Here is a 49,917-nt window from a genome sequence, read left to right as displayed (position 1 = left end):
GCGATCAAAGATGGGCTGGGCATGGTGGATCGGTTCCTGGTTCTCGCCCTACGTCATGCGGCGGACTTGCTGTTAGCTGCTGGCCTCACCCAACCCTGACACGTAGGGTCCACGAGTATGAGACCCATGATGCACCCCACGAGCGCGAGGAGGAGCAAGTGAGGGGTCACGTCCCGCTGAGTGGTGGAGTTTCTCGACACAGTGCGGGACCGACGGTTTCCGACGGCGCAAGTGAACGCCTCGACCGAAGCGTCTAGACCTTTCCTGATCTCGATCTGACCGGGAGTCCCCTGCAATTTCTGAGACGAATCTAGCGGAATACCTTGACCCACCTAACCGGCCTCGACGCAATGAACGGTGCATTGGGCAGCCCGGGCTGTGTCAGCACGGTCGCCCGGTATTTGTCGCAGGAAGCAATCCTTCACGCGCCTCAAACCGACCTGGACACTTGCCGCGTTGCAGAAGATGAGCCAGTCTGGCCGCGGGGTCCATTCAACGGCTCCGGCGGAGGCGTTCAGATGCCAGACCCGGCAATGCAGGAGGCTCTGGCCCGGTTCGCCAGCCGCCCACCGGAGCAGGTGCTGGCCGACCTGGGGTCGTCCCCGGACGGCCTGAGCGACGACGAAGCGACTCGAAGATTGACGGAGTTCGGCCCCAACGCCGTGCGCACCCACGCAGCCCGGGCGTGGCCGGTGCTCGTGAGGCAACTGCGCAGCCCCATCCTGATCCTGTTGTTCCTGACCGCCGCCCTCTCGCTCTTCCTCGGCGATGTCACGAACTCGATCGTCATCGCCGTCATCCTGGTGGCGAGCGTGGGGCTTGGGTTCGTTAACGAGTTCCGGGCCGAGCAGGCCGTGGAATCCTTGCACTCCCGGGTGTCGCGGCGCGCCGTCGTGGTGCGGGACGGTGCCGCTCGGCAGATTGACGTGGTGGAGCTGGTCGCCGGTGACGTGGTGCATCTCGGGCTGGGTTCGATCGTGCCGGCGGACATCCGTGTACTGCGGAGTGAGGATCTACTCTGCGACGAGAGCATTCTCACCGGGGAGTCGCTGCCGGTCGAGAAGAACCCGACCCCAGTGCCGGCAGATGCCGCTCCCGGCGACCTGGCCTCCTGCGTGCTCATGGGCACCGTGATTCAGACTGGCAGCTGCATGGGCGTCGTCGTGGCCACGGGCGGACGCGCCGAATTCGGGCGGATCGCCCTGGGGCTCGGGGAAACGCAGCCCCAGACTGAATTCCAGCTCGGGCTGAAGCGCTTCTCGTTCCTCCTCGTGCGCGTGGCCGTGGTGCTGACGAGCCTGATCTTCCTAGCCAACTTGGTGCTCCAGCGCCCGCTGCTCGAGTCACTGCTGTTCTCTCTCGCCATCGCGGTGGGGATCACCCCGCAGCTTCTCCCCGCCGTGGTCAGCACGAGTCTGGCCACAGGTGCGCGACGTCTGGCCCAGCGCCGGGTCCTCGTGAAGCGACTGGTCTGCATTGAGGATCTGGGCGACATGGATGTTCTGGTCACGGACAAGACCGGCACCCTGACCGAGGGGCGCATCCGGTTCACCGGCACCATGTCGGTTCGTCCCGAGGTCTCTGATGAGGAAGTAGCCGTGCTTGGGCTGGTTGCGACCGAGGCGGACTTCACCGGCGGCAAGGTCTCCACGGTGGGCCAGAATCCGCTGGACGCGGCCCTCTGGCAGTCCCCCGCCGCCGCGGCGTTCGAGCCATCGCGCTACGCGCACCTCGACGTGACTCCGTTCGACCACCACCGGCGGATGACCAGCGTGCTGGTCCGGGACGGCGAGGGAACGGTCAGCCTGGTAGCCAAGGGTGCGCCGGAAGACCTGCTGCGTATCTGCATCGGCACCTCCGACGCGGCCCTCGCACTGCTTGCCGAGCAGTTCGACTCCGGTGCCCGCGTCATCGCCGTGGCCAGCCGCCCGGCCGTGGGCCAGAAACGGATCAGCATCGCCGATGAGCACGACCTGGTTCTGGCCGGGTTCCTTCTTTTCGCCGACGAGCAGAAGGCGAATGCCCGCGAGTCCCTGGATCGGCTCGAGGCGCTGGGAATCACGGTGAAAGTTGCGACGGGCGACAATGCCCGGGTCACTGAGCGGGCCTGCGCCGACCTCGGCGTGATCTCCGGTGGAACCCTGACTGGGGTGCAGATCGATGGGCTCTCCGACGCGGAGCTCGGTCCGGCCGCCGAGCAGGCGACCATCTTCGCCCGGGTCTCGCCCGAGCAGAAGGCGCGGGTGATCCGGATGTTGCGCGCCAACGGGAGGGCGGTCGGGTTCTTGGGTGACGGGGTCAACGATGCGCTGGCGCTGCACGACGCCGATGTGGGTATCTCGGTGGACAGCGCGACCGACGTCGCCAAGGACGCGGCCGACATCGTGCTCCTGGAGAAGGACCTGGGCGTGCTGGCGGATGGAGTCGTCGAGGGACGACGGACCTTTGCCAACACCATCAAGTACGTGCTCATGGGCACGTCCAGCAACTTTGGGAACATGTTCAGCGCCGCCGTGGCATCCGTATTCTTGAGTTTCCTGCCGATGCTGCCGGGACAGATCCTGCTCAACAATCTGCTCTACGACGCGGGCCAGCTCGCCATCCCCAGCGACCGTGTAGACGAGGAGCAGGTTCGGGCGCCGGCGCACTGGAACATCGGGTTCATCCGCCGCTTCATGCTGCTCTTCGGCGGCATCAGCTCACTCTTCGACTTCGCCACCTTCGCCCTGATGCTTCTGGTGTTCAACGCGGGACCCGGCGAGTTCCGGTCGGGCTGGTTCATTGAATCGATCGCCACCCAGACGCTGATCATTTTCTCGATCCGAACCCGACGAGTACCGTTTCTGCGCAGCCGGCCGTCGACGGGGCTCACTGTGGCAGCGTTCGGAGTGGTGGCCATCGGCGCGTATCTGCCGTTCTCAGCGCTCGGGCCCCTGCTCGGCTTCGCACCGCTCCCGGCACCCTTCTTCCTGGCACTTGCCGGTCTGATCGTGGTCTACCTGCTGCTGGTGGAATTCGCCAAACTGTTCTTCTACGCCCGGGTGGCCGCGCCGCCTGTGCCAGAGCGCCGGAGAGCACCCAGCCACCGGATCGGCCGGCGAGCGGCCGCCTTCAGCGTGGGGCACTCCGGAGCAAGCGGCTTCCGGCCCGCTAGCTCCGGCCCTCGTTCGCGAGCGTGATGGCGGCCACATGCGGAATCAGGATCTAGGCCGCGGGACGGAACTTCACGCGAGAGCTCGCCGTCGAACCGCTGGATTTCGAGGTCGGCAATATCGTTCTCGGGTCCCGCGATGAGGGATGCGCCCACATCGACTACGTCGTCGAGGTCGATTCGGCGTGACGAACGGTGTCGACAAAGTGCGGAGCACGCAAATCGGTCTACGGGGGCGTTTGGCATGGTCTTTGGCGATGAACCGGCTTTGCGACAGACTCAGCTTGTGACCCCAATTGAGCAAGACCCCACTACGGTGGGTCCAATGGTTGACCGGCTCTCGCAACATTTCCCGGGTACGCCCCGAGATCACATCACTGAGACCGTCCGCGAGGGATATCGTGCTCTCTCGGAAAACCCTATTCGTGCCTACGTACCCAATTTAGTTGAGCATGCTGCACGCACCCGTCTGAGGCGCGAGGCGCGAAACGACAGCACCGCTGCCTGACCGCTCGTCACGCGCGCATCGTTCACCTCTAGGCCTATGACGTTTTTGTTGCGTCGTGAAGGCGCAGCCGTCCTTTGGCCCTGTGTTCAACCAGCACGGGCACGTATTCTCGGATCGGACGTCCATCCAAAGCCTTGTGCTCTTCAAGGACCGCCCGCCCGAAGCTGGGCCGCGGACTATGAGGGAATCTTTCGACGAGGCGGTCGACTACCTTCGCAACGGCCTTCAGGCTTCGCCGCCACGGACTTCATGATCACCATCACCCTGTCCGCGGCAGACGCCGCGGCGCACGCTATCGAGAATCCGTTCGCCCCGTCCTGGATGCAGGGCCAGGAGGTGCTGGTCACACTCTTCCTCGTCGCGCTCCTCAGCATCGTCTTCCTCCTCGGCTTCAAAGAGGCCATCGGTATCGCAGTTGTGCTCGTCGCGGTCTATCTGCTCCTCAACCTGGTGGTGATCGTGGTGGCCATCGGTCATGTCGCCGAACACGCGACTTGATTACTGATTGGTGGGCGGCACTCACCGAGCAACACGCAAACCCGCTCGTCATGGTGGGCATCGCCCTGCTGGTTTTCCCCAAGCTGGCCCTGGGCCTGTCCGGATTCGAGACCGAGGTCGCAGTGATGCCGCAAGTGACCGGGGACGCGACCGATACCGAGGATGACCCCGCGGGCCGGATCCGCGGCACCAAGCGACTCCTGACCACGGCGGCTCTGATCATGAGTGGCTTCCTGATCACGTCCAGTCTCGTCACGACCCTGCTGATTCCACAGAAGGACTTCCAGCCCGGCGGACCGGCCAACGGTCGCGCCCTTGCGTATCTCGCTCACGAGTACCTCGGTCCGTTTTTCGGGTCCGTCTACGACCCCAGCACCATCTGCATCCTGTGGTTCGCCGGTGCGTCAGCGATGGCCGGTCTGCTCAATCTCGTGCCGCGATATCTGCCGCGGTACGGCATGGCGCCGCAGTGGGCGCGGGCCGTTCGACCGCTTGTGCTCGTCTTCACCGCGATTGCCTTCCTCATCACTGTCGCCTTCCAGGCGAGCGTCGACGCCCAGGGCGGCGCGTACGCCACCGGAGTGCTCGTGCTGATGACCTCGGCCGCCGTCGCGGTGACCCTCTCCGCCCGGCGCAAGGGACAACGCTGGAGCGCAGTCGGGTTCGGCATCACGGCGCTGATCCTTATCTACACGACGATCGCCAACGTCATCGAACGCCCGGACAGCGTGCGGATCGCTGCGCTCTTCATCCTCGCCATCATGACCACGTCGATCCTCTCCCGGGTGCGACGCTCTTTCGAGCTGCGGGCGACCTCCGTAGTGTTGGATTCCCACGCGCTCGACTTTGTGACATCAGATGCTGAGGACTACGACGTCATCCGTATCATTTCCCACGAACCCGACGAAGACACCGAGGCCGAGTACCGGGTCAAGAGCCGTGACGAGCGACGGTTCGGTAACATCCCGCCAGGTTCACCGATCATCTTCCTGGAGGTGCATCCCTCGGACTCCTGTGCGCTCAGAGAGGAGGGCCGCTCGAACTCGGCGAGAGCTGCGAAGATCCCGGGGACCTTGCCGGATGCGATCGTGGTGTCGATCGCTGCGCCCTCTCCGGTGAGCAGCTTGGGACCGGTGCCCCGGTCGGTGAGGTCATGCACGGTGTTCGCGCCTGGCGTTCAAACGATAATACGCAATGGGGCAATACCTGGAATCTCGGAGATGAGCGAGCGGGATGCGCTCGAGCTCACAAACCGGTGTTGAATAAACGTGCGCGCATCAAGTCCCCAGACCCAGACGGTGGGCCGCTCTAGACTCTTTGGAGAATGCAGCCAATAGTTCTCTCAGTCCGTCTGGTGCGACAGGGATCAAACGGTTTGGGCTGACGCCGACGGGTCGTAGAGGTCTGGTCTACGGTCGTTTAGATACGGGTTTCGGAGGCGAGCTTGGTCGATGATTTCTGTATCGATGACCGCGGTCAGTATCCGTGTGCCGTGCACGATCGAGTCGAGCACCCTCGCATAGGGGTCCACAATCGAGCTGCGACCGACGTAGGCGAGGTCGCCTTCCTCTCCGTCATGGTTGACGTAGGCCATGTAGATCTGGTTTTCCCAGGCGCGCACTGGAATGAGCTGCTCTGCGATGAATTTGAACGGCGTCATCTGCGCGGTCGCAACAATGACCGCATGAGCTCCCGCCAACGCCGCGGCGCGAACGGTCTCGGGGAACTCAACGTCGTAGCAAATGAGCATGGCTAGACGAACACCTCGATAGTCCACAGTGGATACGAGCTGCTCGCCGCGGGTGAAGAGCTCCCGGTCGAGGCTGCCGAACAGGTGCGTCTTGCGGTAATGACCGAGCACCGCGCCGCCCTCGTCCAGGAAGACAACTGAGTTGTAGAGGCGATCCTCCTCGTACTCTGGCAGCCCCACGATCATCGCGAGACCCTCCTCCCGCGCGATCTCTTGCACCTTGATGAGCAGATCCAACTTGGCCAAATCGAACAGCTTGTCGCCGAGGTTGTATCCAGTGAGGAAGAGTTCGGGGGTGATCAGGAGCTCTCCCCCACCCGCCTTCGTTGTTCTCGCCGCTGCCCTCAGTTCTCCGAGATTGGAGGCGACGTTCCCTGGGGAACCCGCGGTCTGCAATCCAGCGATGGAGAGTTTCATGTCTACCTTTCGGTGTGAGCTATATGCACGCATGGACTAGTTACCGTGTGGTCATTTTCATGTTTGGCCCGGAGGCCCGGAGCTGGATCGCTCGGCGGCAAGACGTACGCGCAGACCCTCGACAAGCGCTTCCATCCCCAGCACGAACGCCGCCCGGGCCCCCGCACGGTCTCGGTGTCCTGGCTCGAGTGATCGACGGAGGGCCTCGAGTTCTAACGGAACAGCATCCAGTGACAGCAACGAACTCGGTGCGATCGCGTCGAGCGCGGAACCGAGCACGAGTGCCTCAATCGTCCGCATGACAGCGACCGCGTCACCGTCGGCCCAACCGCCGCGCACAAGGGCGCTCACCACGATGTCGTACATGCGCAACGTGGAAGGATCGGTGATGGGCGTGGTGGCCAAGAGGCGAATGCAGCTCGGTCGCGCCGCAAAGGCAGACAGGTAGGACTCAGCCCAGACAATGACGGCATCGTCCCAACCTTTGACTGCGAAGACGGAGGTGTCGATTTCCTCGACGACGAGTGCCCGCATCCCTTCGATCAGATCATCCCGACCGGAGATGTGATTGTAGAGCGACGATGGCCGTCGATCCAGGTTCGCTGCGAGGCTGCGCATTGTGAGCCGTTCGGCGCCCTGCTTCTCCGCGAGTTCGAGCGCGGCAATCACAATCTGTCGTTTCGACAGCGACACAGAGCACCTCCCTGAAAACTGGTTCTTCCCCCGAGGAGTCCGAACCCATACTCTACTCAATACGAACAACGTTCGTATCGAAAAAACGCACTGCGAGAATCAAGGAGACTCACCGTGTCAGAACTGATTGCTCCCGACCCCGCCCTGACATTTTTCATCGGCGGAACCGCCTGGTTGGGTGCGGGGGTGCCCGAGGCAACCGCCGTGCTCGTGAGCGAGGGGCGTATCGCGGCCCTCGATGATGACGCCCGTGAACTGATGCACCAGAACCTGTTGTCCCCCACCCCAGCGACCTTCGAGGTCGTCGACCTCGATGGCGGCTTCCTGATGCCTTCCTTCGGAGAGGGGCACGCCCATCCGCTCTTCGGTGGTCTCGAGGAAAACGGGCCGAGCGTGCGCGCCTGCACGAGTATCGCCGAGATCGTCGCTGAGGTGCGCCGCTATGCCGAAAAGCACCCACAGAAAGAGTGGATCATCGGCGCTTCCTACGACGGATCCCTCACACCCGGCGGCTTGTTCGACGCACGATGGCTGGATGAAGCACTCTCCGACCGACCGGTCATGCTGCGCGCCTGGGACTACCACACCGTCTGGTGCAACTCGCTGGCCCTTGAACGCGCCGGCATCGACGCGAACACACCGGAACCGGAACTCGGCGAGATCCCAAGACGGGCGGACGGGAGCCCGCTCGGCATTCTGCGGGAGTGGGGGGCCATAGAACTCCTCACAACCGTCAGCCCCGGCTTCAGCTTCGACGAGCAGATCGATGCGCTCCGCCGAGCGACCAAGCACTTCGCCGAGCTGGGAGTGACGTGGGTGCAGGACGCCTGGGTTGAGCCGGCCGACGTCGTCGTCTACCTGGAGGCCGCGCGCCGCGGTGCACTGTCGACCCGGGTCAACCTCGCACTGCTCGCTGACCCGCGCCACTTTCCCGCTTCGCTTCCCGCCATGATCGAAGCACGGAGGCAGGTCGAGCTTCTGGGGCACCCCCTACTCACCGCGAACAGCGTGAAGTTCTTCGCTGACGGCGTCGTCGAGAATGAGACTGGCGCGCTGCTCGAGCCGTACTGCTCCGGCCTGCATGGGCACGGGATGCTCGTTTGGACGGCCGAACACCTCGCCGATTCAGTCACCGCAATCGACGCAGCCGGGTTCCAGGCTCATATCCACGCGATAGGAGACGCGGCCGTTCGACGTGCCTTGGACGCCATCGAGCTCGCCCGGCGTGTGAACGGGCCAGCGGATCGCCGGCCGGTGATCGCGCATGTGCAACTTGCGGCCGCGGATGACCTCCCCCGGTTCAAGGAACTCGATGTGATAGCTGTGATGCAGCCGCTCTGGGCGCAGATGGACGCTCTGATGACTGTACTCACGGTCCCTCGCTTGGGGCTCGAGCGCACGGATCGGCAGTATCAGATGCGCACTCTCGTCGAAACTGGGGCAACGCTGGCATTCGGTTCGGACTGGCCCTGCTCGTCGGCGTCTCCCCTGGAGGGCATCGGCATCGCGGTCTCCCGGGCCACGATCGACGGCGAACCGGCAGGTGGCTGGATGCCAGAGCAACGGCTCGACGCCGAAACCGCCCTCGCCGCCTACACAAGCGGCGTGGCCAGTCAAGCCGGTGCCGCGCGAACGCAGGCGCCGTGGGGCGAAATCCGCGTGGGCGCCAGCGCAGACCTGGTTTGGCTCGCCCGGGACCCCAGGACGGTTTGCCCCACCGAACTGCCATTGACCGGTATCCGTGCCACCTACCTCGCAGGTGCGCCGACGTTCCAGCGGTGAATGCCGTGGGTCGAAACAATCGCGAACACTAGAAGAAGAGAGAAGATCCATGACGACAGAGTCCACCGCTGTACCTGCCGCCTCGGCGGAAGTCGCTACCAGCCAGGGGCAACTGCGCCGGGTACTGGGAGTGCCCTCGCTTGTGCTGTTCGGCCTCGTTTACATGGTGCCACTCACCGTGTTCACCACCTACGGCATCGTCACTCAGATGACCGGCGGGCGCCTGCCGTTGGCGTATCTGATCACCTTGGTTGCGATGGTCTTCACGGCGCGTTCATACGGCCAAATGGCACGTGCGTTTCCGCTTGCCGGATCTGCGTACACCTACACTCAGCGCAGTTTCGGACCAGCGGTCGGTTTCCTGACCGGGTGGTCGCTCATGCTGGACTACTTGTTCCTGCCCATGATCAATTACGTGGTTATCGGGATCTACTTGAATGCGGCCGTTCCGAGCGTTCCTGCTTGGACCTTCGTGCTGGCTTCGATCGCACTCGTGACCATTCTCAACATCGTTGGGATCGCGTCCGTAGCCCGCGCGAACGTGGTCGTCATCGCCGTGCAGGCGATCTTCATCGTCGCCTTCGTGGGTGTGGCGGCGGCAACCATCGGGCGCGGAACGAGCGTCGATTTGCTCGCACCCTTCGTCGGGAACGGTACGGCTCCCGGATTCGGGCCGTTGGCCGCCGGTGCTGCTGTACTCTGCCTATCGTTTCTGGGTTTCGACTCCGTCTCCACGCTTGCCGAGGAGACCCGCGATCCGAAGAAGAGCCTGCCCCGCGCAATCATGATCATCACCCTCATTGCTGGAGTGACTTTCATCGGGTTGGCATATGTGAGCCACCTCATCCTGCCGAGCCACGCCTTTACCAGCGTGGACTCCGCAGCTCTTGACGTGGTCGCCCAGGCAGGCGGTGCGTTCCTTTCGACCTTGTTCCTCGCCGCTTATATCGCCGGTGCGGCTGGTTCCGCCCTGACTTCGCAGGCCTCTGTCGCCCGCATTCTCTTCGCTATGGGACGAGATGGTGTCCTCCCGTCGCGGATCTTCGGTCGCCTCAGCGCGCGCTTCGACACACCTGTGCTTTCGATCTTGACAGTTTCAATCGTGTCGCTGCTTGCCGTGGTGATCGACCTCGGGCTCTTGGCCGAGATGATCAGCTTTGGCGCACTCATCGCTTTCAGCGCGGTCAACCTGTCGGTGATAAAGCACCACTTCTTCGGCCTGAGGAAGCGAGGAGGGCTGCAAACGCTCAATTACCTAATCGTTCCGGCCATCGGCGTTGTGCTCACGTTCTGGCTCTGGACCAGCCTGTCGCCGCGCGCGCTCGTCGTGGGCCTCGTTTGGCTGGCCGTGGGCTTTGTGTACCTGCTCGTCTTGACCCGCGGCTTCCGCCGGCCTACCCCCATGCTCGATCTGAAGGAGTAACCAGGGCGAGGCGCTCTGAGAGCGTGCGCCAAGGCGAAGAGTGGGCACCGGACACCAACCGGCACGCCCCTCAAATTGAGCCCCGAGGGGGGCTCCCTCGAGCGGGCAAGGGTCTCGTTTGCGAAACTGCGAACGGGCTGTTGCTCGGCCAAAGGTCCCCGCCCAGCCACGCTAAGGAGCGTGGCTGGGCCAGGTATCGGCTTGAGGTTGCAGGTCGCACTCGGGCGCACCGCGTACCGCACCCCCAGCGGGACGTGACCGGGCAGCGAAGCCCGTCATGGCTCGACCCGGTGGCCGTGACCTGGCGCGTCTGGCCGTCCCAGTCACGGAAGCGGGTCCATGCCCGGTAGTGACCCGTGCCGACCTCGGCCGTTTTGATGGCGCCAAACGTACTTGTCGGCAGTCGCGGCCGGCCGGCCATCAGCGAGCTCCCTCACCGGTTCTCACGCTGCCTGAGGGCTCATGAAGATCGTCCAACCAGCAGAGGACGTCAGAGACGCGGTACCGGATTTCCCAACCGACACGAAGGCCGGACGGGCCCCGCCCGTCGGTGCGCAGATCGTAGATGGCCTGCACTTGCACCCCCAGATAATCAGCGAGCTCGCTGGTCGTGAGCAGGAGCTCGAGACCCAGTAGGGAAAGACGTTCGGTGTTCATGACCCGTAGGTGTTCCAGGCCAACCCAGATGGGCCGATACGCGTCGTGCGCCGCGCCGGCAGAGTCCCCCGTCCAACGGGTCTCGATGAATATTCGTTGAATAAGCGTTAAGCGCATCAAGTCTCTGTCCTGTCTGCTTGGACAAGAAACCTTGGTCAATCGATGTTTCAGTGTAGGGCGGCTGGGACTTGAACCCAGGACCGACGGATTTCGACGGGCCCGCTGAACGTCTCGATTCAGGCGTCTTGGCCTCGTCTGATCTCGATCTGACCGGGAGTTCCTTGCAATTTCGGTGCTAATTCTATCGGCACACCTCGACCCACCTAGTCCGGTCTCGACGCAATAAACGGTGCATAAACGTGCGCGCGTCAAGTCTGGAGTGTTGAGCCGGGACCCCCCCTGCGACTCGACCGACCTTCGCGGTGACTCTCAGAACTTTGCCGCCGGGAGAAGCGCTTTAGAGGACGCCACTTTAAAGGTCACATTCGCTGTTGCGAGCGGCTCGACCCTGGCCAGTGAGCCGCGGTACGAGGCGCACGAGGATCACCATCCCGACCAAATCCACAAGCGTCACGCCATTCACCATGCGCAGTCCAAAATTCCAATCCGCCACTTGACCTTGCAGCGTGGTGCAACGTTTACCGTGAAGTCATGGAAATCACATTGCAGTACTTCGACGGATGCCCGAATTGGACGATCGCGGCCGAGCGCCTCGCGGTCGTCGCGGCAGAGAACCCCGGCGTCATCGTAAACCGGCAGTTGGTCGAGAGCGTGGAGGACGCGGAAACGATCGGATTTCGTGGGTCGCCGAGCATCCTGGTCGACGGACGGGACCTCTTTCCGGCCCCGTTGACCGCGGCGGGACTCGCCTGCCGTATTTATGCCACCCCCGTCGGGGTTGCCGGCGCCCCGACATTGGAACAACTGCGCAAAGCGATCGGCGCAGCATGAGTGGCATCCGCCAGGAATATCACCTGGTCGCAATCGGCGCCAGAATGGCCGGCACCACGCTCTGAGCCAGAGCACCGTGAGAACCTGCACGCATCCCAGTCGGTCCACACCAAATGGAAACAGCTTATCCATGCAGACCGTCACACACCCTCTCCGGCGACAATGCGCTGCTGCTCAAGCGGCTGCACCTCCCGCCACAGCCCGAGAGCACAACGGCCACCACATTGGCTGATGGAGCCGGGAAGGAGACAGCAGGGTCAGTCTGATCTGGCGTTGGAACGCAGGGGCACCACGACCGCGAAGCGGGCTCCCCGTCCCGTCCCTGCCGATGAGACCGTCACGTCCCCGCCGTGCGCACGCGCTATCTCACGGGCGATCGTGAGACCAATCCCCGATCCGGCGGAGCGGCGGGCCTGGCCTGGCACCCGGTAAAAACGCTCGAAGTCACGCTCCGTGTCTTCCTCGGCCAGGCCCACTCCCGTATCGACCACGACACCCTCACCACGGCCGTTGGCGCCACGGGCCGTGATCGTGACGGCACCGCCCGCGGGGGTGGCACGCAGGGCGTTGCCGAAAAGGTTGGTCGGAACCTGGGCGATCCGGTCCGGGTCCACGTGCACGAGCAGCGACGTGTCGACGTTCAGTGTCAACGCCACGCCCGAATCTTCGAATTGCGGCGCGAGCCGGTCGGCCGTGCGGCGAGCAAGATCGGCCAGGTCCGCATCGACTGGATACGGGTCAAGGCCCTGAAACTCGGGCTGATGCGCCGCCAGCTGTGGCGGAGAGCGTGTAGGTGATGGTGTCGAGGTTGTATTCGAGGTAGACGAATTCGTCCTGTGGAGCTGTGGGGTGCCAACGGCCTTCCCCGCGGGTGGCGAGCCGCCGGGTGCCGAAGGATCGATAGTCGCTCAGGGGTGTCGACCAGGTTTGAGGGGTCAAGGTCGAGCCGTCTGCGGCGGTGCTCATCCGATCGTCGGAGATGAAGTCGACGAGGTCGCCATCACGGAAGGTCAGGTCGGCGGTCACGGTCTGCGCACCGTGTGTGAACACACCGCGGACATGGCTGTCGTCGAGGGTATGCCAGACGATGGGTGCGTCAATGAGCGCCGCGGGGGCGAGGATGCAGAGGTCGTTGAACAGTGTCACCGTTTCGGCCCGGTCCATCTCAGGCCCCGCGGCGTTCACCATCCGCAGCACCGAGCACAGCTTGACGCGCATGGTGGCGGTGCGCCCGACGAAGACGTGCAGGACATCGACCGGCAGGCCGAACATCGTGGCGTCCATCCAGAACAACCGGCTGGGCGCGGGCCCGAAGGTATTGACCTGCTCGCCGGTGTAGGTCATCCACCGCGACGTCGCACTGGCACGTATTCGGCCATGAATATTGGCGCGCAGAGCGGTCACCCGGGGTTGACCGACGGCCCCGGAGCGCCGTACGTGCTCGGCGACCAACCCTGGCAGGTGGGCCAGGTCGGCTTCGGTCAGGGCCACGCCTGCGCGCGGTGGGGATTCGCTGAGCGCGGCCTGGACGCGACGCCGGTACTCGGCCCGGTAACTCGTTGGGCCGTGGGACAGGAAGGCGTATCCCAGAGCGGCCAGCAGCAGGATGTTGGCCAGCGAACCTGTTCTGGCGTCGCTCCACGAGGTGAGGATTGCGGTCTGTGAGATCACGACGCCGGCGGCGCCGGCGACCCACCACATGCGATTGCGGGCTGCGAGCAGTACCCCGGTCGCTACGACGACGATCGCGGCGGTCAACCAGACCACGCCGATCGCCGGTTCGATCGGTTCGGTTAGAGCAGCCACCTCCGCCCAGCCAAACCCTTTGGCTGCGCCGAGCAGATGGATGAGACCGTGCCCGACGAGCACGACAGCGACGAACCACCGCAGAAGGGCTCTCATGGGGTCGCCTCTCGAATCTGTCGGGGACGTGAGTTTTCGACGCGGTCCGTGCGCGTGGCTGACATGGTGTGCCTTCGTTTTCAGTGGGTTGAGTTGCGCGGGTGTGGTGGTGGTGACTCAGTCGGATGCGACGGCGTCGAGAACGGGCAGTCGGGCGGCCCGGGACGCTGGCCATAGTGCGGCGAGCACGCCGACGACGACAGCCAGGCCGAGCATTCCGGCCAGCTGCGCCCAGGGAATGGCCAGCGTGGTCAGGCCGACCCCGTTGAATACGGTCGGCATCACTGCTGCAACGGCGACGCCGAGAACAATGCCGACGACGGTGCCGAACAGGGCCGTCAGGACGCTCTCGATGGTGATGATTCCGGCCAGTTGGAGCCGGCCGAGGCCGACGGCGCGCATGAGGCCGATCTCACGGGTGCGCTCGATCACCGACAGAGCCAGGGTGTTGACGATGCCCAGGATGGCGATGATGATCGAGAGCGCGAGGAGCGCATAGAGAATCACCAGAATCTGGTTGACCTGGCCCGCAAGGTCGTCCGCAAAGTCACCCTTGTCTGATACCGAGAGCACCACATATGGTCCGACCGCCTTGACCAGGTCGGCGCGCAGCGTCGCCGCAGTCACGTCAGGAGCAGCGTTGACGAGCAGAAACTCGATGGTCACCTGATCCGGGGGAACGACTTGGGCGAGAAGCCGGTCGGACATGACGATGGGGACTCTGACAAGGTTCGAGTCGATGATGGCACCCACCCGCGCCGACGCCGACTCGGAACCGGCGGCGGAGGCGAACGTCACTGTGTCACCGAGAGACCAGCCGCGTTCCTTCGCGGTCGCCGCCTTCACCGCGACTGCGCCGTTGGCAAGGGTGTCAAGGGAACCTTCCACGACATCGAGGTCGATGGTGCGCCCGAACGCCTCGGCAGGGATTCCGACGGCAAACGAGGCATCCTGCGTGCCTGCCCTCTCCCCCGGGCCGGCGACGACGGTGGGGCCGTAGGCGAGCACGTCCATCGCGCCGACAGTGTCCAGGGCACGGACATCCGCCACCGCGCCGAGGGGCACACCGGTAGTCGACTGAATGGAGAAGTCCGACGTCCAGCCGTCGTCGACGATCGCGCGGGTGGAGACCGTGGCCGAAGCAGCCAGGACCGAGGCGGCCCCGACCAGTGCCATGCCGATCATCAGCGCACTGGCGGTGTTCGCGGTGCGTCTCGGGTTGCGGGCGACATTTGCGCGGGCCAAGCTGCCCAGAGGCCTGACTGCGGCGACGAACACCGCGGCGAGCACCCCCAGGCAATGGCGGACGAGGAACGGGGCCAGAAGCAGCGTGCCGAGGGCGAGCAGCCCCGCGCCGACGCCGACCAGGGCTGACCCGTTGATGTCGGGCGCGAGCTGCGCACTGATGAGCCCCGCCGCACCGAAGGTGGTGAGGACACCGCCGATGAGAGTGCGCACAAGTAGAGACCTTTCGGTCGCAGTCGCCTCGCGCATCGCCTCGACCGGCGGGGTGAGGGCTGCGCGGCGGGCCGGCAGGGCGGCCGCCACGACGGCCACGACGGTGCCGACAAGCAACGAGACGATCACGGTCGGAGCGTCAAGCGGGATAGATCCTGACAGGTCCATGCCGACCTGATCGAAGCCGATTCGAAGCAGCGAGACCAGGCCGAGGCCCCCGGCGATGCCCAGGGCGGACCCGAGCAGACCCACAACGGCGGCCTGAGTCAGGATGGACGCGAACACCTGGGTCGGCGACGCTCCGACGGCGCGTAACAGGGCGAACTCGCGAGTGCGCTGACGCACCAGCATGGAGAACGTGTTCGAGATGATGAAGGCCCCGACAAAGAGCGAGATGCCTGCGAACACCAGCATGAACGCCTGCACGAACCCAAGCTGAGCTTCGATGTCCGTGCGCGCCTCGGCTCGCATCGCGTCGCCGGTGAGGGCCTCGGCCACGGCCGTCTGATCGCGCGAAAGCACCGGGGCCAGGTTCGCGACCAGGCTGGCTTCGGTCACGTCCGGGTGTGCATACACGGCGATCGTGGACACCATACCGTCCGGGGCATAGACCGTCGTCGCGGTCGCAACGTCGAGGTACACGACTGTGGCCCCGGCCAATGCGGTTCCCATAGAGATTTTTCCGGTGATCTGCACAGTGCGAATTTCACCGGCCACAACGACCTGGGTCTGGTCTCCCACCGACAAGCCGGATGATGTCAGGGTTGCGGACTCGAGGCCGATCTCGGTCGGTCCACTGGGGGCGCGACCGGAGGCAACCGTGACCGTGGTGTCGTCGGGATACAGCGCCACCCCGAAGCTGGGCGACTGGGTGCTCTGGACCGCGGTGCCGTCTTTCCCGACGAGGACGATCGGGCCGGAAATCTCGGCGAACGCCTGATCGACACCGCGCACTGCGGCGATCCGATCGGCGAGAGCGGCCGGCACGGTATTGCGGGTTTCGCCGGCTGTGCCGGTTATGCTGCGCCCGAGCGCAGGTTCGGATCCGCGAACGTAGGCGTCACCGAGCAGGGTCGAGTCCACGATCCCGGAGAATGTGGAAGACATCATTGTGCGCAAGGAGAAAGTGCCGGCCACGAAGGCGACCCCCAGCGCGACAGCCAGAACCGACAAGACGAATCGCACGAGATGCGCACGCAGTCCTCGCAACGCCACGCGGCGCATCAGACACGCACCGGGAGAAGCACTGCAGAATCGTCGGCGTCGTTGTCGGCGTTGCCTTTGTCCGCAGTGGGTGCAGCGTCGAGGCTGCCGAGCACCTCGAGCACGGATGCCTGTGTGGGGTTGACCAACTCGCCAACGAGCCCGCCATCGGCCAAGAAGAGAACTCGGTGAGCATAGGTGGCCGTGCGGGGGTCATGGGTGACCATGACGACACTTTGGCCCAGGTCGTCGACGGACCGGCGCAGAAAGCCCAGCAATTCGGTGGCCGCCCTCGAGTCGAGGTTGCCGGTGGGCTCATCGGCGAAGATCACCGCGGGTCTGGCGACGAGCGCCCGGGCGCAAGCGACTCGCTGCTGCTGACCTCCAGACAGCTCGCTGGGGCGATGGTGCAGGCGGGACTCAAGCCCCACGGCGGCCACGACCTGGTCGAAGTGCGCACGATCGACCGGCTTACGGGCAATGTCCAGCGGCAATGTGATGTTCTCCGCCGCGGTGAGCGTGGGAACCAGGTTGAAGGCCTGGAAGATGAACCCCAGGCGGGTGCGGCGCAGCTTCGTCAGTTGGCGCTGGTTCATCCGGCCGACGTCTTCGCCGTCAATCGTCACGGTCCCGGAGGTGATTGTGTCCAGCCCGGCCATGCAGTGCAGGAGGGTGGACTTGCCCGACCCGGACGGGCCCATGATCGCTGTCAGCTGACCACGAGCGAAATCAACATCCACAGCCGCCAAAGCCTGCACCGCCGTGTCGCCCCGCCCATAGGTCTTCACCAGTCCCCTCGCCGACGCAATGGCCGACCCGGGGACGGCTGTCGCGGAGCGAATCTGGAGGGGTTGGGGGGTGGGGTTGTCGGTCATGATTTTTCCTGTCGGAAGGGGAGCTGGGATGGAAACTGATCGTACGGTGAGCGCGTTCGATCGGCGCGGGCGCTGGGCGGCGCGGGCGCGTTCGAACGCTGCGGTCAACTGAAGGCGTGAAGCCGAACAGGCGCCGACGTGCGGGTACTAGCTGGAAGCGGTTTTGTCACGGGCGAAGACAAGGTCGACGGCCGCACGTGCGTAGCCGGCCGCGATGGGCTCTCCCGTGATCAGGAGGCTGAAATACAGGGGGCCGACGAGGGCGTTGATCACGAAATCGACATCGGTATCGCCCGCGAGCTCGCCGGAGGCGATTCCGCGATCGATGGCCGCGTGCCAGTGCCGCACATTCGGCTTGATGATCAGATTGCGGTAGCTCGCGGCGAGTACCGGATCGGCGGCCATCTCTGCCACCAGGCCAGGCAGCACGCGGCCGAGGGGCGTCAGGGTCAAGAGGTCGATCAACTGGTCGGTCAAGGCAATCAAATCGTCGGCGGCGCTGCCGGAAACATTGTCGTTTCCGGGACGCATTTGGGTGACCATCGCTTCGACGACAAGCTGGGACTTTTGCGACCACCGCCGGTAGATGGCCGGCTTGCTCACCCCCGCCCGCCGGGCGACCTCCGCCACCGAAACGCGGACGTAGCCGACCTCGGAGAGCAACTCAATCGTCGCCCGCAGGATGGCCTGATCCATGTCCGGGTCACGGGGACGACCGATATCGCTGCCGCGACCACCGGGGCGGCGCGGCGCCATCTGCGACTCGGACATCGAAACCAACTTCCTGTTACGTAATTATCAGTAACGTAACAGAGACAGCGGGGTTACGCAACTGGGTGTTACGGAACTGCCCGTAATGGTTTATGCTCGGGATTGCTCCGCATAACCACCGCACCCCCGCACGACGAGGCCAACTTAGGCCGGTCGAGGCGATGCAACAACGAAGGGTCAGTCATGACCAAGAACGCACTGTCAATATTCGTCTTTCTGCTGATCGCCTTCGGGCTCTCCTGGCTGATATCACTGCCTCTCTGGCTGGGTGACGGACTCGCTGACCCACTGTTCGCGGTGGTCGCACTGGCCATGATGTTCACGCCGGCGATCGCCGCGATCATCGTCGTTTTCGTCTTGGAACGACCCCGAAACAAGGCCCGGGTGCTCGGATTGTGGCCGCTGAAGCCGGCCGGTCGCCTCATCGGCTACCTCGCGCTCGGCCTCACCGTTCCCGTGGCCCTCATTCTCGTCGCACTCCCCGTCGGCGCTGTGCTGGGCGTCTATCCCGCCGACTTCGTGACGTTCTCGGCCTTCCAGGAAATGCTCGATGCCCAAATGAAGTCGGCGGGCGCATCCGCACTCCCGATCCCGATCGGCGTCCTGGTCGGACTCCAATTCATCAACGTGCTGGTCGGGGCGTTCATCAATCTGGTTCCGGCGCTCGGTGAGGAGCTCGGCTGGCGCGGCTGGCTTCTGCCCAAGCTCATGCGACTCGGGACCGTGCCGGCGCTACTGCTCTCGGGCGTGATCTGGGGGTTGTGGCATGCCCCACTCATCCTGCTCGGCTACAACTATCCGGGAGCCCCGGGCTGGCTGGGCCTGACCATGATGATCGGCATGTGCACCGTTGTCGGCGCGGTCTTCGGATGGCTCCGACTGCGCTCCGACTCCGTCTGGCCGGCAGCCCTGGCCCACGGCGCGTTCAACGCCGCCGCCGGATTCTCTCTCGTCTTCGCCGCCGCCGGTGAGTCAATCGACACGACTCAGGCCACTATTCTTGGGTGGTCCGGATGGATCGTGCCTCTGGTTCTCGTTGTGGTCCTCATCGCCACCAAACAGTTCACTCCCGAGCACGTCCCGACCAGCAAAGACAGACTGGTCGAGGGAGCGACCGTCGCGACCAACCGGTGGCCATCGCCGTCCGGGCAGTCGAACGTGACGAAGAGCCCGGGTACAACCAGGGAGCAAACATGATCGCGAACCTCGGGCTGAACCGGCTGCTCTGGGTTGTGACAGGAGGGACGGCTATCGCCGCCGCAGTCGCCGGCATCCTGAACCCGAGCCTTTACACCGGACTCGTCGCCGAGACGCTGCTTCCGGGGGCGCTCTCACAGGACATCATCTCGGTGCTCGCCGGGATCGGCCTGCTCGTGCTCGCCGCGCTCGCCCGTCCCAATCGGCGCCGGCAGCAGCTACTCGCGCTCGGCCTGCTCGGCTACCTCTTCTACGCGTACGGCATCTACGTGATCGAGCGGGCCTACAACGGCTTCTACCTGGTCTACCTGGCGATCTTCACCCTGGCGTTCTGGAGCGTGGTCTACGGCACGGCCAGCCTGCGGCGAGAGGTGATGACGCGGGCAACGATGCCGCGGGGGCTGCGGGTTGTCTCCGCTGTCGGCGCGCTACTCCAGCCTCTGATGTTTTACCCACTCTGGATAGCGATGCTGATCCCACTCATGCGCGACCGGGACCAGATCGACTCGCTGTACTCCATCTTCATCCTGGACCTGGGCTTCATCATGCCCGCGTTCCTGATCCTCGCTGTGCTCGTGTTCCGCAACCGGGGCGCCGGCCTTGTGCTGCTGCCATCCCTGTATGTGCTGGGCTTCACCCTCATCTTCTCGCTGGCACTGGCCGAGCTGGTCAAACCCGTGTTCGGCACCGCGCCGGACCTGCCGGCGCTGGCCGCCGCAGCGCTGCTCTCGGCAGTGTTCCTAGTGCTCGGCGGGCTACACCTGCGCCGCCTGGACTTGTCTCAACTACGCGCAGACGCCGAAGAGGTCCGCCCCCTCGACGGTTTCCGACGGCCCCGCTGAACGTCTCGATTCAGGCGCCTTGGCCTCGAGTGATCTCGATCTGACCGGGGGTTCCTTGCAATTTTGGAGTTAATTCTATCGGCACACCTCGACCCACCTAGGCCGTTCTCGTCGCAATAAACGGTGCATAAACGTGCACGCGTCAATTCTGAATGTGTGGCTCAGGGCTCTGGGAAACCACTCGACCGGCACGAGCGGCCCATGGGTTGCCCCGAACACTTGGGACGCTGAATACGTCCTCGTCCGCCCACGGTTCCTACCCGGCGTCGTGCATTCGCGCATATTGCGATGGAGCTCGCGGCTGATCGTCGATGGTGACCGGCCAAGTCGCCTGGAGATGTCCCGGATGGGGTGACCTTCTCGACTGAACAAAGCGATCCGCTCACGTTCGATGAGCCTCAGGTACCGATCGTGTCTGTCTGCCTCAGCAAGTCGTAGCGGCGCGATCCCACCACGTTGAGATCTCCGACGGGGATCGGTCGTGCGTCCAATCCCGACGCGCTTCGCGGCATTGATCGGTCTGATCTAGGCAAGGATGAGTTTCCAATACTCGTCTTCGCGGTTGAAGGTTCTGTTGCGCCCACGTCTGGCCGTCGTCAAACATCTGGGTGGAGTGTTGCGCCGAGACCTAGAGCTCGCCGTTGACCGCGGACCTTTATTCGTTGCGATCAGACGAACGATTCCTGCTCCCTACAGCGACGCCAAGCGCAACCGTGATGAGCGCTGCTGCGACCGTAAACGCCCAACGTGTCCCGGTGGCGACATCCTCTGAAGCCGCAGTGGTGATATCCGTTGCCCCTGATGCGAAGGCGAAGACCGCGCCCATCACCGATGCACCGGTGAGCAGGCCGAGATTGCGGGACAGGTTGAGCATGCCGGAGATCACACCGCGCTGGTCAGAGCGGATGCCGGTCATGACGGTGGTGTTGTTGGCCGTCTGAAACAGCGCATAGCTGGCGGTGATGACGACGAGAGACGTGACGTACCCCGCGATGCCGAACGATACCGGCACCAAAGACATCGAAATCGACCCAACCACCATGCCAATCAACCCGACGAAGACCACACGCTGGGCGCCCAGACGATCTACCATCCGCCCGGCCGGGACGCCGGTTAGGGCGGCGACGACGGGACCGGCCGACATCACGAGTCCGATCAGCGCGGTCTGGACCCCGAGCGCACGAGAGAGATGAAATGGGCCCACCACGAGTGTGGTCATCATCACGGTCGAGACGAGTGCGCTCATCGCTAGGCCGGCGCTGAGCGCGGGTACACGGAAGTTCGCCAACCGGACCAACGGTGATGTCGCTCGCCTCTCGACGAGCACAAACAGGCCCAACCCCACCACGGCAGTCAGCAGCAAAGCCAGGCTCAACGTTCCGAAAACGCCGTGCTCGAGGGTCACGGCGAGCAAATAGGCCCCAAGCGTGAGTGCGAGCAGCAACATCCCCACATAATCGAAGCCGAACCGCCCTGCCTTCAGTGTTGGGCCGTCAGCCGGCAGGTACCGCCGCGCGAGTACGAAGGTCAGGAGGCCCAGCGGCGCAGTGACGAAGAAGATTGCTCTCCAACCGAAGCCGGCGATCAAGACGCCACCGAGTGACGGCCCGAGAGCGGTGCCGACCGCCGACATCGTCCCCAGCAACCCCATGGCTCTCCCGACCCGTGACGGTGGGACCGTCTCAGCTACGAACGCCATACTGAGCGCCATCATGCTGGCTGCGCCGAGGCCCTGAGCTGCGCGGGCAGCGATGAGGAGCCATAGGGTCGGCGCCACTCCGGAGAGGAACGTGGCCGCTGTGAAGACAGCGATCCCTGCCAGCAATAGGCGTCGACGTCCTGCGATGTCACCGAGGCGACCGACACCGACAATCAGGGTGGATATGGCAAGAAGGTAGGCCAGGACAATCCACTGGACTTCCTGGAAGGACGCGGAGAACCCCGCCGCCAAGCTCGGCAGGGCGACATTGACAATGCTTGTGCTCAGCGCGGGCAGCAGCATAGAGAGCGAGAGGGTGAGGATCGCCCACCGGAACGCCGGCGCTCCGCCCGGAGTTCCGGGCAGTGGTTTGTCTCGGTTGACGTTCGTTGTTGTCATTGTGAACTCTGCTTCCCTGCAACTACTGGATGGACTCGATCAGAGTAAAGCAGCCGATAAGCATGGCGGAAGACGCAAAGAACGCAACTGATCAATGCATTCGACGCCATAAATAGCCTGTCCATGGGAGACTCGCCCTATGGCAAGACCCGACTTGAATCTCTTGGTTACCCTGGACGTGCTGCTTCAGGAGGGCAATGTCACTCGGGCGGCCGAAAGGCTAAGGCTCAGCCCCTCGGCGATGAGCAGAGCGCTTGCCCGATTGCGCAGGACCACAGGCGATCCTTTGTTGGTCAGGGCCGGACGTGGGCTGGTGCGCACGCCCCACGCGCTGGAGTTGGGCGAGCGCGTAGGAGAGCTTGTGCGTGAGGCAGAGGCCTTATTGGGCCCACCTGAAACGGTCGACCTCGGTGCACTGTCTGCGACCTTCACTCTGCGGACCAGCGATGGTTTCGTCGAGAGCTTTGGCCCCGACCTCATCCGCCGAGTCATCGAGAAGGCACCGGGCCTGCGGTTGCGCTTCATGCAGAAGACCAACAGGGATTCCGCTTCCCTGCGAGACGGTACCGTCGACCTTGAAATCGGAGTGGCAGACCAGCGCATGAGGGATGAGCTTCATGTTGAGCCACTGTTTAAGGACCGCTTTGTGGGCGTCGTCCGCCCGGGGCACCCTGTGATGCAGAGCAAAATCACCCCCAAACGATATGCGTCCGGTGGCCACATCCGCGTTTCACGGCGCGGTCTCGAAAGGGGAGCTGTCGATGAAGCCCTCAAGACGTACGGACTGGAACGAGAGATCACCGTCGTCGTCGGCGGCTTTGCAGCCGCACTGGCCCTGGCCCGGGGGTCAGATCTGATCGCAACGGTTCCCGAGCGACACACCAGGAACCTGCGTGCCGACCTGGCCATGTTTCTGCTCCCGATCCCCACACCGGACATCGAGGTTTCGATGCTCTGGCATCCGAGGCTGAACGTAGACCCAGCACATCGATGGCTCCGGGCCTGCATGCGAAGCGCGTGCGCGGAGGTCGACGGCCCCGTCTAAGCCCGCAATGCCGATGACCGCTGTCGGCGCGGACACCCCCTCGAAGGAGGGACCCGCCGAAGCGGCCGATCGGCAGAGGTAGCAATGAAGCACCTGCTCCGCTCTGGCGTTTAGCCACGCCCAGTGCTGAGGGCCTTGTAGGCACGCATCAATTGGGGCACCACGAGGTAGACGGCGACGGGAACGATGAGAATCGACAGGACGAAGGCGCGGAGAACTGGCGGCCAGTCGGACGCAAACGGGGCGATCGCGAAGAAGCCCAGCGTGACGAGCGGGAAGATTGCAATCCAGGTGACAACTGCCCGGACGTGGACGGACGGGGGGCCTGATGGTGCACTGTTCTGAGCTGACTGAGACATGGACATATTTCCTTCTGTTTGCTGTTTAACTGGTTATGGACGGGGCAAGGTCCTTGACTGTGGCTGACTATGAATTCGTCGCGCCCGCTCCCTGCTCGGCCAACTCCAAGGACTGCCCGTCCCTGGGTGCAGCGATGTCTTTCAATGTCCGTGCGAAATTTTCACCGAAGGACACTGCTGTTTCAATATCTCCCTGAGTGAACGCATCGGCGGGGGCCCGATGGTCTATCTGAGCCATTGCTCCGGTCCACGATCCAAGTCGGTCCGCACCCTGATACGAAACTGCATTGATGCTGTTCTTCATAATCTGCGGGTTGCCAACCCACAGCATCCCGTGCTGCATCGAGAAGACCACCATCGAGAGAAGGGTCGATTGTTTGTCTCCAGACGGAAGCGAGGACACGGTGAATCCGGCCGCGAGCTTTCCTCTGAGGTCCTGTTCGCGAAAGTTCGGCGATGTGGAATCCATGAACGATTTGAAGGGTCCGGAGACTCCACCGAAGTAGGTAGGAGAGCCCCAGACGATACCGTCGAAAGTGCACAGTTCAATGGGTGAGGCGACAAGATCGTCCACATTCAACAGCGTGACCTCTAACCCTGCGACACTTCGGGCTCCTTCGACGACGCGCTGTGCGAAGTACTCGGTACGTCCGTGACCGCTGTGGTAAACGACCGCCATCTGCTTCTTAGATTGAGAAATTGACATGATGTTGTTCCCTTTGTTGATACTGACGTTGGTAAGTGGATCGGAAGAAATCGTTTAGGTTGTTGGTCGCCCAGCGGACGCAGTGTCAAGGTCCCTCTGAAGCAACCAGCCGTTAATGGCGATGGCACTGGCACTGCCCGCTCCTGCTGCAGTGATGACCTGGGCGCTGGGGGTGACGACGTTTCCTGCAGCCCAGATGCCGGGCTGGCTGGTCTGTCCGGCCGCGTCGACAGCGATGAGCCCGGTGGTGGGATCTGCTGCACATCCGAGGGATCGCAGGAGATCGTCGGTCGGAAGTGGGACGGGAGCGATGAACACGGCGTCACACCGGACGGTTTGCCCGTCGGTGAGGGTGATGTCGACTTGAACGTCAGCTTCTCCGGCGAGCCGCGACACGGCACCATCGACGATTCTCACCCCGAACGCTTCGAGCCGGTGTCGTTCTACCGTCGTCAGATCGATGCCGTTGGTGATGAAGTCCACCCGGTCGCTGTACCGGCGCAGGAGACCTGCCTGCTTAAGGGACATCTCCCGGGCGAGCCCGCCAATCACCCCGATTAGCTGATCGCTGACCTCACGCCCATGGCAGTAAGGGCAATGATGAACCAGAGAACCCCATCGTTCGCGCACGCCGGGAATTTCGGGGAGGTCGTCCTTCAATCCTGTCGCAATCAGCAGCGCCCTTGCCGAGTGCACCGCGGCGCCGGCGAGGGCCACGTCGAATCCGCCATCCTCACGTCTATCGATCGTTGCCACAGTCGAGGACTCGATGGTTCCGCCATACGAACTGACCTCTCGACGGCCCGTTGCCAGGAACTCCGCCGGTGGCATGCCATCGCGGGAAACGAAGCCGTGCATGTGGGCGGCTGGTGCATTTCGCGGCTCGCCGGCGTCAATCACCAGCACATCTGCCCGCGCTCTCGCCAGTACCAGCGCGGCGCTCAAACCCGCGGCTCCGGCACCTATGACGATTACGTCGTGTTGTGTGTTCGGGATCTTGGTCATCATTACTACCTCCTGAGAAAAGCGTGTCACGGTTGGCCGCCAGAATGGGAAGAATGTTGCTGAAACGGGGACGAGGTGATTGGATGAGTGGATGAGTGTCGCACCACGAATCGCCTCCGAGCTGAGTCAGATCGCGCCTCGATTGCGCCGGGCCCGCGAAAGAAAGAACGTCACCCTCGCCGAACTCGCCAAGGCCACCGGTATCTCCACGAGTACCTTGTCGCGGCTCGAATCCGGGCAAAGAAAGCCGTCCCTCGAGCTCCTCCTTCCCATCGTCGCGGCGCTGGCGGTGTCCTTCGAAGAGATTGTGACGCCTCCTCAGGTCGAAGACCCTCGCGTGCTGCGAACTTCGACCCGGTCGGATGGACGAACCTTCACCCCGTTGTCTCAGCATTCCGGTGAGCCGCAGACATTCAAGATCTCGATCCCAGCCACGGATCGTGAACCCCAACCACGAACCCACGTCGGATTCGAGTGGATATACGTTCTGTCGGGCCCGCTTCGGCTGATCCTGGGTGAGCACGACATCGTCATGCAGACCGGTGAGGCTGCGGAATTCGACACGAGGAATCCGCATTGGTTCGGGTCAGCGGGCAGGGGTCCGGTAGAGCTCCTGAGCATGTTCGGGAAACAAGGCGAGCGGATCCACGTTCGGGCCCGATCGACGGCCGCGCAGAACGCAGCCGGCGCAGAATAGGAATTTCGAGAGCGGGCCATTTGCGACATGCGACGTCGCGCCTGGACGCCAAGCCTCCCGGCGGACTCTGGCGGGACGGGCGCCGTCACAATTTCGTGACATCGAGGCCGTGCCTTCTATCTCCGAGAATCAACTCCGTGTTCTTTGCCTCGTTCTTCGCGGAGAAGGGAGCCCACTGACCTGAGCGGGCAGATTCGACGTCCTCGATCCTAAGATCGGCAGCGACAGCGAGGGCCGCGCGCACGCCGCTTTCAGCTGCTTGAACCACTGTTGCGAGGAGATCGGTCACGCTGCCGGCTAGCCAAACCTCGGGTAAGCGCGTCTCCCCATTCGCGCCGGATTCTAGGTAGGTCCCGCCGACCACAGGGTGAGGAGTGGCCGTCAACCCGAGCCCAGCGAGCGTGGCAACTTGTGCCGTCTTCGTCGGCGTGACTACCAGCTTCTCGACGGGGACAAGGTGGCCGTCCGCAAGAAGAACTCCGGCGAGCTTGTCGTCTTCGATCACCAGCGACCGAACTGCGCCGATGACGACGCATATGCCTTTGGCTGCGAGTTGCTCCCACTCGGTGTCCGTCGGCTGCGGAGCCGTGTGTAGAAACAGCGTTACCCGGTCAGACCACTGACTGACCGACAGGGCCTTGGCAACGGTTCTTGGTCCACTCCCCAAGATGCCGACGGAATGGCCTCTGAATTCCACACCGCGAATTCCCCGGCAATCGAAAACGTCCTGGGCCCACCGCTCCCGAAGACCGCCGACGTCGGGAAGCTCGTCGACCAGACCGGTTGCCACAAGTACCCGCCGACCGCGAACGACGCGACCGTCGTGGAGCCTAATGACAACGCTGTTCTCATCCTTGGCTACGTCCACGGCTCGCGCCGATATGGCATCCACTCCATCGATCTCGGTCCGGACAATCGCAATCGGCTTGAAGGAACTGAGTCCCTCGCCACGGGGATAGTCGCGCCCGCCGGTGGATGATTGGTTGCGGAGTTCCGCATCGATGATCGCCACTCGGCGATGAGTCCGTCGTGCCGTGACAGCGGCGGACTTCCCGGCAACGCCACCCCCAACGATCACGATGTCGTAATACTTGCTCTCTATCTTCGTCACCATGTTGACCTCCTCGTCCAAGCTGGACCGACACGGGCCGCAAGAACAAATATTCTTGCCAATCTGGCAACGCATCCAGTGGCCGCGCCCGGTTGCCGATGAGCGTTGAATCTCCGCGGTCGCCCTCTGACGATGGATGCTGGTCGCCCGCTCCGTGCCTCCCTAGGATGAAACAATGACGATGGTGGTTCTGGCAACAAAGCTCTTCGTCCCGCCGCCGCGCTCCCAAACCATCTCCCGTCCACGTCTGGTTGACCAGCTGACCGCTGGAATGCAAGCGGGACGACGATTGAGCCTCGTCTCGGCACCGGCCGGGTTTGGCAAGACCACACTGTTTGTGGAGTGGGTTGCGCAGACCCGTCAGCTCGATCCGACGGTCCGACTTGCCTGGGTGTCCCTGGAGCAAAGCGACAACGACCCCGCCCGATTCCTCACCTACCTGGCTGCCGCACTCCACCGAGCCCACTCCGATGGCGGCCCGGTGGATCACGACCCGCGCCTGTCCACTGAAGCGACTCTCACGTCACTCATCAACGAGATGTCGCGTGACACGCAGCCGACGATCCTGTTTCTGGATGACTTCCAACTCATCGAGGACCCATCCGTCCGGGACGCCGTGGCGTATCTACTCGACCACCTGCCACCCACGATGCACCTTGCCATCGCGAGCCGCTCCGACCCGCTTCTTCCCCTGGCGCGCCTGCGAGCGAGCGGTGCCCTAACGGAACTGCGCGCATCCGACCTGCGCTTCACGCCCGACGAAGCAGCCACGTTCCTCAAACACGCCACAGGCCTGTCGCTCACCCGAGAGGACGTAGCAGCCCTCGAGACCCGCACCGAGGGCTGGATCGCGGGCCTTCAACTTGCCGCGCTCTCCATGCGCGAGACCGCAGATATCCCCGCCTTCATCGACGCCTTCACCGGCAGCAACCGGTTCGTCATCGACTACCTCATCGAAGAGGTACTCCACCAGGCACCACTCCACATCCGGGAGTTCCTCTGCCAGACCGCAATTCTCGACCGACTCAGCGGTCCCCTCTGCGACGCCGTGACCGGGCGCACGGACAGCGCCATCATGCTGGAATCACTGGAGCGGGCCAACCTATTCATCGTTCCCATGGATGACACGCGGCGGTGGTACCGATACCACCACCTCTTTGCGGACGTGCTCCGATCCAGACTGCTCATGCACGGTACCGAGCATGTGGCGGCACTCCATCGCCTCGCTAGCGAGTGGTTCGAGCAGAATGACTTACCCGACGACGCGGTCAAGCACGCGTTCGAGGCCGCAGACTTCCCACGGGCCGCGCGAGTGATCGAAGCCACCATTCCCGCCGTCCGTAGGAGCAGGCAGGATGCGACTCTCCTCGGCTGGCTCGCGACGCTGCCGGATGTTGCAAAGAAGCGCAGGCCAGTGCTTCGGGTTTTCTCCGCGTGGTCCTCACTCGTTTCCGGTGACATTTCCTCCGCGGATCGCCAGCTGACCGAGGCCGAACACCTCCTCAGTGCCGGCAGCGAAGACGGGGCGCCCGCGCACGATTCCGAGCCGGGCGAGGAACTCCAGACCCTGCCCGTCACGATCGAGCTGTACCGTGCGGCCCTCGCGCTGGCCACTGGAGACCTACCAGGGATCACGCTCCATGCCCAGCGCGCGTTCGACGCCGCGAGGCCTAATGATTACCTGGGGCTCGGCGCCGCGGCAGGCCTGCTGGGCCTCGCATCCTGGGCCAACGGGGACCTCGAGTCCGGCGTGACCACGTTCCGGGGTTCCGCGAACAACCTCCGCCTGGCCGGCAATCTGACCGACGCGTTGAGCACCACCATGGTGGTCGCCGACATGCTGAGGCCGCTCGGTAGGCTTCGGGAAGCCGAGAGAAACTATGAGGATGCGCTCCAGCAGTCCATCGCGCATGGCAACGACGGCCAGCCAACGGCCGACCTTCACGCCGGCATCAGTGACCTGCTCCGGGATCGAAACGAACTCACGCTCGCCAAGAAACATCTAGAGGCAAGCCACGAGCTCGGCGAGAGCGCCCTCTCGCACGAGCATCGCTACCGGTGGTTTGTGGCGATGGCGAGAGTGCACGAAGGCGAGGGCGAGCCGGATCTCGCGCTCGCGTCGCTTGATCAGGCAGAACAGCACTACCGCAGTGGATTCTTGCCCGAGGTCCGCCCGATCGCCGGCATGAAGGCTCGCATTTGGATCGCGCAGGGACGCCTTCCCGAGGCACGGGCGTGGGTGGAGGAGCTGAAGCTCACGCCCGCCGACACCACGGACTACGCCCAAGAATTCGGACACATCACCCTCGCCCGGCTACTGATCGCGGAGCACCGCGGTGCACCCCTGGGCGAATCCCTCAACGACGCGCTGGCGCTGCTCGATCGACTGCTCCGTGCAGCCGAGGCGGGCGGACGGATGGGAAGTGCCGGCGAAATCCTGGTGCTGCAGGCAATCGCATTCGGGGTCCAGGGTGACGCATCCCGCGCGCTCGTCCCGCTGGAACGCGCCCTCGCGTGGGCCGAACCGGAGGGCCAGGTTCGTCTTTTCGTCGACGAGGGCGCACCGATGCTCGCGCTCCTGCGCACGGCCGCCGGTGCGGGCATCCGCCCGGACTTCGTGCGTCAACTCAGCCAGGCGCTACGCGACACCGAGGGCGCCTGTGCTCCGGGTACGCCGATCGGGACGCTGAGCGAACGCGAGCTGCACGTGCTCAGACTCCTGGCCACGGAGCTATCCGGCCCGGAGATCGCCCGCGAACTCTACGTCTCGCTCAACACCATGCGGACCCATACCAAACACATCTTCCTCAAACTCGGCGTGAGCAGTCGCCCGGCGGCCGTTCGCCGCGCCGAATTGTGGGGCCTGATCTAGGTACCCCGCCCCGCCCCGCAACAATCACCATGCGAACCACGGATGTGGTGATGTCGCATCACCACATCGCTCCGTAGTTTTCGGATGTGCCCGGAAAACCGTCCGGCCAACCGAAACACAAGGAGCACACCGTGAGCATCTCGACATCCACCCTCACCCGCGGGGCCGCGGTCGCCGCCGCCCTCGCGGGACTGGCCTACATCGTCATCCAATTCATCCACCCTGCCGACACCGTCGCCTCACTGTCGACGCAGCGGTGGGCAGTCGTGCACACCCTGAGCTTCTCCGAAGCAGTGTTGGCTCTCGTCGGCATTACCGGCATTTATCTCCGGCAAGTTCGGCAATTCGGGATCCTCGGGCTCATCGGGTATCTGATGTTCGGCTTCTTCTTCATCCTGCAGTCCGCCTTCACCTTCGCTGAAGCGTTCATCGCCCCCCTCCTCGTATCCGACGCCCCCCAGATTTCCATGGACTTCGTCGGCCTGTTCGGACGATACGCGGCCGTGACCGACCTCGGGCCGCTCGCCGCTCTTCCCCAGGTCGGCGCACTCCTGTACATCGGTGGCGCACTGCTCTTCGGAATCGCCGTCATCCGGGCCCGGTTGCTGTCGCGCGGAGCGGGCATCCTACTGATCGCCGCCGCTGCCGCGACCCCCATCGCCGGCGCGCTGCTGCCCCACGCGCTCGAACGCATGGCCGCCGTTCCCATGGGCCTCGCCCTGGTTTGGCTCGGCTTCTCCCTGTTCTCCGACCAGCGCCGGAACACTGCGACGCCACGGGTGAGCGCAAACAGGGCCCACCTCGACAGCGCGGCGAAATGAGCCGATACGAGATCCGCCTTGGAGGGCAGCTTGACTCGAGGTGGAGCGAATGGTTCGAGGGCCTCACGCTCATAACCGATACAGATGGATGCACCACCCTCACCGGGCCCGTCATCGATCAAGCTGCCCTGCACGGATTGATTCGGCGCGTGAGTGACCTGGGCGTGCCCCTCATCTCGGTCAACATCCTGCACGACCACGCGACCGCCAGCGATGCCACCCACCTATCCCGGGAGGACAACACAACATGACCGCAAACATCGCCACAACCCGGGCGTCAAAATCATGGCTCACACTCACCGGACTCATTCTTCTCAGCCTCATCCCCATGCTCGCCGGTGCCGTCCGGCTCGGCGAGCTGACCGGCGGAGCCGCGCCGACCGTGCACAACGAACGATTCCTCGACTCCCCAATTCCGGTCCTGATCCACATCATCAGCGTCACCGTCTTCAGCCTGCTCGGGGCTTTTCAGTTCGTTCCCGCACGACGACGCCGCACCAACCGATGGCACCGGGCGGCGGGTCGCGTCCTCATCCCGACCGGACTGCTGACAGCACTATCGGGCATGTGGATGGCGGCCTTCTACCCGCACCCCCTCGGAGATGGCGACGTGCTGGAAGCTCTCCGCCTGCTCTTCGGCTCCGCGATGGTCGCGAGCATCCTGCTCGGCATTCGAGGCATCGTACGGCGCAGATTTACTACGCACGGCGACTGGATGACACGGGCGTACGCGATCGGTATGGGCGCCGGAACTCAGGCGATCCTTCTCATCCCCGGCTCGATCATCTTCGGGTCAACCCACGAGCTCTCGAGGACCGTTCTCATGGGAGCGGCCTGGGTCATCAACCTCGCTGTTGCCGAGGCGGTCATACGGCGCAGGGCGCGGCGACTGCCAGACCGCTCCGCAGGAACGCATACTCACTCAACCAACCTGACAGGAATCACAGCATGACGACACAAATCACATCACCGGTGCAGCTGCACGGCCGGTTCGATCCGAGCCCATCCCGATGGTTGTGGCTGGTGAAGATGGTGCTTGCCATCCCCCACTTCGTGATTCTGGCCGTGCTGAACGGTGCGTTCATACTCGTAACCCTGGCCTCGGGCATCGTCATCCTGTTCACCGGACGCTACCCGCGGTCACTGTTCGACTTCACGGTCGGGGTGCTGCGGTGGAACTGGCGGGTCGGGTTTTACGTCTACGCCGCCCTCGGAACCGACAGCTACCCGCCGTTCACCCTGCGCGACACGGAATACCCTGCCCGCTTCGACGTCGCCTACCCGGCACGCCTTTCTCGAGGGCTCGTCGTGGTCAAGTGGATGCTTGCCCTCCCCCACGTTGCGATCGTGATCTTCGTGATGGCCAACATCCTCACCTTTGTGCCCTCCTCAACGGGTTCAAGCGGCGGTGCTTTCTCAATCGTCAACGTGCTCGCGGTAATCGCTGGAGTATTTCTCCTCATGACCGGTCGGTACCCGCAACCCCTGTTCGACCTGCTGATCGGCATCAACCGTTGGATCTACCGCGTCGTCGCCTACGTCGGGTTCATGTCCGACGTATACCCGCCGTTCCGGCTCGACACCGGTGCGAACGAACCGCGCACGGCCACAGACGAGCGTGAAGCCGAAGCCATATTGCCCAGCTGAGGGGAGAAAGCTTCGCCGCCCCTCGACCAGAAAGCCACGAAAGCCCCGTAGATGTCATCATCACCAGAACGGACGACTCACCATGACACCAGGAATCGCTATTGCCTTTGTCTCAATGCTCACAGCCCTCGCTACCTTCCAGCTACTGCTGGCGGCGGGACTTCCCTTCGGCCGTTTTGCCTGGGGCGGACAGCACCCTGTACTCCCCCCGCGTCTGCGGGTCGGCAGCGTGCTGGCGGTGGTGACCTACGCCATCTTCGCTTTCATCGCACTTGAGCGCGTCGACATCACAAACGTCGTCACCGATCCCCTCGTCGCGGTCATCACCATGTGGGTGATCGCGGGATACCTGATGCTGAGCGTGCTGCCGAACCTCGCGTCCAAGAGCGCAAAAGAGAAGAGAGTGATGGTTCCCGTGTCGTTCACCCTGGGGATTCTCGCGACACTCATCGCCGTCGGCTGAGCCTGGAAGACCGGACGGAGTACTCCTATGAAACTGTCACCCCCCGCCGTGCGCGTGCGCGACCTGCACAAGTCCTACGGGAACTTCGAGGCGCTCCGCGGCATCAGCTTCGACATCGAGGCCGGCGAGACCTTCGCGCTCCTCGGCCCGAACGGGGCAGGCAAGAGCACCGCGATCGAGATCCTCGAGGGATACCGCGACCGCAGCTCCGGGGAGGTGAGCGTGCTCGGCGTCGATCCGCAACGCGGCGGCCTGAGCTGGAAGTCGCGCCTCGGCATCGTGCTGCAGTCCACCGGGGAGAGCGGCAACGTCACCGTCACCGAGCAGCTCACCCACTTCGCCGGACTCTACCCGTGGCCGCGCCGCGTGGCCGAGGTGATCGAGGCCGTAGGCCTGGAGGCGAAGGCGAAGACCCGCATCAGCAAACTCTCCGGCGGGCAACGCCGCCGCGTCGACGTGGCGCTGGGCATCATCGGCCGCCCCGAACTCCTCTTCCTGGACGAGCCCACCACGGGCTTCGACCCCGAGGCGCGACACCAGTTCTGGGACCTCGTGCGCCGCCTCAAGGCCGAGGGCACCACCATCCTTCTCACCACCCACTACCTCGACGAGGCCGCCCAACTCGGTGACCGGGCCGGCGTGATCAACGACGGCCTCCTGATCGACATCGGCGCCATCGGCGAGATCGGCGGGGCGGATGCGCGGGTGCCGCTCGTGCGCTGGCGCGACGCCTCCGGTACGTTCCAAGAGCAACGCTCGGACGAGCCGGCGCGGCTCGTGGCCGCCCTCGTGGCGGCATCCGGCGCTGAACCCACCGTCCTCGAAGTGATTCGACCCAGTCTGGAGGACATCTATCTCGGCCTGGTGCAGGGCAGCCGATCAGGGCCCGTGACGTCTGACGCAACGGCTGCCGCCCTCGGCAAAGACCCCGGGGTTCTCGCATGAGCCGCATCGAGGCCAACACTGGGTCCGCGCCTGTCCGCCTGGGCCAGTTCCTCCGGGTCGGTCTCTCTCGAATCGGCTACGAGACCCGGATCTACTTTCGCAGCGCTGACAGCATCTTCTTCACGTTTCTGTTCCCGTTCATCATGCTCGTCATCTTCACGGCCGCGTTCGAGGCCAGGGGGAAAATTGGTGCCGCTCCAGACGGCACCGGCGGCATCAGCGTGGGCGCGTACTACCTGCCTGGGATGCTGGCGGCGGGAATGCTCCTCTCCGGGGTGCAGAACCTCGCCGTCGACATCGCCGGGGAGAAGAGTGACGGCACCCTCAAACGCCTTGGCGGTACCCCGCTCTCCCCGCTGAGTTATTTCATAGGCAAGATTGGCCAGGTCCTGGTCACGGGGATCGTCCAAGCGGCGCTCCTCATCCTGGTGGCCCATTCGATACTCGGGATCGCCTTGCCGGACGAGGCCGGGAAATGGCTCACCTTCGCTTGGGTGTTCCTATTCGGTGTCATCACCTCGGCCTTCCTGGGCATCTCGCTTTCGGCGCTGCCCCGCTCGGGCAGGAGCGCGACGGCCGTGGTCATTCCGGTCGTGCTGGTTCTGCAGTTCATCTCCGGCGTCTACCTGGAGTTCTACAAACTTCCGGAATGGATGCAAACCGCGGCCAGCGTGTTCCCGCTGAAGTGGATGGCGCAGGGCCTGCGCGGCGTGTTCCTTCCGGAGAATTTCGTGAACCTCGAGCAGAACGGCTCCTGGGATTTCCCACTGGTTGCCCTGAACCTGGCTATCTGGCTGCTCGGCGGGCTCGTCGTCAGCCGCCTGACCTTCCGGTGGATCCCCAAGAACACCTAAAATTCGCGGCAGCACTACGCCGATCAGGATCCCCTCGCAGCAGCGCATAGACCCCACGCCGCGGCACACCCGGCGACAAACAACTTCGCCGAACTGACCGTGGCCGATTTCTGCACTAGGCATTCAAATAGGGGCTTAGAACCGGATGCCAGCGTGTGACGTACCTGCCGTGACTCTCGGTCTGAGCTTATTGGAAGCGTGGCCTTCTTCGGGGTGCCGCTGCGCTGCGTCGAGTTAGGCCCGAGCCCGGACCGCGTAGAGTTTGCGTTTCGCCCGATGATACCCTTGCCCGATGTCGGAAGCTTCGCTCATACTTCTGTCTTCAGGGTGCGTGCTAATGCTTACCGGAGTCGGCCTTGCGCTGTGGTACCGCGCTCGCGGGGGTGCACGCCGTGGGAGCGGCCGATGGTATACCGCGGTCCTTCTTGTCAGCGCCGGCGCCGCAGCGGCGCTAGCACCGCTCGGTGGCATGCTCCTCGTCTCACGCCTCTAGGTGTACCCGGCCAGAACATTGGTGCCTTAGCGGCTTGTCAAAAGGGAGAACCTCCGCACTTAGGTGAGGTATCTACAAACAACCGCTACGAACACGAACGACCCGGCGAGGATACTCCGTGCACCAGGATGGCAGGCCGACTGCTGCGCGGGGCGCATGGTCGGGACGTCGAGAACCTCGCCTCTAGCCCAGTGACCTCGCGACATCGAGCACACACGTCCTTGGCCATAGGGCGTACACGGACGATGGCCGGAACTAGGGAATCCCATCGACTCGTGGAGGCGGGTCACAATCGAGAAAGCGCAGAAATTACCTTCCCCCAGCCAGCCGCATCTCGATCTGATCGCGTACAGTTGTGTCTGAGATAGAGAGTTGGGGGCCGGGATGGCGCAAGCGAACCGAGAGCGAGCATTGCGGTCGGACTCGATGCGGAATCGGGACGCGATTCTCGAGGCGGCAGCCACGTGCCTAGTTGCCAATCCGTCGTCGAGCATCGCCGACATCGCGAAGGCCGCCGGTGTGGGGCGTGTCACCCTGTATGGTCACTTCTCTTCTCGAAGCGAGCTTCTTTCCGCGCTGCTCCAGCGAACGATGACGCGGGTCGAATCGGAGCTCTCGGCAGTTGACCTGAACGGCACTCCTTGGGAGGCGATGGATGCCCTCGTGCTGTCTTCCTGGAAGTTGGTTGAGGGACTGAGTGCGCTTCGCCAGGTCGTTGAGCAGGAGATGCCGGACGACGACCTGCACGGGAGCCATCACAGTCCGAGAGTGCGGGTTGAGGATCTTTTGGCACGCGGCCGGACCGAGGGTGCGTTTCGTATCGATCAATCTGTCGGTTGGCAGACTGCCTGCTATTTTGCAATCCTGCACGGTGCGGCATCTGAAGTCAGGACCGGGCGCCTGACGGAGCAAGAGGTAGAGAAGGCGCTCCCCCAGACTGTCCGGGCCTTGCTGCAAGTAGCGCCTGAATCGTCGTAGTCATTTCGGCCTGCCCACGCGACGGCGGGAGCTGTTCGTCTCGTATCTGGGAAGCACCGGCGTGGAGGATCGCGTAGACGCACTGCGTTTGCCAGGCGAGGCTTTGATCGATTCGGAACGCTCCCCCTGCGCGCCCTCGCTTGAGGAGCGACTGTAGCGGTTGCGCCAGCGAGTCTTCGCGCATCTTTCGAAGGTCATCGGCTGCGATCGCGGTCTTCGCCGCGGCCGTTAGCCCGCTGACATGGCCCAGTGCCCGCCAGGAACTGGCAACCAAGATATCTAGGGATTCCTGGGAGGGCCGCGTGGGGTCTAGGGCGGCAAGCTGGCTGGCGATGTCGGCCATGATCAATCGGCATGCCTCAGCGACGAGCGCACCGCGACTCGCGAAGTGGCCGTAGAGGGTTCCACGACTCACCCCGGCCGCCTCGGCTATGTCACGCACAGTGGCGTGGGAGTTCATGTTGAAGGTCGATAACGTGGCGGCGATGATCGCGTCACGATTTCGCTGGGCGTCAGATCGCATCCGGCAATCGAGGCCAGATTTCATCGCGCACTCTTGACTAAATCAAACATTAATGTATATCTTAGTCTTGCGAAGTTAAACACTCTTGTATGAGTAAACAACAACTCGGTACCACCGGATCCCCGAGCGCATGGTGCTACACCGAATGAACCGAGTCCATATGTCCCGCCTCGACGAACTCTCCGAATCCGTGTTCCCTGCCGGAATCGCAATGGAAGAGGACCTAGTAAAAAGCGGCGCCAATCGACGCCATCGGCTGGTCCGCGCACTAACCGGCCGCGACACTGATTCCTTTGCCCGCGGTTGGCTCGGCAAGGTGCTCGTCGGCATCATCCTTCTTGTCGCACCGGTAGTGATGCTTTTTGCTTCACTGCGCAGGGGCACCTATGCGGACGACGGCTGGAGAGCTGTCCTCGTCCTCGCTGTTCTGGCCGTGGTGTATTTCGTGTCGCGCCGCGTGCTCCTCACCGTGCTGGTCGCAGGACTAGTGGTGGGCCTCACGTCCTGGGCGATGGTCCCGGCTGTCGCGACCGCTCACCACGGCGATCGGACAGTCCTCTCTCGCTTGGACATTGAGCGTGGCACCGGCAGATTGGACGGGTTCCACGACGTGTCGGTCGCGCTCGTCGACCTCGGCGCAACGCAATCGGCCCGTTTCGGCGGTCTCGGTTCGGACATGGCGACCCCCATGGAGGTCGGGTCGCTGACGAAGGCAATGACGGGACTCGTCATTGCCGATTCGGTGCAACGAGGCGAGCTGCGAATGGGCGTCCCGATATCCACCTACCTACCCGAGCTAGAAGGATCACTTGCCGGCACCGTAACCATGAATGAACTCGTCACCCACACCGCTGGGTACGCCGAGTTCGGTGCCGAAACCCTTCGCCGCGCTGTATGGAACGCGCCCTTCGGGCGGAACTTCTTCGACACGGATATGACCCAGATGATCCAGGAAGCGCGCGAGGGCACGCTCACTACGAGGGGTCATTACGCCTACTCGACCCTCGGCGCCGCCGTCGCTGGGCAGGCCGTTGCAGCTGCAGCGGGAATGAGCTACTCGAAGCTGATGCGCACCCGACTGTTCACGCCGCTGGGAATGATCCACACGGCCATCGAGGACGAGCACTCGCTCGTTTCGAAAGGGCGCTCGAAATCGGGCCTCCCTGTTGAGCCCTGGGTTCTTCGCGCCTACGCGCCGGGCGGCGGAGCAGTCTCAACGGCCGGGGACCTAGCCAAGCTTGCCACCGCGCTGCTGGACGGCACGGCGCCCGGCATGACCGCCCTGAACCCCACCACCCCCACGAGCCAGCCCGACACTCACGTCGGCGGTTTCTGGTACACCACTACCCAAACCTCGAGCCGCACCGTCACGTGGCACAGCGGCGAAACCGGTGGGTACAGCACCTACTTCGGACTCGACCGCGCCAACCACAGGGCTGCCATCGTGCTCTCGGACGTCGCCAACCGGGCAACCGACGAACTCGGCAGGGAACTCCTCACAAACCGCAACTGATGACACCGCAGATCTGCTCCAAAGACAGCCTCACCGCCACCGCATCCGCGGCGGAATAGTCAACAAAGTGCACTGCCCGCGACAGCGAGTGGGGCAACTAGAGAAACGAGTACTGATGTCCCTCATTGACCACATCCCTGAAACGGATTCGCCCAAGGCACCAGTCGGGCCAGGAAAAAAGCACCGGCACCCCCGGTGGCGTCGGGCCCTGCGAAAGGCCGGAATCGTTGTCGCGAGCCTCTTAGTCCTTTTAGTCATCTCGTCGCTGGCTAACGTCGCCATCACTACCGCGGAGAAGGCCGACCTCGTCCCCTACGGCCAGAAGGTTTCGATCAAGGCGGGCGACATCAACGTCTACCGCAACGGCGGATCCGGCCCCACCATGGTGCTGCTCAGCGGTTACGGCACGCCAGCGCCCGCCGTCGACTTCGCGCCGCTCATCCGCACGCTCGACAACTTCGACGTCATCGTCATCGAGGGCTTCGGCTACGGTTACAGCGACCTGGCTGTGACGAACCGATCCGTCGAGAAAATCACCGGTGAAATTCACGAGGTGCTCGACCGGCTGCAGGTCAACTCCCCCGTCATCCTGGCCGGACACTCCGTGGGCGGGCTCTACACGCATTACTACGCGAATGCCTATCCCGGTGAGGTGTCAGCGATTATCGGCATTGACCCGATGACGGCGCAGGCGTCGTCGCTCGAAGTCGGCCAACCCTCGACAATCGAAAGCACGCTGGCCTCCCTCGGTCTCGTGCGCATCGCAACCACTATCGCTCCAAGCATCATTCAGCCCCCGGGGACGGCGTACACCACGCACGAACGTGAGCAAACGGCTGCGTTGACGAACTGGAATTTCGGAAACGAATCGGTGTCCGATGAGTGGGCCCGGATCGGTGCAAATTCAACGAAAGCCAGCGCGCAGCCGATTCCCGCCGACATCCCCGTTCTACAGTTTCTGTCCTCGGAGACCATCGAATCGGAACCGAGCTGGCTGCGAGATCACCAGGCCGAACTTGCCGGCGTCGCCACCCACGAGCTCGAAGTGCTCGACGGGGCGCACTACCTGCACTGGACACAGTCCCCCGCGATGGCGAAATCCATCTCGGCATTCATCGCCGCGCACGTCACCCACTGAACTCGCAAACTCGCACCAGGAAGTCGACCATGACCAGCCAATCGCATACACCCCCATTTCCCCGAGCGGCCAGCTTGATCGGGGGCATCGCGCTGCTACTGATTGCGGTACTCGCCGGAATCGGCTACGTCGGGATATTGTCGCCGCTGATCGAGAGTGGCGACGCGGTGGAGACCGCGCATGACATCGCGGACTCGGAACTACTGTTTCGCCTCGGGGTGCTGCTCATGATCACCGCCGCCGTTCTTGACGTCGTGGTGGCTGCAGCGCTCCTCGCCCTGTTGGGGCCGGTCAACCGGGCGGTGGCCGTGACCGCAGCCGGGTTCCGGGTCGCGTACAGCGCCGTCTTCGTCGTCGCCCTCACCCAGCTCGCCATCGTGCCTGGCCTGCTCAATCAACCGGACCGCGTCCTTACCAGCCTCGCCTCGCACCACATGATCTGGCAAGTGGGCCTGATTCTGTTTGCCGCGCACCTGCTTCTCGTTGGCTACCTGGTGGTTCGATCCGGTTTCATGCCACGAGCACTGGGCATCCTGATCATGATCGCGGGAGTTGGATACCTTGCCGACGGAATCGGCACCGTCTTGATCGCCGACTACACGGCCCGGATCTCTACCGTCACGTTCATCGGGGAGGTTGCCCTCATCGCCTGGCTGCTGTGGACGACCATTCGATGGTCGCGGATGTCCCAGGAGACGAAGGTGGACGGGCTTCAGGTCTCACGCTTCGCCGCCAATGATGAGTAACCGGGGCTCAGCGAGGGGATCCGTCGGCACGTTTTTGGGCGCAGGGATATCACCGGCTCGGGCTCGGTCCCTGAGGACACCCCGTGGCTCCCTTCCAGTTCTCGTCGTGGCGCAGTTTCTCGTCATGCTGGACACGTCGGTGGTCAACGTCGCCCTTCCGACCATCCAAAGTGAACTGGGATTGGCGCCCACAGGACTGGCTTGGGTCGTCAACGCGTATTTTCTAGCCTTCGGCGGGCTTCTCCTGGTCGCTGGCCGCGCGGCAGAAATCTTCGGAGGTCGCCGTATGTTCCTCATCGGCGCGACCGTTGTCGCAGCTGCAACCGTGGCCGCCGGTTTCGCGCCCAACGGCGGAGTGCTCGTCGGCGCCCGCGCGTTGCAAGGTGTTGGAGCTGCCGCGCTGAGCACTGCTGCCCTGTCCTTGATACTGCACGACTATCCCGGCTCGCACCGAGCGAAAGCGATGGGCGCATGGGGAGCGGCGTCTGCGGCTGGCGGAGCCTTCGGTGTTGCGCTGGGTGGTCTGGTGACCTCGGTCGGGGGCTGGCAATGGGTATTTTTTCTGACCACCCCGATCGCAATCGGCGCCATCATCGCCGCACCATCAAGGCTCCAGGCGCCTCGGCCTGAACGAACCCGAGTCCCGCTTGATTTCTTAGGAGCCCTGACCATCACTGGCGCATCACTAGCCCTTATCAGTGCCATCCTTTCCGGCGCTGATAACGGGTGGGATTCACCCCCGACGCTGCTCCTGATCGCAACGACGACCGGGCTCGTTGCCGCGTTCATCGCGGTCGAGTGGACCGCCGCTGATCCGATCATCCCGCTCTCCGTCCTGCGTAATCCGGCGACCTCGGTGGGTATTGGAATCGGATTGGTGGGCGGCGCAGCGCGGGTATCGACCTTCTTTCTGACCGCTCTCTTCCTGCAACAAGTTCTCCTCCTCACCCCGGGGATTGCCGGCCTGGCGATGGTTCCCACCTCTGTTGCGGGCTTCGTCGTGTCCCTTCTCATCCTCCCCCGGGTGATAAGGCGTCTCGGGGCGAATCGAACTCTCCTGCTCGGGCTCTTGCTTCTCGCCGTCGGTCATTTCTGGCTGGCGCGACAATCGATGAACAGCAGCTACGGGTTCGATGTCCTTCCCGGTCTGTTGATCGCGGCCGCAGGCGTCGCTCTGAGCTTCACACCGTCCACGATGGTGATTGCTGAAAGTGTCCCGGCCGAACGAACCGGGCTCGCGTCCGGACTCGCCAACGCCAGCTCCCAGATCGGTGGCGCAGTCGGCGTGAGCGCTTTCAGCTCCATCGCCGCGATTGCCAGTGGCCAGCAGGACAGCACTGCCGCAGGCTTCCCTGCAGCATTCATCGCCGCGGGCGTAGCGGCTCTTCTCGGGGCGGCACTAGCGGCTGGCCTCCTCGTTCGGCTCCACCACCAGAGATCCTGACCCTCTCCCACAACAATAGAAAGCAGCCCCAAATGCCTCGAATCATTGACCTGAGCCATACGATCACCGTCGACCTTGTCACCTACCCCGGACTTCCCGCACCCACCATCACACCGTTCCTCTCCCGCGAAGACTCGCCAGCCCGATACGCACCCGGAACCCAGTTCACGATGGACATCATCACAATGATCGGTAACACCGGCACCTACCTCGACAGCCCCTTCCACTGCTTCGCCGGAGGAATCGACCTGGCTGGGCTTGACCTCGACTCGCTTGTCGGCCTTCGCGCCGAAGTCGTCCACCTGCCCAACGCCTCCGCGAGGGGGGTACCGGCCAGCGCCTTCCGCGGACGGGATCTTGCCGGATCCGCCGTGCTCCTCCACACCGGCTGGGATCGGCACTTCGGAACACCTCGCTACGGAGACGACGCCCCGTACCTCACCCAAGAGGGGGCGCAATTCCTCGTTGATGCCGGTGTCAGCCTTGTCGGGATCGACTCACTGAACGTCGACGACAAGGACTCCAGTGGAGAAAGGCCCGTGCACGCGCTGTTGTTGGGAGCCGGTATCCACATCGTCGAACACCTCACAAACCTCGGCCAGCTACCGGCGCGGGGCGCGCGGTTCACTGCCGTTGCGCCGAAAATTGCGGACTTCGGCACTTTCCCGGTTCGAGCGTTCGCTGAACTGGATCAACCACGCTGAGATCCCTCGGATTGGTTCCTTTATATAGGATGTCCGCCGAGTCCCGGAGCTCCGCAATGGTTGCCGACATCCTGCTCGCCGCCACGCCGTCGGGGACCTCGTTTCAGGAGCTATCCCGACGTCTTCCGCGTGCTCGCCTCGAGGTAGTCGCTCCATCGTTTCAACGAGGTGCGAACGTCGGGGTGTTCGAGCCCGTGGCTGCGTGCGAGTCTTGTGGCCGGACCCGTGGGATATCGATCAGGTGACAGGAAGTTCAAGGTTTCTGGGTGGGCGTGTGTCAGGGACTGCGGGAGCATCTTGACGAGCGTGACGGGAAGGCGCGTCCGGGGCGGTGCGACTCGATGGTGATCGGCGATGACTTGCAGCAGGTCGGGGAAGGAGGGCGTGTCGTCGTCCAGCGCCCAGTACGACATTCCCCGGGTCTCTTCTAGAGCAGGCAGCAGAGTCATGAACCGGGTCAGGTAGTCGATGGTCACGACAGGGACAAAAGTCGCGCGACTGCCCGGAATCGCGCGGAGTCGCCCGGCGATGAGATCACGGACGCTCGTTGCCAGACCCAGGACCTGGTCTGATTCACCGGTGAGTGAATGCCCGATGACGGTCGCCGGGTTCACTACAGTGAGGGGCACCTGAAACTGATCCGCGGTGGCCTGAACGACCGCGTCGCTCTCCTTCTTCGAAGCTTCGTAGGCGCCCAGACGGGAGTACTCAGCGCGTCGTCTTGGTACGGACCACGGAGCGGAGTGGGGATCTTGACCGCCAACACGGTAGCCCGAGAGATGTACGAGCCGGATCAGGTTCGGCAGGTGGGACGCGAATTCGACGACTCGACGTGACGTGTCAACATTCGCCGAGCGAGCCTGCTCTGAGGTCATCCCGAAGGAGTAGGCGCCGGCCGCGTTGAAGACATCCGTCACCGCGGCCAGGTTCCCGGTCGCGTGCCTGTGCTGGTCGATCCCTAGTCCGTCACGGCCGAGGTCCACCGTGATGAAGTTCAACAGGTTCGCCCTGGCGCCGTGGTTTCCCAGCCAGTCGAGGAGCCTCTCTACCGAGCGTGCATCCCGGACCGCCGCGGTTGTGGAGGCACCCTGATCGAGCAACTCCTTCACCAGCCACTTGCCGATGAAGCCGGTGGCACCGAATACGAGCGCGGTCCGCGGGAGGATAGTGAGCTTGCTGGGGCTCTCGCTCACAGGAGCAGTGCCACGCCGGTGCCGACAAGCCAGAGGGACCACAGGATGTAGGTGGCGGGCGTGAGTGCAGCCGCTACTCTCCAGCCGCTGCGTTCGAAGGGTCCGACGAATTCGAGTGAGCACAGTGCGAGCAACGCGCCGACGACGATTCCGACGATGCCCAACCAGGGCGGCACGACCGTGCCCTGTGTGATCGCGATCCCGACGAGGATGCTCCACGTTCCGGTAAGCAGATAGCCGAGGTGTTCGCCCACGGCAACACCCAGGTAGCGGTTGAAGGCTTGGAAGACGACGTCGATCGCTTCCCGCCGCGCGGGAGTGGCATCCGGCTCCGCGATGGCGCGAGCGAGATAAGGAACGAGGAACGGCCAGCGGATGAGCCCGAGGAACTGCACGACTGCTGCGAGCACCCCTACCGTCGCGCCCATTCCCAGCAGGGTCGGGTCCGCGCCGGCAAGGGATCCTGAAACAAGCACCGCGAGGGGGGCCAAGAGCACCGCCGTCATGGCGAACGCCCACCACAGCAGCACGAGCGCAGATCCACCCTGGCGGAACCGTTCGAGCACCTCTACAGTCGGGCGGCGCAGGACGTCTGGGTAGTCGAATTTCACGGCCACTAGGGCGAAGGCTGCGTTGAAGGCGATGGGTAGGGCAATCAGCAACAGGCTCGCAGCGAACGTCATCATGCGACTGGCTCGGTAATGGGCTGGTGATCAGCCGCAGGAATTTGGGAGACGCCAAGTACCGACGTGCAGCCCAGGATCCATCGGATCATGACTCCGGTGACGATGGTGACCAGGAGAGCCCCACTCAGCCCGAAGATGACGTAGCCGGCCTCGGTATCGACGATCACGTTGGCCGTGATCGCCCAGCCCGCCGCCCAGCTCAAGCCCACCGTTGCCGCCCAGAGGCCCGCGACGCGCATTCCCCGGCGGAGGGAGAGCCCTTGGGCCATCCCCATCGTCGTGCCTGCGACGAGTCCGGCCGTGACGAGGGCAGTCACGGTTGTGCCGGCGCCAGTGATTGCGGCAGCCAAAGCGCTGCCGGCCGCCATTCCGAGAATGCTGCCCAGCAGCCACATCCAGTTGACGCTTGTGCGCAGCGCCCACCACTGAACGGCACCGAGCGCAGCGCCAGCAACGGCTCCTGCAGCGGCCCCGGACAGCGGGCTGTCGACCGGGCCGACGAGCGCCGTGGCGACCCACCCGCCAATCGGAAAGCTGAGAATTGTAGGGGCCCAACGAACAAAAGACATGCGTGTCCTTCCAGAAGAAACAATCGAGTACGGTGTACGCTAACGCATAACGTACGTGGTACACAAGACCCTGTGCCAGAAAGTTGATCAGATGTCAGAAACCAACTCCGACGCTCCTCGCCATCGCCGAGCACGCAACTCCCTCACCGTCGAATCCATCCTGGGCGCGGCGGAGAGCGTCGCGGCCGCCGGCTTCGAGGCGCTGACGATCCGCGCTGTGGCCACCGAGCTCCAATCATCACCGATGGCGCTTTACCGCTACTTCTCCACCAAGGACGAACTCGTTGACGCGTTGCTAAACCGCGTGCTCGACCGCTTCGAGCGCCCCAGCGAGACCGACAGCTGGATCGCTGACCTGGGGACATTCGCACGAAGACACCGAGAGCTCCTCACGAGCCACCCGTGGGCCATCGCCCCGCTCATTGCCAACCCGTATCCCGGGCCGAGCGTGCTCCCCATTGGGGAAGCCGCGCTCCGCATACTCCACCGCGCCGGCATCTCGGGCGACAGTGCGGTTGCCACCTTCAGCGGCATCGTCGCCCTGAACTACGGCTGGGCATCTTTCGTCGTAGCGCGCGAGACCGGGAGCGGAGACCAGCCAGCGGAGAGCACGCTGCCGGGAACGCCGACCGAATATGCACTGACGGTCGAGGTGGCCGAGGCAATGAGCCGATACGGCAGCGACGAACACTACGAGCGCGTGTTGAGCCAACTGCTCACGGGCATTAGGGCCAGCTCTCTCATGTAAGCGAACGCCCGGCCCGAATTCCTTCGGATCCGGTATTGCGTACGCTGTACTTTATAAGTAGAGTACAGCGTACGCAATCCAAATCCCGACAAGGAAAACTGACCATGACCCTGCCTCGCACCAATACCCTCCGGCGAACCACCGGACTCCTCTTCGCCGGGGGCGCCGTCGCGTTCACTGCCGCGGCGAGCATCCTCTCCGCCACCTTCGACTGGCCCGACGTGCTGCGCGAGCCAGCCAGCCTGGTGCTCCCAGCGTTTGTGGACGGGGGTGCCCCGCTGACCTGGACTTGGTTCGCCACCGCCTGGACCTACGCCATCATCGCCATCCCGATCCTCCTGCTGCCCGCCGTCCTCGGGCGTCAGAACGACCCCGTCCTCAAGGCCGCCACCGCACTCGGCGCCGTTTCCGTGCTGCTGTCTCTGATCGGCTTCCTCCGCTGGGTCTTCGTCGTCCCCCCGCTCGCCACCGCCTTCGTCACGGGCGACCCGATGACACAGGCGGCCATCGACGCAGCGTGGACAACACAGCACCAATTCGGCGGCGCTCTCCTCGGCGAACACCTCGGGCAACTCCTCGTGATCGTATGGTCTGTGGTCGTGAGCATCATCATTCTCCGCAGCGGGCTGCTGCCGCGCTGGCTTGGAGCCGGTGGACTCCTCGCCAGCGCCCTCTACCTCCTCAATCAGGGCGACATCCTGGCAACCGCATTCCCCGGTTTCCCGGTCTGGGACCTGGCCGGCCTGCTCGGCAGCTCCGCCTGGGGAATCTGGATCCTCGCCCTGGGCTTGACCATCCTGGTCCGCCCCATCCGTGAGGCCGACTCCCGGACGAGATCGGCTCGGGGCAACGCATGAGCGCGCCGAGGCACGTCATCTTCGGTACCGGTGCGATCGGTCTCGCTACCCTTGACGCGCTCCATCGCCGCGGCGAATCCGTCCGCCTCGTCAACCGCAGCGGCCGGGCCGCGGTGCCCGTCGATGTGGAGGTAGTCGCAGGTGACGCCCGCGACCCCCAGTTCACTGCCGAGGCGGCCCGGGGCGCCGCCGTCGTGTATCAGACTCTCGCTCCGCCGTACCCCGAGTGGACCGCACAATTCCCCGCCCTGCAGGCGGGAGTGCTGGCGGCAGCAGAAGCGAACGGCGCCCGACTCGTCAGCATGGAGAACGTGTACATGTACGGACGGCCGGACGGCCGCATTCTGACCGAGGAGACTGACTACAACGCCCACACCAAGAAGGGTCGACTCCGCGGGGACATGGCCCGGACCTTGCTGGCCGCCCACCATTCCGGCCGAGTGGAAGTGGCGATCGGTCGTGCCTCGGATTACTTCGGACCTCGCGGCGGAGCACAATCGAACCTGGGCGATCGACTCTTCCCCGCAGCGCTCAACGGCTCCGCCGCAACCGTTCTTGGGAACCCGGACCAGCCACACAGCTACACCTATATCCCCGACATCGGTGAAGGACTGGCCATCCTCGGCGAGCACCCCGACGCGCCAGGCGAAACGTGGCACCTCCCCAACGACCCGGACACACGCACCACGCGGCAACTCGTCGAGATGGTCTTCACGAAGGCCGGCCACTCCAGAGGACGGATGCGCAGAATCCCCCGCCTGCTCATCGGTGCGATCGGCATGGTCAGCCCGGTTATGCGCGAACTCGTTGAAATGCAGTACCAGTTCGACGAACCCTTCGTCGTGGACAGCAAGAAGATCGCGAGGCTCGGCGCCACGCCCACCCCACTGGATACGGCCCTCTTCCACACCCTGATGAGCTACCGCTAGCCCGCTGCCGCCGCTGGGAGCTCACACCACCAACTCAAAAGGAAAAGAATGAAATCACTACTAAAAGACAAAACCGTACTTCGAACTCTCATCTTCACTGAGCTCATGATTCTCGTGACCTCGATCCATCACGTGTATCGCCTGGGCCTGGAACTGCTCATACCGGTAGGCGCACTGGTTACTGTCCCATTGCTGCTGATGTGGTGGCACAGCCGAGGCCGAGACCGACTGTCCTCCTGGATTTACGCTGGCTACGCGGGGATAGTGTTCTTCTACTTCGGCATCGTCGATGGATTCCTCGACCATGTCGTGAAGGCCGTTGGCCTGAACAACACGACTTTTCTCCCTGGAAGCGACGCTGAGGTGATCGAGACGGTCTATCACCTCTGGTCACCCGAAGCGGGAAGTATCTTTTACGAGGCGACTGGAATCATGACGTTCGTGTGGGGCCTGGCCGCCATGTTCTTCGTCTTTAGGTTTGTACGGCGGACCGCGATCCAGTCTCCAGAAACCAGGACTGGGGTCACCGAAGCGCGCGTAGCTCAGGAGCTACCGCTAGCCCACCCACATTCACCGAGGAAATAAAAATGGATCTGACCTGGACAGTGCCAGTCGCCGCCATTCTCGGCGGAACCACGTACGCAGTCTTCTTACGGTACTTCAAGCACAAGGAACGACTCGCCTCCGCTCGCCACGACCTTCAACTCCCGCAGCAGACCACCAGAATCGACACGCTCGAATGCCGAAAGGAACAATCATGACTGCCCCCGTTACCGCGGAGTGGACCGCCGCTCGCATACCAGGCCTGACCGGCAAAACAATCATCATCACTGGCGCCAATAGCGGCATCGGGCTCGAGGCAGCCCGAGCCCTGGCCGCCCGCGGCGCGCACCTTGTCCTCGCCGTCCGCAACGAATCAAAAGGAAAAGCCGCCGCCGCCACGATCACGGGTTCCACCGAGGTGCGTCGGCTCGACCTCGCCGACCTCGCATCAGTGCGGGCGTTCGCGACAGCCTGGAGCGGGGACATCCACGCTCTCGTCAACAACGCCGGAATACTGGTACCGCCCTTCGGGTACACGGCAGACGGCTTCGAGTTGCAGTTCGGCACCAACCACCTCGGGCACTTCGCGCTAACGAATTTGCTTCTGCCACACATCACCGGTCGCGTAGTGACCGTCGCAAGCAGCGCCCACCGCACCGGTCACATCGACTTTGACGACCTCAATTGGACCACCCGCCGCTACCGTCGCGGGGCCGCCTACGGGCAGTCGAAGCTGGCGAACCTACTCTTCACACTCGAACTGCAGCGGCGACTCGAGGCATCCGGATCCCGAGTCATCGCAACAGCCGCACACCCCGGTTGGGCATCCACGAACCTCGGGTCAACCTCTTACAACGCCCTGCTCAACGCCGGGGTTGGGCTCCTCAACAAAATGTTCGCCCAAGACGCTGTAGGTGGCGCGGCCCCGACCCTGTTCGCCGCGACCGAACCGATTCCCGGCGCCAGCTACGCCGGCCCAGGCAAGCGGCGGGAAATGGCCGGTCCGCCCGTACTCGTGGGCCGATCCACCGCCGCGCACGACCCGGCACTGGCCGCACGCCTCTGGACGGCATCCGAGGAACTGACGGGTGTGCGATATCCGACGGAAACCATGCGAAACGAACAATGAAGGCCATCATCCAGCACGCCTACGGCACCGCTGACGTCCTAACCCTCGAGGACACCGACTCCCCCACGGTCGGCGCCAACGACGTCCTCATCAGGGTTCGTTCGCCCAGGCGGGAACCGTACCGCTGGCGGTCATGACGGTACCGCAAGGCCTGAGCGCCGCGAGCGCGCAGACGTCGTCGCCCGAGTGAAAGCCTGACTCGGCGAGAATCAGTGCACGAAGCGGGGGGTGCCCGCTGCAGGCTTTCCCGCCGGCACAATCGCAACCGCGACTACGGCAGCGACGAGCGCGACAACGGCAATAGTCCAGTAGCCCGTCACGAACCCGCTCGTTTGTTGCGGCGCGGCCAGGCTGCCGGCCGCGATGACCGAGAGGGCCGCCACGCCGACTGCCGCGCCCAGCTCATGGAAGGTGTTGATGATTCCCGAGGTGATGCCCGTTTCATGCGGCTCAACGTGCGACATCGCCGTCGTCGTCGCGGAGACGAAGGCACCGCCGAGGCCAAGCGCAGCGATACTGACGCCCGCGATCAGCAGCGGAATGGTGTCGAGTCCGAAGGCCGCTAAACCTGTGCCCAATGTAGCAAGGATGAATGCGACCGCTGCAACCCTACGACCGCCGTTCTCTGAAATGATGTGACCACTCAGGTGCGCGCCGAAGAGCGTGGCCACCGCAATAGGGAAGAAGGCGAAGCCCGTTGCAAGTGGCGACCATCCGTGGTGGCTCTGGAGCACGAAGGAGAACAGGAAGAAGCTCCCAACGAGAAGGGCGCTGGCCGCAAGCATGACCAAAACGCCTGCTTGCACCGGACGGCGGGTCAGGATGCCAACGTTCAGCAACGGATCCCGTGCCGTCCGTTCGCGGACCATGAAGAACAGGAACAGCAACGCAGCCACGGCCAACCATGTCATGGCCCTAGATGAGTGAGTCCTAATGGTCGTAGGCGATGAGGGATCGTTTGTTGGGTGTTCCGAGGAGCCAGTTGTGCCAGATTCCGGCGGCGAGGGCGAGTAGTCGGCCGGC

44 protein-coding genes and 4 pseudogenes are annotated in these 49,917 nt (G+C 63.8%); 28 read left to right on the top strand and 20 right to left on the bottom strand.

The features are described 5' to 3' along the window. The first annotated feature begins 518 nt into the window (after positions 1–518). Both mgtA and E3T24_RS15250 read left to right on the top strand, forming a co-directional pair. Positions 519–3,179 (top strand): magnesium-translocating P-type ATPase, encoded by a 2,661-nt coding sequence (gene mgtA, locus E3T24_RS15260; RefSeq protein ID WP_134434829.1) that lies wholly within the window; start codon positions 519–521, stop codon positions 3,177–3,179. Between the two features lie 708 nt (positions 3,180–3,887). Then, positions 3,888–5,059 (top strand): annotated as a pseudogene (locus E3T24_RS15250) (amino acid transporter); the annotation flags it as partial. Between the two features lie 131 nt (positions 5,060–5,190). Here the strand turns inward: E3T24_RS15250 and E3T24_RS18095 are convergent. From E3T24_RS18095 to E3T24_RS15235, 3 genes and pseudogenes are all read right to left on the bottom strand, one after another. Then, positions 5,191–5,322, bottom strand: a pseudogene (locus E3T24_RS18095) (recombinase family protein); the annotation flags it as partial. Between the two features lie 201 nt (positions 5,323–5,523). Beyond that, on the bottom strand, positions 5,524–6,324 hold the full coding sequence (locus tag E3T24_RS15240; protein WP_134434828.1) for a carbon-nitrogen hydrolase family protein: 801 nt from the start codon (positions 6,322–6,324) through the stop codon (positions 5,524–5,526). Between the two features lie 57 nt (positions 6,325–6,381). Beyond that, on the bottom strand, positions 6,382–7,017 hold the full coding sequence (locus E3T24_RS15235; protein WP_134365157.1) for a TetR/AcrR family transcriptional regulator C-terminal domain-containing protein: 636 nt from the start codon (positions 7,015–7,017) through the stop codon (positions 6,382–6,384). Positions 7,018–7,131: 114 nt separating this feature from the next. Here E3T24_RS15235 and E3T24_RS15230 point away from each other — a divergent pair, with 114 nt between their 5' ends. Beyond that, entirely contained in the window at positions 7,132–8,799 is a 1,668-nt protein-coding gene (locus tag E3T24_RS15230; protein WP_241976124.1) for an amidohydrolase, read from the top strand. Positions 8,800–8,848: 49 nt separating this feature from the next. Next, positions 8,849–10,222: an amino acid permease gene (locus tag E3T24_RS15225; protein WP_134403112.1), complete on the top strand. Its 1,374-nt coding sequence runs from the start codon at positions 8,849–8,851 to the stop codon at positions 10,220–10,222. A gap of 420 nt (positions 10,223–10,642) precedes the next feature. On the opposite strand, the gene E3T24_RS15220 is transcribed toward E3T24_RS15225, so the two are convergent. Continuing rightward, positions 10,643–10,879 carry a helix-turn-helix domain-containing protein gene (locus E3T24_RS15220; RefSeq protein ID WP_134405618.1) on the bottom strand — a complete coding sequence of 79 codons (237 nt, stop codon included), beginning with the start codon at positions 10,877–10,879 and terminating at the stop codon, positions 10,643–10,645. 651 nt (positions 10,880–11,530) lie between these two features. On the opposite strand from E3T24_RS15220, the gene E3T24_RS15215 reads away from it, so the two are divergent. Further along, positions 11,531–11,830, top strand: a complete 300-nt coding sequence (locus E3T24_RS15215) for a thioredoxin family protein (RefSeq protein WP_134434827.1) — start codon at positions 11,531–11,533, stop codon at positions 11,828–11,830. 257 nt (positions 11,831–12,087) lie between these two features. Here E3T24_RS15215 and E3T24_RS17695 read toward each other — a convergent pair whose 3' ends face one another. The 5 genes from E3T24_RS17695 to E3T24_RS15195 form a co-directional block, all read right to left on the bottom strand. Beyond that, positions 12,088–12,486 (bottom strand): ATP-binding protein, encoded by a 399-nt coding sequence (locus tag E3T24_RS17695; RefSeq protein ID WP_198419685.1) that lies wholly within the window; start codon positions 12,484–12,486, stop codon positions 12,088–12,090. A gap of 82 nt (positions 12,487–12,568) precedes the next feature. After that, entirely contained in the window at positions 12,569–13,732 is a 1,164-nt protein-coding gene (locus tag E3T24_RS17690) for a DUF6544 family protein (protein WP_198419684.1), read from the bottom strand. 117 nt (positions 13,733–13,849) lie between these two features. Continuing rightward, positions 13,850–16,300: an FtsX-like permease family protein gene (locus tag E3T24_RS15205; RefSeq protein WP_347232664.1), complete on the bottom strand. Its 2,451-nt coding sequence runs from the start codon at positions 16,298–16,300 to the stop codon at positions 13,850–13,852. Between the two features lie 113 nt (positions 16,301–16,413). Continuing rightward, entirely contained in the window at positions 16,414–17,268 is an 855-nt protein-coding gene (locus E3T24_RS15200) for an ABC transporter ATP-binding protein (protein ID WP_134434824.1), read from the bottom strand. 147 nt (positions 17,269–17,415) lie between these two features. Next, the gene (locus E3T24_RS15195; RefSeq protein WP_134434823.1) at positions 17,416–18,039 is read right to left on the bottom strand and encodes a TetR/AcrR family transcriptional regulator; all 624 of its coding nucleotides are present in this window, start codon (positions 18,037–18,039) and stop codon (positions 17,416–17,418) included. Between the two features lie 183 nt (positions 18,040–18,222). Here E3T24_RS15195 and E3T24_RS15190 point away from each other — a divergent pair, with 183 nt between their 5' ends. After that, entirely contained in the window at positions 18,223–19,236 is a 1,014-nt protein-coding gene (locus E3T24_RS15190) for a type II CAAX endopeptidase family protein (RefSeq protein ID WP_134434822.1), read from the top strand. Beyond that, a complete protein-coding gene (locus E3T24_RS15185) occupies positions 19,233–20,078 on the top strand; it encodes a hypothetical protein (protein ID WP_134434821.1) in 846 nt (281 codons plus the stop codon). The genes E3T24_RS15190 and E3T24_RS15185 overlap by 4 nt, the downstream gene beginning before the upstream one ends. A gap of 282 nt (positions 20,079–20,360) precedes the next feature. Here the strand turns inward: E3T24_RS15185 and E3T24_RS18090 are convergent. Together E3T24_RS18090 and E3T24_RS15175 are read right to left on the bottom strand one after the other, a co-directional pair. Continuing rightward, positions 20,361–20,486: pseudogene (locus tag E3T24_RS18090) on the bottom strand (helix-turn-helix domain-containing protein); the annotation flags it as partial. Positions 20,487–20,733: 247 nt separating this feature from the next. After that, positions 20,734–22,176, bottom strand: coding sequence for an MFS transporter (locus E3T24_RS15175; protein ID WP_134434820.1), 1,443 nt, complete (start codon positions 22,174–22,176; stop codon positions 20,734–20,736). 139 nt (positions 22,177–22,315) lie between these two features. Here E3T24_RS15175 and E3T24_RS15170 point away from each other — a divergent pair, with 139 nt between their 5' ends. After that, positions 22,316–23,221, top strand: coding sequence for a LysR family transcriptional regulator (locus E3T24_RS15170; protein ID WP_134434819.1), 906 nt, complete (start codon positions 22,316–22,318; stop codon positions 23,219–23,221). Between the two features lie 110 nt (positions 23,222–23,331). On the opposite strand, the gene E3T24_RS15165 is transcribed toward E3T24_RS15170, so the two are convergent. The 3 genes from E3T24_RS15165 to E3T24_RS15155 form a co-directional block, all read right to left on the bottom strand. Next, complete coding sequence (locus E3T24_RS15165; protein ID WP_134434818.1) at positions 23,332–23,580, bottom strand: hypothetical protein; 249 nt, start codon at positions 23,578–23,580, stop codon at positions 23,332–23,334. 67 nt (positions 23,581–23,647) lie between these two features. Then, the gene (locus E3T24_RS15160) at positions 23,648–24,286 is read right to left on the bottom strand and encodes a flavodoxin family protein (RefSeq protein WP_134434817.1); all 639 of its coding nucleotides are present in this window, start codon (positions 24,284–24,286) and stop codon (positions 23,648–23,650) included. Positions 24,287–24,340: 54 nt separating this feature from the next. Further along, positions 24,341–25,294 carry an NAD(P)/FAD-dependent oxidoreductase gene (locus E3T24_RS15155; RefSeq protein WP_198419683.1) on the bottom strand — a complete coding sequence of 318 codons (954 nt, stop codon included), beginning with the start codon at positions 25,292–25,294 and terminating at the stop codon, positions 24,341–24,343. Between the two features lie 88 nt (positions 25,295–25,382). Between E3T24_RS15155 and E3T24_RS15150 the strand changes: the two genes are divergently transcribed. Then, complete coding sequence (locus tag E3T24_RS15150) at positions 25,383–25,988, top strand: XRE family transcriptional regulator (protein ID WP_134434816.1); 606 nt, start codon at positions 25,383–25,385, stop codon at positions 25,986–25,988. A gap of 85 nt (positions 25,989–26,073) precedes the next feature. Here the strand turns inward: E3T24_RS15150 and E3T24_RS15145 are convergent, their stop codons facing one another. Further along, positions 26,074–27,102 (bottom strand): FAD-dependent oxidoreductase, encoded by a 1,029-nt coding sequence (locus E3T24_RS15145; RefSeq protein WP_166789221.1) that lies wholly within the window; start codon positions 27,100–27,102, stop codon positions 26,074–26,076. Between the two features lie 172 nt (positions 27,103–27,274). Between E3T24_RS15145 and E3T24_RS15140 the strand changes: the two genes are divergently transcribed. The 13 genes from E3T24_RS15140 to E3T24_RS15070 all read left to right on the top strand — a co-directional run bounded on the left by E3T24_RS15140 (position 27,275) and on the right by E3T24_RS15070 (position 42,240). Next, a complete protein-coding gene (locus E3T24_RS15140; RefSeq protein WP_134434814.1) occupies positions 27,275–29,971 on the top strand; it encodes a LuxR C-terminal-related transcriptional regulator in 2,697 nt (898 codons plus the stop codon). Positions 29,972–30,102: 131 nt separating this feature from the next. Further along, complete coding sequence (locus E3T24_RS15135; protein ID WP_134434813.1) at positions 30,103–30,792, top strand: hypothetical protein; 690 nt, start codon at positions 30,103–30,105, stop codon at positions 30,790–30,792. 247 nt (positions 30,793–31,039) lie between these two features. Continuing rightward, a complete protein-coding gene (locus E3T24_RS15125; protein WP_134434811.1) occupies positions 31,040–31,744 on the top strand; it encodes a DUF2306 domain-containing protein in 705 nt (234 codons plus the stop codon). Further along, positions 31,741–32,439 carry a DUF4389 domain-containing protein gene (locus tag E3T24_RS15120; RefSeq protein WP_134434810.1) on the top strand — a complete coding sequence of 233 codons (699 nt, stop codon included), beginning with the start codon at positions 31,741–31,743 and terminating at the stop codon, positions 32,437–32,439. The genes E3T24_RS15125 and E3T24_RS15120 overlap by 4 nt, the downstream gene beginning before the upstream one ends. Positions 32,440–32,554: 115 nt before the next feature. After that, on the top strand, positions 32,555–32,902 hold the full coding sequence (locus tag E3T24_RS15115; RefSeq protein ID WP_198419682.1) for a hypothetical protein: 348 nt from the start codon (positions 32,555–32,557) through the stop codon (positions 32,900–32,902). Between the two features lie 27 nt (positions 32,903–32,929). Continuing rightward, positions 32,930–33,847: an ABC transporter ATP-binding protein gene (locus E3T24_RS15110; RefSeq protein WP_134434808.1), complete on the top strand. Its 918-nt coding sequence runs from the start codon at positions 32,930–32,932 to the stop codon at positions 33,845–33,847. Further along, positions 33,844–34,701, top strand: coding sequence for an ABC transporter permease (locus E3T24_RS15105; protein ID WP_134434807.1), 858 nt, complete (start codon positions 33,844–33,846; stop codon positions 34,699–34,701). The genes E3T24_RS15110 and E3T24_RS15105 overlap by 4 nt, the downstream gene beginning before the upstream one ends. Before the next feature lie 877 nt (positions 34,702–35,578). Then, positions 35,579–36,172, top strand: coding sequence for a TetR/AcrR family transcriptional regulator (locus E3T24_RS15100; RefSeq protein WP_134434806.1), 594 nt, complete (start codon positions 35,579–35,581; stop codon positions 36,170–36,172). A gap of 683 nt (positions 36,173–36,855) precedes the next feature. After that, positions 36,856–38,208, top strand: a complete 1,353-nt coding sequence (locus tag E3T24_RS15090; protein WP_166789220.1) for a serine hydrolase domain-containing protein — start codon at positions 36,856–36,858, stop codon at positions 38,206–38,208. A 115-nt stretch (positions 38,209–38,323) separates the two neighbouring features. Further along, a complete protein-coding gene (locus E3T24_RS15085) occupies positions 38,324–39,346 on the top strand; it encodes an alpha/beta hydrolase (protein ID WP_134434803.1) in 1,023 nt (340 codons plus the stop codon). Between the two features lie 29 nt (positions 39,347–39,375). Continuing rightward, the gene (locus E3T24_RS15080) at positions 39,376–40,092 is read left to right on the top strand and encodes a DUF4386 domain-containing protein (RefSeq protein WP_134434802.1); all 717 of its coding nucleotides are present in this window, start codon (positions 39,376–39,378) and stop codon (positions 40,090–40,092) included. A gap of 106 nt (positions 40,093–40,198) precedes the next feature. Next, the gene (locus E3T24_RS15075) at positions 40,199–41,536 is read left to right on the top strand and encodes an MFS transporter (protein WP_166789219.1); all 1,338 of its coding nucleotides are present in this window, start codon (positions 40,199–40,201) and stop codon (positions 41,534–41,536) included. A gap of 32 nt (positions 41,537–41,568) precedes the next feature. Next, entirely contained in the window at positions 41,569–42,240 is a 672-nt protein-coding gene (locus E3T24_RS15070) for a cyclase family protein (protein WP_134434800.1), read from the top strand. A gap of 110 nt (positions 42,241–42,350) precedes the next feature. Here E3T24_RS15070 and E3T24_RS15065 read toward each other — a convergent pair whose 3' ends face one another. The 3 genes from E3T24_RS15065 to E3T24_RS15055 are packed head-to-tail and all read right to left on the bottom strand — an operon-like array spanning position 42,351 to position 44,688. Further along, positions 42,351–43,433 carry an SDR family oxidoreductase gene (locus E3T24_RS15065; protein ID WP_241978714.1) on the bottom strand — a complete coding sequence of 361 codons (1,083 nt, stop codon included), beginning with the start codon at positions 43,431–43,433 and terminating at the stop codon, positions 42,351–42,353. Continuing rightward, positions 43,430–44,119, bottom strand: a complete 690-nt coding sequence (locus E3T24_RS15060; RefSeq protein ID WP_198419681.1) for a DUF4386 domain-containing protein — start codon at positions 44,117–44,119, stop codon at positions 43,430–43,432. The genes E3T24_RS15065 and E3T24_RS15060 overlap by 4 nt, the downstream gene beginning before the upstream one ends. Beyond that, entirely contained in the window at positions 44,116–44,688 is a 573-nt protein-coding gene (locus E3T24_RS15055; protein ID WP_134434799.1) for a hypothetical protein, read from the bottom strand. Before E3T24_RS15055 ends, E3T24_RS15060 begins: the two co-directional genes overlap by 4 nt. Before the next feature lie 91 nt (positions 44,689–44,779). Here E3T24_RS15055 and E3T24_RS15050 point away from each other — a divergent pair, with 91 nt between their 5' ends. The 6 genes from E3T24_RS15050 to E3T24_RS17475 all read left to right on the top strand — a co-directional run bounded on the left by E3T24_RS15050 (position 44,780) and on the right by E3T24_RS17475 (position 49,031). Then, positions 44,780–45,436, top strand: a complete 657-nt coding sequence (locus E3T24_RS15050; RefSeq protein WP_134434798.1) for a TetR/AcrR family transcriptional regulator — start codon at positions 44,780–44,782, stop codon at positions 45,434–45,436. A 104-nt stretch (positions 45,437–45,540) separates the two neighbouring features. Then, positions 45,541–46,293, top strand: coding sequence for a DUF4386 domain-containing protein (locus E3T24_RS15045; protein WP_134434797.1), 753 nt, complete (start codon positions 45,541–45,543; stop codon positions 46,291–46,293). Beyond that, positions 46,290–47,222, top strand: a complete 933-nt coding sequence (locus E3T24_RS15040) for an NAD-dependent epimerase/dehydratase family protein (protein WP_134434796.1) — start codon at positions 46,290–46,292, stop codon at positions 47,220–47,222. The genes E3T24_RS15045 and E3T24_RS15040 overlap by 4 nt, the downstream gene beginning before the upstream one ends. A 105-nt stretch (positions 47,223–47,327) precedes the next feature. Then, the gene (locus E3T24_RS15035; protein WP_134434795.1) at positions 47,328–47,807 is read left to right on the top strand and encodes a hypothetical protein; all 480 of its coding nucleotides are present in this window, start codon (positions 47,328–47,330) and stop codon (positions 47,805–47,807) included. Positions 47,808–47,979: 172 nt separating this feature from the next. Next, positions 47,980–48,894 carry an oxidoreductase gene (locus E3T24_RS15030; protein WP_134434794.1) on the top strand — a complete coding sequence of 305 codons (915 nt, stop codon included), beginning with the start codon at positions 47,980–47,982 and terminating at the stop codon, positions 48,892–48,894. Then, positions 48,891–49,031 carry a hypothetical protein gene (locus E3T24_RS17475; RefSeq protein WP_166789218.1) on the top strand — a complete coding sequence of 47 codons (141 nt, stop codon included), beginning with the start codon at positions 48,891–48,893 and terminating at the stop codon, positions 49,029–49,031. Before E3T24_RS15030 ends, E3T24_RS17475 begins: the two co-directional genes overlap by 4 nt. Positions 49,032–49,103: 72 nt before the next feature. Here the strand turns inward: E3T24_RS17475 and E3T24_RS15025 are convergent, their stop codons facing one another. Together E3T24_RS15025 and E3T24_RS15020 are read right to left on the bottom strand one after the other, a co-directional pair. Beyond that, positions 49,104–49,805 carry an MFS transporter gene (locus tag E3T24_RS15025; RefSeq protein ID WP_134434793.1) on the bottom strand — a complete coding sequence of 234 codons (702 nt, stop codon included), beginning with the start codon at positions 49,803–49,805 and terminating at the stop codon, positions 49,104–49,106. 19 nt (positions 49,806–49,824) lie between these two features. After that, positions 49,825–49,917: pseudogene (locus E3T24_RS15020) on the bottom strand (IS982 family transposase); the annotation flags it as partial.

The sequence above is a fragment of the Cryobacterium sp. TmT2-59 genome (assembly GCF_004403545.1).
Classification (GTDB): Bacteria; Actinomycetota; Actinomycetes; order Actinomycetales; family Microbacteriaceae; genus Cryobacterium; species Cryobacterium shii.
Note: the sequence above shows the minus strand (reverse complement) of the source record. Positions and strands in the feature narration are given on the sequence as shown.

Coding starts and splice junctions, on each gene's coding strand:
- mgtA (WP_134434829.1), top strand. CDS start 519: ATGCCAGACCCGGCAATGCAGGAGGCTCTGGCCCGGTTCGCCAGCCGC.
- E3T24_RS15240 (WP_134434828.1), bottom strand. CDS start 6,324: ATGAAACTCTCCATCGCTGGATTGCAGACCGCGGGTTCCCCAGGGAAC.
- E3T24_RS15225 (WP_134403112.1), top strand. CDS start 8,849: ATGACGACAGAGTCCACCGCTGTACCTGCCGCCTCGGCGGAAGTCGCT.
- E3T24_RS15220 (WP_134405618.1), bottom strand. CDS start 10,879: ATGAACACCGAACGTCTTTCCCTACTGGGTCTCGAGCTCCTGCTCACG.
- E3T24_RS15215 (WP_134434827.1), top strand. CDS start 11,531: ATGGAAATCACATTGCAGTACTTCGACGGATGCCCGAATTGGACGATC.
- E3T24_RS17690 (WP_198419684.1), bottom strand. CDS start 13,732: ATGAGAGCCCTTCTGCGGTGGTTCGTCGCTGTCGTGCTCGTCGGGCAC.
- E3T24_RS15205 (WP_347232664.1), bottom strand. CDS start 16,300: ATGATGTCTTCCACATTCTCCGGGATCGTGGACTCGACCCTGCTCGGT.
- E3T24_RS15200 (WP_134434824.1), bottom strand. CDS start 17,268: ATGACCGACAACCCCACCCCCCAACCCCTCCAGATTCGCTCCGCGACA.
- E3T24_RS15195 (WP_134434823.1), bottom strand. CDS start 18,039: ATGTCCGAGTCGCAGATGGCGCCGCGCCGCCCCGGTGGTCGCGGCAGC.
- E3T24_RS15190 (WP_134434822.1), top strand. CDS start 18,223: ATGACCAAGAACGCACTGTCAATATTCGTCTTTCTGCTGATCGCCTTC.
- E3T24_RS15185 (WP_134434821.1), top strand. CDS start 19,233: ATGATCGCGAACCTCGGGCTGAACCGGCTGCTCTGGGTTGTGACAGGA.
- E3T24_RS15175 (WP_134434820.1), bottom strand. CDS start 22,176: ATGACAACAACGAACGTCAACCGAGACAAACCACTGCCCGGAACTCCG.
- E3T24_RS15170 (WP_134434819.1), top strand. CDS start 22,316: ATGGCAAGACCCGACTTGAATCTCTTGGTTACCCTGGACGTGCTGCTT.
- E3T24_RS15165 (WP_134434818.1), bottom strand. CDS start 23,580: ATGTCTCAGTCAGCTCAGAACAGTGCACCATCAGGCCCCCCGTCCGTC.
- E3T24_RS15160 (WP_134434817.1), bottom strand. CDS start 24,286: ATGTCAATTTCTCAATCTAAGAAGCAGATGGCGGTCGTTTACCACAGC.
- E3T24_RS15155 (WP_198419683.1), bottom strand. CDS start 25,294: ATGATGACCAAGATCCCGAACACACAACACGACGTAATCGTCATAGGT.
- E3T24_RS15150 (WP_134434816.1), top strand. CDS start 25,383: ATGAGTGTCGCACCACGAATCGCCTCCGAGCTGAGTCAGATCGCGCCT.
- E3T24_RS15145 (WP_166789221.1), bottom strand. CDS start 27,102: ATGGTGACGAAGATAGAGAGCAAGTATTACGACATCGTGATCGTTGGG.
- E3T24_RS15140 (WP_134434814.1), top strand. CDS start 27,275: ATGACGATGGTGGTTCTGGCAACAAAGCTCTTCGTCCCGCCGCCGCGC.
- E3T24_RS15125 (WP_134434811.1), top strand. CDS start 31,040: ATGACCGCAAACATCGCCACAACCCGGGCGTCAAAATCATGGCTCACA.
- E3T24_RS15120 (WP_134434810.1), top strand. CDS start 31,741: ATGACGACACAAATCACATCACCGGTGCAGCTGCACGGCCGGTTCGAT.
- E3T24_RS15115 (WP_198419682.1), top strand. CDS start 32,555: ATGCTCACAGCCCTCGCTACCTTCCAGCTACTGCTGGCGGCGGGACTT.
- E3T24_RS15110 (WP_134434808.1), top strand. CDS start 32,930: ATGAAACTGTCACCCCCCGCCGTGCGCGTGCGCGACCTGCACAAGTCC.
- E3T24_RS15105 (WP_134434807.1), top strand. CDS start 33,844: ATGAGCCGCATCGAGGCCAACACTGGGTCCGCGCCTGTCCGCCTGGGC.
- E3T24_RS15100 (WP_134434806.1), top strand. CDS start 35,579: ATGGCGCAAGCGAACCGAGAGCGAGCATTGCGGTCGGACTCGATGCGG.
- E3T24_RS15090 (WP_166789220.1), top strand. CDS start 36,856: ATGTCCCGCCTCGACGAACTCTCCGAATCCGTGTTCCCTGCCGGAATC.
- E3T24_RS15085 (WP_134434803.1), top strand. CDS start 38,324: ATGTCCCTCATTGACCACATCCCTGAAACGGATTCGCCCAAGGCACCA.
- E3T24_RS15080 (WP_134434802.1), top strand. CDS start 39,376: ATGACCAGCCAATCGCATACACCCCCATTTCCCCGAGCGGCCAGCTTG.
- E3T24_RS15070 (WP_134434800.1), top strand. CDS start 41,569: ATGCCTCGAATCATTGACCTGAGCCATACGATCACCGTCGACCTTGTC.
- E3T24_RS15060 (WP_198419681.1), bottom strand. CDS start 44,119: ATGATGACGTTCGCTGCGAGCCTGTTGCTGATTGCCCTACCCATCGCC.
- E3T24_RS15055 (WP_134434799.1), bottom strand. CDS start 44,688: ATGTCTTTTGTTCGTTGGGCCCCTACAATTCTCAGCTTTCCGATTGGC.
- E3T24_RS15050 (WP_134434798.1), top strand. CDS start 44,780: ATGTCAGAAACCAACTCCGACGCTCCTCGCCATCGCCGAGCACGCAAC.
- E3T24_RS15045 (WP_134434797.1), top strand. CDS start 45,541: ATGACCCTGCCTCGCACCAATACCCTCCGGCGAACCACCGGACTCCTC.
- E3T24_RS15040 (WP_134434796.1), top strand. CDS start 46,290: ATGAGCGCGCCGAGGCACGTCATCTTCGGTACCGGTGCGATCGGTCTC.
- E3T24_RS15035 (WP_134434795.1), top strand. CDS start 47,328: ATGATTCTCGTGACCTCGATCCATCACGTGTATCGCCTGGGCCTGGAA.
- E3T24_RS15030 (WP_134434794.1), top strand. CDS start 47,980: ATGACTGCCCCCGTTACCGCGGAGTGGACCGCCGCTCGCATACCAGGC.
- E3T24_RS17475 (WP_166789218.1), top strand. CDS start 48,891: ATGAAGGCCATCATCCAGCACGCCTACGGCACCGCTGACGTCCTAACC.
- E3T24_RS15025 (WP_134434793.1), bottom strand. CDS start 49,805: ATGACATGGTTGGCCGTGGCTGCGTTGCTGTTCCTGTTCTTCATGGTC.